This is a genomic window from Streptosporangium heterodermiicola (assembly GCF_051390675.1).
GTDB lineage: Bacteria > Actinomycetota > Actinomycetes > Streptosporangiales > Streptosporangiaceae > Streptosporangium.
Genome location: NZ_JBPJSR010000004.1, coordinates 226824 through 284366, shown reverse-complemented (window position 1 = coordinate 284366; position 57543 = coordinate 226824). Strand labels below are relative to the sequence as shown.

50 protein-coding genes (2 of these 50 running past the window's edge) are annotated in these 57543 nt (G+C 68.7%); 32 read left to right on the top strand and 18 right to left on the bottom strand.

What is annotated here, in order from left to right; genetic code table 11:
* From nuoF to ACSC1Q_RS11150, 11 genes are all read left to right on the top strand, one after another.
* Nucleotides 1-607: the end of an NADH-quinone oxidoreductase subunit NuoF gene (gene nuoF, locus ACSC1Q_RS11200; RefSeq protein WP_436758599.1), read on the top strand. It extends 680 nt beyond the left edge of the window; 607 of the gene's 1287 nt are visible here — the last part of the coding sequence; the start codon falls outside the window, past its left edge; it ends in the stop codon at nt 605-607.
* A gap of 79 nt (nt 608-686) precedes the next feature.
* The gene (locus tag ACSC1Q_RS11195; protein ID WP_436758598.1) at nt 687-3269 is read left to right on the top strand and encodes an NADH-quinone oxidoreductase subunit G; all 2583 of its coding nucleotides are present in this window, start codon (nt 687-689) and stop codon (nt 3267-3269) included.
* Nucleotides 3269-4627: an NADH-quinone oxidoreductase subunit NuoH gene (gene nuoH, locus ACSC1Q_RS11190; RefSeq protein WP_436758597.1), complete on the top strand. Its 1359-nt coding sequence runs from the start codon at nt 3269-3271 to the stop codon at nt 4625-4627. The genes ACSC1Q_RS11195 and nuoH overlap by 1 nt, the downstream gene beginning before the upstream one ends.
* Nucleotides 4614-5129, top strand: coding sequence for an NADH-quinone oxidoreductase subunit NuoI (gene nuoI, locus ACSC1Q_RS11185; RefSeq protein ID WP_436758596.1), 516 nt, complete (start codon nt 4614-4616; stop codon nt 5127-5129). The genes nuoH and nuoI overlap by 14 nt, the downstream gene beginning before the upstream one ends.
* Nucleotides 5122-5958 (top strand): NADH-quinone oxidoreductase subunit J, encoded by an 837-nt coding sequence (locus ACSC1Q_RS11180; protein WP_436758595.1) that lies wholly within the window; start codon nt 5122-5124, stop codon nt 5956-5958. Before nuoI ends, ACSC1Q_RS11180 begins: the two co-directional genes overlap by 8 nt.
* Nucleotides 5955-6251: an NADH-quinone oxidoreductase subunit NuoK gene (nuoK, locus tag ACSC1Q_RS11175; RefSeq protein ID WP_329089089.1), complete on the top strand. Its 297-nt coding sequence runs from the start codon at nt 5955-5957 to the stop codon at nt 6249-6251. The genes ACSC1Q_RS11180 and nuoK overlap by 4 nt, the downstream gene beginning before the upstream one ends.
* A gap of 66 nt (nt 6252-6317) precedes the next feature.
* A complete protein-coding gene (nuoL, locus tag ACSC1Q_RS11170; protein WP_436758821.1) occupies nt 6318-8180 on the top strand; it encodes an NADH-quinone oxidoreductase subunit L in 1863 nt (620 codons plus the stop codon).
* Entirely contained in the window at nt 8180-9832 is a 1653-nt protein-coding gene (locus ACSC1Q_RS11165; RefSeq protein ID WP_436758594.1) for an NADH-quinone oxidoreductase subunit M, read from the top strand. Before nuoL ends, ACSC1Q_RS11165 begins: the two co-directional genes overlap by 1 nt.
* Nucleotides 9829-11382, top strand: coding sequence for an NADH-quinone oxidoreductase subunit NuoN (nuoN, locus tag ACSC1Q_RS11160; RefSeq protein WP_436758593.1), 1554 nt, complete (start codon nt 9829-9831; stop codon nt 11380-11382). The genes ACSC1Q_RS11165 and nuoN overlap by 4 nt, the downstream gene beginning before the upstream one ends.
* 14 nt (nt 11383-11396) lie before the next feature.
* Nucleotides 11397-12392 carry a polyprenyl synthetase family protein gene (locus tag ACSC1Q_RS11155; protein WP_436758592.1) on the top strand — a complete coding sequence of 332 codons (996 nt, stop codon included), beginning with the start codon at nt 11397-11399 and terminating at the stop codon, nt 12390-12392.
* 356 nt (nt 12393-12748) lie between these two features.
* The gene (locus ACSC1Q_RS11150; RefSeq protein WP_436758591.1) at nt 12749-13150 is read left to right on the top strand and encodes a MarR family winged helix-turn-helix transcriptional regulator; all 402 of its coding nucleotides are present in this window, start codon (nt 12749-12751) and stop codon (nt 13148-13150) included.
* 82 nt (nt 13151-13232) lie between these two features.
* On the opposite strand, the gene rarD is transcribed toward ACSC1Q_RS11150, so the two are convergent.
* A complete protein-coding gene (rarD, locus tag ACSC1Q_RS11145; protein WP_436758590.1) occupies nt 13233-14153 on the bottom strand; it encodes an EamA family transporter RarD in 921 nt (306 codons plus the stop codon).
* Between the two features lie 136 nt (nt 14154-14289).
* Between rarD and msrA the strand changes: the two genes are divergently transcribed.
* Both msrA and ACSC1Q_RS11135 read left to right on the top strand, forming a co-directional pair.
* Entirely contained in the window at nt 14290-14952 is a 663-nt protein-coding gene (msrA, locus tag ACSC1Q_RS11140; protein ID WP_436758589.1) for a peptide-methionine (S)-S-oxide reductase MsrA, read from the top strand.
* Between the two features lie 427 nt (nt 14953-15379).
* Nucleotides 15380-18148: an HsdM family class I SAM-dependent methyltransferase gene (locus tag ACSC1Q_RS11135; RefSeq protein ID WP_436758588.1), complete on the top strand. Its 2769-nt coding sequence runs from the start codon at nt 15380-15382 to the stop codon at nt 18146-18148.
* A gap of 74 nt (nt 18149-18222) precedes the next feature.
* Here ACSC1Q_RS11135 and ACSC1Q_RS11130 read toward each other — a convergent pair whose 3' ends face one another.
* Entirely contained in the window at nt 18223-20340 is a 2118-nt protein-coding gene (locus ACSC1Q_RS11130) for an AIPR family protein (RefSeq protein ID WP_436758587.1), read from the bottom strand.
* 462 nt (nt 20341-20802) lie between these two features.
* On the opposite strand from ACSC1Q_RS11130, the gene ACSC1Q_RS11125 reads away from it, so the two are divergent.
* On the top strand, nt 20803-21453 hold the full coding sequence (locus ACSC1Q_RS11125) for an HAD family hydrolase (RefSeq protein WP_436758586.1): 651 nt from the start codon (nt 20803-20805) through the stop codon (nt 21451-21453).
* Nucleotides 21454-21526: 73 nt separating this feature from the next.
* Here the strand turns inward: ACSC1Q_RS11125 and ACSC1Q_RS11120 are convergent, their stop codons facing one another.
* The gene (locus tag ACSC1Q_RS11120; protein ID WP_436758820.1) at nt 21527-22342 is read right to left on the bottom strand and encodes an IS5 family transposase; all 816 of its coding nucleotides are present in this window, start codon (nt 22340-22342) and stop codon (nt 21527-21529) included.
* A gap of 149 nt (nt 22343-22491) precedes the next feature.
* Between ACSC1Q_RS11120 and ACSC1Q_RS11115 the strand changes: the two genes are divergently transcribed.
* From ACSC1Q_RS11115 to ACSC1Q_RS11055, 13 genes are all read left to right on the top strand, one after another.
* On the top strand, nt 22492-22968 hold the full coding sequence (locus tag ACSC1Q_RS11115) for an NUDIX domain-containing protein (RefSeq protein ID WP_436758585.1): 477 nt from the start codon (nt 22492-22494) through the stop codon (nt 22966-22968).
* A 308-nt stretch (nt 22969-23276) separates the two neighbouring features.
* Nucleotides 23277-24371, top strand: a complete 1095-nt coding sequence (locus tag ACSC1Q_RS11110) for a sensor histidine kinase (RefSeq protein ID WP_436758584.1) — start codon at nt 23277-23279, stop codon at nt 24369-24371.
* Nucleotides 24368-25021: a response regulator gene (locus ACSC1Q_RS11105; protein ID WP_436758583.1), complete on the top strand. Its 654-nt coding sequence runs from the start codon at nt 24368-24370 to the stop codon at nt 25019-25021. The genes ACSC1Q_RS11110 and ACSC1Q_RS11105 overlap by 4 nt, the downstream gene beginning before the upstream one ends.
* A 131-nt stretch (nt 25022-25152) precedes the next feature.
* The gene (locus ACSC1Q_RS11100) at nt 25153-25542 is read left to right on the top strand and encodes a hypothetical protein (RefSeq protein ID WP_436758582.1); all 390 of its coding nucleotides are present in this window, start codon (nt 25153-25155) and stop codon (nt 25540-25542) included.
* Between the two features lie 7 nt (nt 25543-25549).
* Nucleotides 25550-26866, top strand: a complete 1317-nt coding sequence (locus ACSC1Q_RS11095) for a DJ-1/PfpI family protein (protein WP_436758581.1) — start codon at nt 25550-25552, stop codon at nt 26864-26866.
* 245 nt (nt 26867-27111) lie between these two features.
* A complete protein-coding gene (locus tag ACSC1Q_RS11090; protein WP_436758580.1) occupies nt 27112-27921 on the top strand; it encodes a hypothetical protein in 810 nt (269 codons plus the stop codon).
* Nucleotides 27921-28298: a GntR family transcriptional regulator gene (locus ACSC1Q_RS11085; protein ID WP_436758579.1), complete on the top strand. Its 378-nt coding sequence runs from the start codon at nt 27921-27923 to the stop codon at nt 28296-28298. Before ACSC1Q_RS11090 ends, ACSC1Q_RS11085 begins: the two co-directional genes overlap by 1 nt.
* 199 nt (nt 28299-28497) lie before the next feature.
* Nucleotides 28498-29385, top strand: coding sequence for a LysR family transcriptional regulator (locus ACSC1Q_RS11080; protein WP_436758578.1), 888 nt, complete (start codon nt 28498-28500; stop codon nt 29383-29385).
* 174 nt (nt 29386-29559) lie between these two features.
* Complete coding sequence (locus ACSC1Q_RS11075) at nt 29560-30768, top strand: serine hydrolase domain-containing protein (protein ID WP_436758577.1); 1209 nt, start codon at nt 29560-29562, stop codon at nt 30766-30768.
* A gap of 150 nt (nt 30769-30918) precedes the next feature.
* Nucleotides 30919-31497 carry a TetR/AcrR family transcriptional regulator gene (locus ACSC1Q_RS11070; RefSeq protein WP_436758576.1) on the top strand — a complete coding sequence of 193 codons (579 nt, stop codon included), beginning with the start codon at nt 30919-30921 and terminating at the stop codon, nt 31495-31497.
* 297 nt (nt 31498-31794) lie between these two features.
* Nucleotides 31795-32688, top strand: coding sequence for an SDR family NAD(P)-dependent oxidoreductase (locus ACSC1Q_RS11065; protein ID WP_436758575.1), 894 nt, complete (start codon nt 31795-31797; stop codon nt 32686-32688).
* 464 nt (nt 32689-33152) lie between these two features.
* On the top strand, nt 33153-33914 hold the full coding sequence (locus tag ACSC1Q_RS11060; RefSeq protein WP_436758574.1) for a GNAT family N-acetyltransferase: 762 nt from the start codon (nt 33153-33155) through the stop codon (nt 33912-33914).
* A 93-nt stretch (nt 33915-34007) separates the two neighbouring features.
* Nucleotides 34008-34736: a hypothetical protein gene (locus tag ACSC1Q_RS11055; RefSeq protein WP_436758573.1), complete on the top strand. Its 729-nt coding sequence runs from the start codon at nt 34008-34010 to the stop codon at nt 34734-34736.
* A gap of 96 nt (nt 34737-34832) precedes the next feature.
* Here ACSC1Q_RS11055 and ACSC1Q_RS11050 read toward each other — a convergent pair whose 3' ends face one another.
* Nucleotides 34833-35591: a class I SAM-dependent methyltransferase gene (locus tag ACSC1Q_RS11050; protein WP_436758572.1), complete on the bottom strand. Its 759-nt coding sequence runs from the start codon at nt 35589-35591 to the stop codon at nt 34833-34835.
* A 69-nt stretch (nt 35592-35660) separates the two neighbouring features.
* Between ACSC1Q_RS11050 and ACSC1Q_RS11045 the strand changes: the two genes are divergently transcribed.
* Nucleotides 35661-36230, top strand: coding sequence for a CGNR zinc finger domain-containing protein (locus tag ACSC1Q_RS11045; RefSeq protein WP_436758571.1), 570 nt, complete (start codon nt 35661-35663; stop codon nt 36228-36230).
* Nucleotides 36231-36266: 36 nt separating this feature from the next.
* Here the strand turns inward: ACSC1Q_RS11045 and ACSC1Q_RS11040 are convergent, their stop codons facing one another.
* The 5 genes from ACSC1Q_RS11040 to ACSC1Q_RS11020 all read right to left on the bottom strand — a co-directional run bounded on the left by ACSC1Q_RS11040 (nt 36267) and on the right by ACSC1Q_RS11020 (nt 40541).
* Nucleotides 36267-36599: a DUF6891 domain-containing protein gene (locus ACSC1Q_RS11040; protein ID WP_436758570.1), complete on the bottom strand. Its 333-nt coding sequence runs from the start codon at nt 36597-36599 to the stop codon at nt 36267-36269.
* A gap of 181 nt (nt 36600-36780) precedes the next feature.
* On the bottom strand, nt 36781-37767 hold the full coding sequence (locus ACSC1Q_RS11035; RefSeq protein ID WP_436758569.1) for an NAD(P)-dependent alcohol dehydrogenase: 987 nt from the start codon (nt 37765-37767) through the stop codon (nt 36781-36783).
* A 287-nt stretch (nt 37768-38054) separates the two neighbouring features.
* Nucleotides 38055-38714, bottom strand: a complete 660-nt coding sequence (locus ACSC1Q_RS11030; protein WP_436758568.1) for a response regulator — start codon at nt 38712-38714, stop codon at nt 38055-38057.
* Nucleotides 38711-39847: a sensor histidine kinase gene (locus ACSC1Q_RS11025; protein ID WP_436758567.1), complete on the bottom strand. Its 1137-nt coding sequence runs from the start codon at nt 39845-39847 to the stop codon at nt 38711-38713. The genes ACSC1Q_RS11030 and ACSC1Q_RS11025 overlap by 4 nt, the downstream gene beginning before the upstream one ends.
* Before the next feature lie 100 nt (nt 39848-39947).
* Entirely contained in the window at nt 39948-40541 is a 594-nt protein-coding gene (locus ACSC1Q_RS11020) for a TetR/AcrR family transcriptional regulator (RefSeq protein WP_436758566.1), read from the bottom strand.
* Between the two features lie 128 nt (nt 40542-40669).
* Here ACSC1Q_RS11020 and ACSC1Q_RS11015 point away from each other — a divergent pair, with 128 nt between their 5' ends.
* On the top strand, nt 40670-41461 hold the full coding sequence (locus ACSC1Q_RS11015) for an alpha/beta fold hydrolase (RefSeq protein ID WP_436758565.1): 792 nt from the start codon (nt 40670-40672) through the stop codon (nt 41459-41461).
* On the opposite strand, the gene ACSC1Q_RS11010 is transcribed toward ACSC1Q_RS11015, so the two are convergent.
* On the bottom strand, nt 41439-42374 hold the full coding sequence (locus ACSC1Q_RS11010) for an NmrA/HSCARG family protein (RefSeq protein WP_436758564.1): 936 nt from the start codon (nt 42372-42374) through the stop codon (nt 41439-41441). The genes ACSC1Q_RS11015 and ACSC1Q_RS11010 overlap by 23 nt on opposite strands.
* 86 nt (nt 42375-42460) lie before the next feature.
* Between ACSC1Q_RS11010 and ACSC1Q_RS11005 the strand changes: the two genes are divergently transcribed.
* Entirely contained in the window at nt 42461-43045 is a 585-nt protein-coding gene (locus ACSC1Q_RS11005) for a TetR/AcrR family transcriptional regulator (RefSeq protein ID WP_436758563.1), read from the top strand.
* Between the two features lie 37 nt (nt 43046-43082).
* Here the strand turns inward: ACSC1Q_RS11005 and ACSC1Q_RS11000 are convergent, their stop codons facing one another.
* The 6 genes from ACSC1Q_RS11000 to ACSC1Q_RS10975 all read right to left on the bottom strand — a co-directional run bounded on the left by ACSC1Q_RS11000 (nt 43083) and on the right by ACSC1Q_RS10975 (nt 51287).
* Nucleotides 43083-43874, bottom strand: coding sequence for a hypothetical protein (locus tag ACSC1Q_RS11000; RefSeq protein WP_436758562.1), 792 nt, complete (start codon nt 43872-43874; stop codon nt 43083-43085).
* A gap of 56 nt (nt 43875-43930) precedes the next feature.
* Nucleotides 43931-44779: a hypothetical protein gene (locus ACSC1Q_RS10995; protein ID WP_436758561.1), complete on the bottom strand. Its 849-nt coding sequence runs from the start codon at nt 44777-44779 to the stop codon at nt 43931-43933.
* On the bottom strand, nt 44776-46902 hold the full coding sequence (locus tag ACSC1Q_RS10990) for a hypothetical protein (protein WP_436758560.1): 2127 nt from the start codon (nt 46900-46902) through the stop codon (nt 44776-44778). Before ACSC1Q_RS10990 ends, ACSC1Q_RS10995 begins: the two co-directional genes overlap by 4 nt.
* Before the next feature lie 140 nt (nt 46903-47042).
* Nucleotides 47043-47867, bottom strand: a complete 825-nt coding sequence (locus ACSC1Q_RS10985; protein WP_436758559.1) for a hypothetical protein — start codon at nt 47865-47867, stop codon at nt 47043-47045.
* A gap of 834 nt (nt 47868-48701) precedes the next feature.
* Nucleotides 48702-50087, bottom strand: a complete 1386-nt coding sequence (locus tag ACSC1Q_RS10980) for an MFS transporter (RefSeq protein WP_436758558.1) — start codon at nt 50085-50087, stop codon at nt 48702-48704.
* A 255-nt stretch (nt 50088-50342) separates the two neighbouring features.
* Nucleotides 50343-51287: an SDR family NAD(P)-dependent oxidoreductase gene (locus tag ACSC1Q_RS10975; protein WP_436758557.1), complete on the bottom strand. Its 945-nt coding sequence runs from the start codon at nt 51285-51287 to the stop codon at nt 50343-50345.
* Between the two features lie 214 nt (nt 51288-51501).
* On the opposite strand from ACSC1Q_RS10975, the gene ACSC1Q_RS10970 reads away from it, so the two are divergent.
* The gene (locus ACSC1Q_RS10970; RefSeq protein ID WP_436758556.1) at nt 51502-52086 is read left to right on the top strand and encodes a TetR/AcrR family transcriptional regulator; all 585 of its coding nucleotides are present in this window, start codon (nt 51502-51504) and stop codon (nt 52084-52086) included.
* A 254-nt stretch (nt 52087-52340) separates the two neighbouring features.
* On the opposite strand, the gene ACSC1Q_RS10965 is transcribed toward ACSC1Q_RS10970, so the two are convergent.
* On the bottom strand, nt 52341-54800 hold the full coding sequence (locus ACSC1Q_RS10965; protein WP_436758555.1) for a pectate lyase-like domain-containing protein: 2460 nt from the start codon (nt 54798-54800) through the stop codon (nt 52341-52343).
* 520 nt (nt 54801-55320) lie between these two features.
* The gene (locus ACSC1Q_RS10960; protein WP_436758554.1) at nt 55321-55884 is read right to left on the bottom strand and encodes an ArsR/SmtB family transcription factor; all 564 of its coding nucleotides are present in this window, start codon (nt 55882-55884) and stop codon (nt 55321-55323) included.
* A 78-nt stretch (nt 55885-55962) separates the two neighbouring features.
* Here ACSC1Q_RS10960 and ACSC1Q_RS10955 point away from each other — a divergent pair, with 78 nt between their 5' ends.
* A protein-coding gene (locus ACSC1Q_RS10955) for an alpha/beta hydrolase family protein (RefSeq protein WP_436758553.1) crosses the window boundary here: on the top strand, nt 55963-57543 show its 5' portion. The gene runs 15 nt beyond the window's last position; the window shows 1581 of its 1596 coding nt (coding positions 1-1581); its start codon is at nt 55963-55965; its stop codon lies beyond the right edge, outside the window.

The window sequence follows — 57543 nt, the reverse complement described above, 5'->3', positions numbered from 1 at the left end:
GATGGGCACCGAGAAGTCCAAGGGCTTCGGCATCTTCTCGCTGAGCGGCCACGTGACCAGGCCCGGCCAGTACGAGGCCCCGCTCGGCATCACGCTGCGCGAGCTGCTGGAGATGTCCGGCGGCATCCGCGAGGGCCACCGGCTCAAGTTCTGGACCCCCGGCGGGTCGAGCACCCCGATCTTCACCGACGAGCACCTCGACGTCCCGCTGGACTTCGAGTCCGTCGGCGCGAAGGGCTCGATGCTCGGCACCCGGGCCCTGCAGATCTTCGACGAGACCACCTGCGTGGTGCGCGCCGTGCTCCGCTGGACCGAGTTCTACGCGCACGAGTCGTGCGGCAAGTGCACCCCCTGCCGGGAGGGCACCTACTGGCTCAAGCAGGTGCTCAAGCGGCTGGAGAAGGGCCAGGGCACCGAAGAGGACCTGACCACGATCACCGACATCGCCGACAACATCCTGGGACGCTCCTTCTGCGCCCTGGGCGACGGGGCCACCAGCCCCATCCACTCGTCGGTGAAACACTTCCGCGACGAATACCTCAAGCACTTCGAGATCGGCGGCTGCCCGTTCGATCACGCCCCGTCCAGGGTGTGGGGTGCCCAGTGAGCGCGCGGATCCCGGCAACCGGCAAGCACACCGGCAAGCACAGCACCGTCTCGGTCATGAGGCCGACGGAGGAGACGCCATGACCGTCGAAGCCACCACCCCGGCGCAGCAGGTGCCGGTGAACCTGGTCACCGTCACCATCGACGGCTTCCAGGTGAGCGTCCCGAAGGGCACTCTGATCATCCGGGCGGCCGAGCTGCTCGGCATCCAGATCCCCCGGTTCTGCGACCACCCGCTGCTGGAGCCGGCCGCCAACTGCCGCCAGTGCCTGGTGGACATCCCCGACGCCGGCAACGGCCGGGGCTTCCCCAAGCCGCAGCCCTCCTGCGCGATCGAGGTCGCCGAGGGCATGGTCGTGCAGACCCAGCTCACCTCCCCGGTCGCCGAGAAGGCGCAGCGCGGCGTGATGGAGCTGCTGCTCCTGAACCACCCGCTCGACTGCCCGGTCTGCGACAAGGGCGGCGAGTGCCCGCTGCAGAACCAGGCCATGTCCAACGGCCAGGGCGAGAGCCGCTTCGTGGAGAAGAAGCGGACCTTCGAGAAGCCGGTCGCGCTCTCCTCCGAGGTGCTGCTCGACCGCGAGCGCTGCGTCCAGTGCGCGCGCTGCATCCGCTTCTCCGACGAGATCGCCGGAGACCCGCTCATCGACTTCTTCGAGCGCGGGGCCAAGGAGCAGGTCGCCACCGCCGACGGACGCCCGTTCGAGTCCTACTTCTCCGGCAACACCGTGCAGATCTGCCCGGTGGGCGCGCTGACCGGTGCCGCGTACCGCTTCCAGGCCCGCCCGTTCGACCTGGTCTCCACGCCCAGCGCCTGCGAGCACTGCGCCGGAGGCTGCTCCCTGCGCACCGACCACCGGCGCGGCAAGGTCACCCGCCGCCTGGCCGGGGACGACCCCGAGGTCAACGAGGAATGGAACTGCGACAAGGGCCGCTGGGCCTTCACCTACGCGACCCAGCCGGACCGGCTGAGGACCCCCCTCGTCCGTGACGAGGAGGGACGCCTCGTCCCGGCCTCCTGGCCCGAGGCGTTCGCCGCCGCGGCCAAGGGCCTGTCCGCCGCCCGCGGGCGCGCGGGCGTGCTCGTCGGCGGCCGGGTCACCGTCGAGGAGGCGTACGGGTACGCGAAGTTCGCCCGCATCGCCCTCGGCACGAACGACGTCGACTTCCGCGCCAGGCCGCACTCCGAGGAGGAGGCGCTGTTCCTGGCGCACGCCGTCGCGGGCAAGGGCATCGAGGTCCGCTACGCCGACCTGGAGAAGGCGCCCGCGGTGCTCCTGGCGGGCTTCGAGCCCGACGAGGAGTCGCCGATCGTCTTCCTGCGCCTGCGCAAGGCCTGGCGCAAGAAGGGCCTGAAGGTCTTCTCGGTCGCGCCGTTCGCCGGTCCCGGGCTCGCCAAGATGGGCGGCACCCTGATCCCGGCGGTGCCGGGCACGGAGACCGCCGTCCTGGACGACCTGGCCGCCGTGGACGCCCTCGCCGCCGAGGCGATCAGGCAGCCGGGCGCGATCATCCTCGCCGGTGAGCGGCTCGCCACCGTGCCGGGCGCGCTGTCGTCGCTGCTGCGGCTCGCCGACGCCACCGGCGCCCGCCTCGCCTGGATCCCGCGCCGCGCCGGTGAGCGCGGCGCCGTCGAGGCCGGGGCGCTGCCGAACCTGCTGCCGATCGGCCGCCCGGTCGGCGACGAGACCGCCCGCGCCGAGGTGGCCAGGGCGTGGGACGTCGCCTCGCTGCCCGAGGGCGAGGGCCGCGACACCACCGCCATGCTGGCGGCGGCGCTCGACGGCGAGCTCGACGCCCTCGTCGTCGCGGGTGTCGACCCCTACGACCTGCCGGCCCCGCAGGCCGCGCTGCTCGCCCTGGAGAACACGCCGTTCATCGTGAGCCTGGAGCAGCGCGCCAGCGCGGTCACCGACCGCGCCGACGTGGTGCTCCCCGTCGCCGTGGTGGCCGAGAAGTCGGGCACCTTCGTCGACTGGGAGGGACGCGGCCGCACCTTCGAGACGGCGCTCCCGGTTCCGGGGATCATGAGCGACCTGCGGGTCGTCTCCTCGATCGCCGACGCGATGGACGTGCACCTCGGCCTGCCCGACCCCGAGGCCGCCCGCCGCGAGCTCGGCGCGATCGGCGCCTGGCGCGGACCCAGGGCCTCCGCCCCCGACGCGGCCGGCCGCGACGCCGCCAGGCCGGAGGCCGGGGAGGCCGTGCTGGCCAGCTGGCACCTGATGCTCGACGACGGCCGCCTGCAGGCCGGGGAGCCGTACCTGGCGGGCACCGCCCGTCCGGCCGTGGCGCTGGTGTCGGAGTCCACCGCGGCCGAGAACGGCCTGGTCGAGGGCGGCGAGGTCGTCGTCGGCACCGAGCGCGGCTCGCTCACCCTGCCCGTGCGGATCGCCGACCTGCCCGACCGGGTGGTGTGGCTGCCCGCCAACTCCGCGGGCCGCTCGGTCACCCGGGACCTGCGCGCCGTCGCCGGTGACGTGGTCAGGATCGGCGCCTCCGACGGAGCCGCCCCTGTCGCGCCCGCCGCCGCGAGCCCGGTCACGCCGGGCCCGGCGAGCACCGTCGCGGGCGCGGGCGTCGACACCGGGTCCGACGAGCGTGCCACCGGCACGACGGCCGGCGAGGCACGTGCCGCCGGCGAAGCCAACGAGGAGCGGTAATGAATGCCCGGACTCTTCTAGCGGCCGATCCGAACATGCCGGGCCTCGCCGACTTCGGCAAGGACCCGCTCTGGATCAGCATCATCAAGGCCGCCGTCATCTTCATCGTCCTGATGCTGGGCGTGCTGTTCGGCGTGTGGTTCGAGCGCAAGCTCATCTCCCGCATGCAGAACCGGTACGGCCCCAACCGGGCGGGCAAGTTCGGGTTGCTCCAGTCGGTGGCCGACGGTCTCAAGATGGGGCTGAAGGAAGACCTGATGCCCCGGACCGTCGACAAGGTGATCTACTTCATCGCCCCGGTCGTCCTGGCGGTCCCGGCCTTCCTCGCCTTCTCCGTCATCCCGATGGGCCCGAAGGTCTGGATGTTCGGGGTCCAGACGCCGCTGCAGCTCACCGACCTGCCGGTCGCGGTGCTGCTGGTGCTGGCGATGGCCTCGATCGGCGTGTACGGCATCGTGCTGGCCGGCTGGGGCTCGCGCTCCCCGTACTCGGTGCTCGGCGGCCTGCGGGCCAGCGCCCAGGTGGTCTCGTACGAGATCGCGATGGGCCTGTCGTTCGTCGGCGTCTTCCTGTTCGCCGGGACCCTCTCCACCTCGGAGATCGTCAAGCAGCAGGCGACGGGAGGGGTCCTCACACTGGGCGGGCTGGAGATCCCGATGCCCTCCTGGTACATGGTCCTGCTGATCCCGTCCTTCCTGATCTACATCATCACGATGCTGGGCGAGACCAACCGGGTCCCCTTCGACCTGCCCGAGGGCGAGGGCGAGCTGGTCGGCGGCTTCCAGACCGAATACTCCAACTCGTTGAAGTTCGCGGTCATCATGCTCGCCGAGTACGTCAACGTCTTCGTGGTCTCCGCGGTCTCCATCACCCTGTTCATGGGCGGCTGGCAGGCCCCGTGGCCGATCTCCGCGTGGGACGGGGCCAACACCGGCTGGTGGCCGCTGCTGTGGTTCTTCCTCAAGATGGTGCTGGTCTTCTCCTTCTTCGTCTGGTGCCGCGCCTCGCTGCCGCGCGTCAGGTACGACCAGCTGATGGCCCTCGGCTGGAAGATCCTCATTCCGGTCAACCTGGCCTGGATCATGCTCGTCGCCACGGTCAGGGCCATGCAGCTCGACACCGTCGACCGGTCGCTCGTGCTCATCCTGCTCGCGCTCGTGGGAATCGCCTGCCTCGGAATCTGGTGGCGCTTCGACAGCGTGCTGCAGAAGCGCAAGGAGGCCAGGGCCGCACAGGTCCAGGCCGAGTTCGAGCGGCTCCAAGCCGAGCCGTCCGCCGGTGGCTTCCCGGTGCCGCCGCTCGACCTGCCGCACTACCACGGTGTAGCGCGCAAGGAGGTTCCCAGTGGGAGCAACTGATTGGCTGAATCCCATCAAGGGATTCGGCGTGACCTTCCACACGATGTTCAAGAAGGTCGAGACGGTCAACTACCCCGAGGAACAGCGGCCCACGGCCCCGCGCTTCCACGGCCGGCACCAGCTCAACCGCTGGCCCGACGGCCTGGAGAAGTGCGTCGGCTGCGAGCTGTGCGCCTGGGCGTGCCCGGCCGACGCGATCTTCGTCGAGGGCGCCGACAACACCGACGAGGAGCGGTTCTCGCCGGGTGAGCGCTACGGGCGCACCTACCAGATCAACTATCTGCGGTGCATCCTGTGCGGCCTGTGCATCGAGGCGTGCCCGACACGGGCGCTCACGATGACCAACGAGTACGACCTCGCCGACACCAGCCGTGAGAGCCTCATCTACACCAAGGAGATGCTGCTCGCGCCGCTCGGCCCCGGCATGGAGGTCCCGCCGCACCCGATGCGTCTCGGCGAGACCGAAGAGGACTACTACCGGCTGGGACGCAACAATGGGTGAGACCATCACGTTCTGGGTCCTGGCGGTCGTCTCGGTGGGGGCGGCCCTCGGGCTCGTCTTCAGCCGCAAGGCGGTCTACTCGGCGCTGATGCTGGGTGTCGTCATGCTGTCGCTGGCCGTGCTGTACGCCGTCCAGGACGCCCCCTTCCTCGCCGCGGTGCAGATCATCGTCTACACCGGCGCGGTCATGATGCTCTTCCTGTTCGTCCTGATGCTCGTCGGCGTCGACTCCGCCGACTCGCTGATCGAGACGATCAAGGGACAGCGTCTGTGGGCGTCCGTCGCGGGCCTGTCCTTCGCGGCGCTGCTCGCCCTGGGCGTCGGCAACGCCACCTACGCCGCGCCCACCGGCCTCACCGAGGCGGTGAAGACCGCCGGAGGCAACGTGCCCTCCCTGGCGCAGCTCATCTTCACCAGGTACGTCTTCGCCTTCGAGGTCACCTCGGCGCTGCTGATCACCGCCGCGCTCGGCGCGATGGTGCTGGCGCACCGCGAGCGCGTCCGGCCCAAGGCCACCCAGCGCGACCTGTCCCGTGCCCGCTTCACCGGCCCGCAGCCCTCGCCGCTGCCGGGGCCCGGCACCTACGCGCTGCACAACGCGATCGACATGCCCGCCCTGCTGCCCGACGGCACGGTCGCGGAGAAGTCCATCAACCGGGTGCTCGCCAGGCACGAGATCGAGGACGGCTTCGCGCCGACCGACCCGGCGAAGGCGGCGCTCATCAAGCAGGTCCTGGAGAAGGACGCGGCACAGGGCCGCGACTCCGACCCGGACGACGAGCCCGTCCATGTGAGGGACGCGGCACTCCAGCAGGAGGACGGCAAGTGACCACTCACTACCTGGTGCTCTCCGCGCTGCTGTTCGCGATCGGCGCCGTCGGTGTGCTGGTGCGGCGCAACGCGATCGTGGTGTTCATGTGCGTGGAGCTCATGCTCAACGCCTGCAACCTCGCGTTCGTCACCTTCGCCAGGCAGCAGGGCAACCTGGACGGCCAGATCATCGCGTTCTTCGTGATGGTGGTGGCCGCGGCCGAGGTCGTGATCGGCCTCGCCATCATCGTGATGATCTTCCGAACCCGCAGGTCCGCGTCGGTGGACGACGCCAACCTGCTGAAGTACTAAGAGGTGGCCGTGGAACCCGCTGAGATCATCCAGCATTCCGGGGGCGTGATCGGAGTCTCCTGGCTCATGATCGCACTCCCGCTGCTCGGCGCCGCGGTCCTGCTGCTGGGCGGGCGCCGCACCGACCGCTGGGGGCATCTCCTCGGCGTCGCGATGTCCCTGGGCGCCTTCGTGGTGGCGGTCGTCGCCTTCGTGGAGATGCTCGGACTGTCCCCGGCCCAGCGCCGCCAGGGTGTCCCGCTCTACCAGTTCATCCCCGGCGTCGCCGACATGGGGCTGCTGATCGACCCGCTGTCGATCAGCTTCGCCCTGCTGATCACCGGTGTGGGATCCCTGATCCACATCTACTCGATCGGCTACATGTCGCACGACGTCGACCGGCGCAGGTTCTTCGCGTACCTGAACCTGTTCGTCGCGGCGATGCTCCTGCTGGTGCTGGCCGACAACTACGTCGCCCTGTTCATCGGCTGGGAGGGCGTGGGCCTGGCCTCGTACCTGCTCATCGGGTTCTGGCAGTTCAAGCCCTCGGCGGCGGCCGCGGCGAAGAAGGCCTTCATCGTCAACCGCGTCGGCGACTTCGGCCTGCTGATCGCGATCTTCACGGTCTTCACGACGTTCGGCACGGTCGCCTTCGGTGACCTGACCGGCGAGACCGTGAGCGGGGCGATCCAGTCCGGCGGCGCCTCGCAGGGCACGATCACCGCGATCGGCCTGCTGCTGCTCCTGGGCGCCTGCGGCAAGTCGGCCCAGCTGCCGCTGCAGTCGTGGCTGCTGGACGCGATGGAGGGCCCGACCCCGGTCTCGGCCCTCATCCACGCCGCGACCATGGTCACCGCGGGCGTCTACCTGGTCGTCCGCTCGGGCGCGTTCTTCGAGGCCGCCCCGACCGCGCAGCTCGTCGTGACCATCGTCGGCGTGGCCACGCTGCTCGCCGGTGCGATCATCGGTTGCGCCAAGGACGACATCAAGAAGGGCCTCGCGGGCTCGACGATGTCGCAGATCGGCTACATGATGCTCGGCGCGGGCCTCGGCCCGGTCGGCTACGCCTTCGCCATCGCGCACCTGATCGGGCACGGCTTCTTCAAGGCCAACATGTTCCTCGGGGCGGGCTCGGTCATGCACGCCATGAACGACGAGGTCGACATGCGCAAGTACGGCGGGCTGTTCTCGGTGATGAAGGTCACCGCGGCCACCTTCATCGTCGGCTACCTCGCGATCATCGGCTTCCCGCTGCTGTCCGGTTACTTCACCAAGGACGGCATCATCGAGACGGCCATGGAGCACAACCAGATCCTGGGCTGGCTCGCGGTCCTGGGCGCGGGCATCACCGGCTTCTACATGTCGCGGATGGTCTTCATGACGTTCTTCGGCAAGAAGCGCTGGGCCGACGACGCGCACCCGCACGAGTCGCCCTCGGTGATGACCGTGCCGCTCGTCCTGCTCTCGATCGGCTCGATCGTCCTGGGCGCCTTCCTGGTGCTGGACAACCGGTTCATGAGGTTCCTCGCCCCGGCCGTCGGCCTGCCCGAGGAGCTCCCCGGCTTCCACCCCTTCAGCGTCCCCGGCCTGGCCACGCTCGGGCTGGTCGCCGTCGGCGTCATCTTCGCCTGGGTCCGCTACGGCTCCGCCGAGGTGCCCGCGGTCGCCCCGCGCGGCTCGTTCCTCACCACCTTCGCCCGCCGTGACCTGTACGGCGACGCGCTGAACGAGGCGCTGTTCATGCGCCCCGGCCAGTGGCTGGCCCGCATCGCGGTGTTCTTCGACAACCGCGGCATCGACGGCCTGGTCAACGGCCTGGCGGCGGGGATCGGCGGGACCTCCGGGCGGCTGCGCCGCATCCAGACCGGATACGTGCGGTCCTACGCGTTGTCCATCCTCTTCGGTGCCGCCGTGGTCGTTGGCGCGCTGCTCTACGTAGGGAACATGTGATGCCCTGGCTCTCGACCCTGATGGCCGTGCCCGTTCTGGGCGCGGTGGGTGTCTCCCTTGTCAAGAGTGACAAGCTCGCCAAGCAGCTGGCCCTGGCGGTCTCGCTGGTCGTGCTCGCGCTGACCGTCGTGCTCGCGGTCCAGTTCCAGCCGGCCTCCGAGACGCGCTTCCAGTTCGCCGAGGTCTACGACTGGATCCCGCGCTTCGGCGTCCACTACGGCGTCGGCGTCGACGGCATCGCCCTGGTGCTGATCGCGCTGTCGGCGGTGCTCGTGCCGATCGTGATCCTCGCGTCCTGGCACGACGCCGACGGCTCCGGGGGTGAGACCCGCTTGAGCGAGGCCTCGCCCAAGCTGGTCGCGGCCCCGCCCAAGCGGTCGGTGAAGACCTACTTCGCGCTGCTGCTGGTGCTGGAAGCGATGATGATCGGCGTCTTCGCGGCGACCGACGTCTTCCTCTTCTACGTCTTCTTCGAAGCCATGCTCATCCCGATGTACTTCATGATCGGGTCGTACGGCGGGGCGCAGCGGTCCTACGCGGCCGTGAAGTTCCTGCTGTACTCGCTCTTCGGCGGCCTGCTCATGCTGGTCGCGGTGATCGCGCTCTACGTGGTCGCCGGGAAGAACACCTTCATGTTCCCCGAGCTCATCGCGGCCGTACAGGACCCGACGACGCAGAAGTGGCTCTTCGCGGGCTTCTTCATCGCGTTCGCGGTGAAGGCGCCGCTGTGGCCGTTCCACACCTGGCTGCCCGACGCCGCCGCGCAGGCCCCGGCCGGCGCCGCGGTGCTGCTGGTGGGCGTGCTGGACAAGGTCGGCACGTACGGGATGCTGCGCTTCTGCCTGGAGCTGTTCCCCGAGGCGTCGAAGTTCTTCACCCCGCTGGTGATCGTGCTGGCGGTCGTGGGCATCGTCTACGGCGCGATCGTGGCCATCGGCCAGACCGACATGAAGCGCCTGATCGCCTACACCTCGATCTCGCACTTCGGCTTCATCGCGCTGGGCGTCTTCGCGATGACCACGAACGCGGGCGCGGGCGCCACCCTCTACATGGTCAACCACGGCTTCTCGACCGGCGCGCTGTTCCTGATCGCCGGGTTCCTGATCTACCGCCGGGGTTCCAGCCGGATCGCCGACTACGGAGGCGTGCAGAAGGTCGCCCCGCTGCTCGCGGGCACCTTCCTGATCGCCGGGCTGTCCGGGCTCTCGCTGCCGGGCCTGTCCACGTTCGTCAGCGAGTTCATGGTGTTGCTCGGCACCTACCAGCGCTACCCGGTCCCGGCGATCATCGCGACCAGTGGCGTCGTCCTGGCGGCCGTCTACGTCCTGTGGATGTACCAGCGCATGATGACCGGCGCCCCGAAGGAGCCGGCGTACGCCGTGGCCGGTTCCCCCGGGGAGACTATTTCCTCCGAGGAGACCGTTTCCTCCGAGGAGGCCGTCGCCTCGAAGAAGCCGGCGCTGAGCCTGCCCGACCTCAACCGGCGCGAGATCTTCGTGGTGGCCCCGCTGGTCGCGGTCCTCCTCGTCCTGGGCTTCTACCCCAAGCCGGTGCTCGACGTGATCAACCCGGCGGTGGACAAGACGCTCAGCAGTATCAACCTCGAACAGCCCAAACCCGCCGTGGCGGACCAGAAGGGGGCCGGGCAGTGAACGACGCCATCATCCAACCCCCGACAATCGAGTACGCGCTGCTCTCGCCGATGCTGCTCGTGTTCGGCGCTGCCATCATCGGCGTGCTGATCGAGGCGTTCGCGCCCCGTTACCTGCGCAAGTCGATCCACATGCCGCTCACGCTGCTGGCCCTGGTCGGCGCGTTCCTGATGACCGTGCTCAACGCGGTAAACGGCCTGCCGGACGCCCCGGCGGCGATGGGCTCGGTCGCGGTCGACGGTCCCTCCCTGTTCATCTGGGGCATCATCCTGGTGCTCGCCCTGGTCAGCACGCTCCTGATCAACGACGAGGAGCAGTTCGTCGCGCAGGCGGCGGCGGTGCCGGGAAGCCCCGACGAGGAGGAGGCGATCCTCAGCGGGTACGCCCAGACCGAGGTCTACCCGTTGCTGCTGTTCTCGGTCGGCGGCATGCTGCTCTTCGCCTCCGCCAACGACCTGCTGATCATGTTCGTCGGCCTTGAGGTCATGTCCCTGCCGCTGTACCTGCTCTGCGGCCTGGCCCGCCGTCGCCGCCTGCTCTCGCAGGAGGCCTCGGTCAAGTACTTCCTGCTCGGCGCGTTCTCCTCGGCCTTCTTCCTGTACGGGATGGCCCTGATCTACGGTTACGCCGGGTCGGTCGACCTGCGGGCCATCAGCGCCTCGCTCAGCGCGGTCAGCGGCCAGGAGACCCTGCTGCTGATCGGCACCGCGCTGCTCGGCATCGGCCTGCTCTTCAAGATCGGAGCCGCGCCGTTCCAGGCGTGGAAGCCTGACGTCTACCAGGGCGCGCCCACCGCGGTCACCGCCCTGATGGCCTCCACCGTGCTCGTCGCGGCCTTCGGAGCCGTCCTCAGGGTCTTTTGGGTGGCCCTGGGCGGACTTGAGTGGAACTGGAAGCCGGTCATGTGGGGCGTCGCGATCCTGACGATGATCGTCGGCGCGGTCCTGGCCATCACCCAGACCGAGATCAAGCGCATGCTCGCCTACTCCTCGATCGCGCACGCGGGCTTCCTGCTCACCGGCATCGTCGCGATCGGCGCCGCCGAGCAGAACGCCCAGGCCCTGTCGGCGATCCTGTTCTACCTGGCCGCGTACGGCTTCACCACGGTCGGCGCCTTCGCGGTCGTCACCATGGTCCGCGACGCGGGAGGCGAGGCCGGGCACCTGTCCCGGTGGGCCGGTCTGGGCAAGCGCTCCCCGATCCTGGCGGGCATCTTCGCCTTCTTCCTGCTCGCCTTCGCCGGCATCCCGCTCACGAGCGGATTCTTCGGCAAGTACGCCGTCTTCTCGGCGGCCGTCGCCGGGGACGCCCTGCCGCTCGTCGTCGTGGGTGTGGTCAGCTCGGCGATCGCGGCGTTCTTCTACGTCCGCGTCATCGTGCTGATGTTCTTCAGCGAGCCCGCCGCCGACGGGCCGTCCATCGCGGCTCCCACGGTGGGCACCTCGGCTGTGGTCGCCCTCGCGGCAGCGGCTACGGTAGTCCTGGGGATTTTCCCGCAGCCGGTGCTCGATCTCGCGGATCAGGCTGCGTCCGCGCTGTTCATTCGCTAAAGGAGTAACGTTTCATGGCTGCGCCACCGGTTGTTGATCTTCCGTTCGTCGACGAGCGGCTGGCGCAGGACATCGCTACCGGACTGGCAGAGGTCGAGAAGCTGCTGCGGTCCTCGGTGCAGAGCGACGACGCCTTCGTCACGGAGGCGTCCAAGCACCTCATCGAGGCCGGCGGCAAGAGGTTCCGGGCCATGCTGACCCTGCTCGCCGCCCAGTTCGGCTCCCCGGAGGCGGCGGGCGTGGTGCCCGGGGCCGTGGTGATCGAGCTGACCCACCTGGCGACGCTCTACCACGACGACGTGATGGACGAGGCCCCGGTCCGCCGGGGCTCCCAGTCGGCGAACGCCCGCTGGGACAACACCGTGGCCATCCTGACCGGCGACTACCTGTTCGCCCAGGCGTCGGAGATCCTCGCGGACCTCGGCGCCGACATCATCAGGATCCAGGCCCAGACCTTCTCCCGCCTGGTACGCGGCCAGATCCGCGAGACCATCGGCCCCCGCCCCGGCGACGACCCGGTGGCCCACTACATCGGGGTGCTGGCCGACAAGACCGGTTCGCTGATCGCCACCTCCGGCCGGTTCGGCGCGATGCTCAGCGGCGCCTCGCCCGAGGTGGTCGAGCGGCTCACCCGGGCCTGCGAGGCGATCGGGGTCGCGTGGCAGCTCAGTGACGACCTGCTGGACGTCGCCGCCGAGACGGTCGAGTCCGGCAAGACCCCCGGAACCGACCTGCGCGAGGGCATCCGAACCCTGCCGGTCCTCTACGTCCTCGCCTCCCACGCCCCCGAGAGCACCCGCCTGCGCGAACTGCTCGCCGGTCCGGTGGCGGAGGAGGACATCGAGGAGACCCTGGGCCTGCTCCGCGCCGACCCGGCCATGGAGCGTGCCCGCGCCGAGCTGCTCGCCTGGGCCGGCCGCGCCCGCGAGGACCTGGCCAGCCTCCCCGACATCCCGGCCCGCACCGCCTACCTGGCCCTGTGCGACTACGTGGTGGAGCGCTCCGGCTGACCGCCGGCCGCTTGTCGTCTGCCCGGCGTCTGCCCGGTGTCTGTCCGGCGGGGTCGGCCTCGTTAGCCTGGAACCGTGCGACCATGTCGTGAAGCGCTCGGACCGGCCACCGCGGGCGGTTCGTCCCTTTGGCCCGTGCACGGTTGGTCCCGTGGTCCCTTGGTCCGTGCACGGTTCGTCACCTGGCCTGTGCACAAGTTTGTCACCTGGCCGCCCGTGCAAGGTCATCACCCGGCTCGCCCACCCGGCCGAGCCGGGTTTTTCGTACGTCTTCCACGATGTTGCTTGTATGCTCAAGCAAAGATTGTACGTGCATGTAGACTCCTGCCCGACAGAACACTCCAGGAGGAATCACCATGTCGTGGGACCGTTTCGCCCTCTTGCACGCGCGCGTGGAGGCGGAGTTGACCAAGGCACTCCAGCGCGGACACGGCCTCGGGCTGTCGGAGTACCGCGCGCTGGGACGGCTCGCCACCGTTCCCGGCGGCTGCATGCGCATGCAGGAACTCGCCGAGGCCGTGGGACTCAACCAGAGCTCGGTGACCCGCCTCGTCGCCCGTCTTGAGGAGGCCGGGATGACCCGGCGCGACCTCTGCTCGGACGACCGCCGCGGCGTCTACTCGGTGATCACCGACGAGGGGCGGGCCCGCCTCGCCGGGGCGACGCCCACCTACGAGCGCTCCCTGGCCGCGGCCCTGGAGCAGGCCGGCGTCGACCCGGACCTCACCCCGCTGGTCCTCGCCGTACGCGGCTCCTGACCGTAAGCGGCTCTGACCCGTCCCGGCTCGTCTCAGCGGCTCCCCGTCGCCACCATGTGGCGCTATGGGGCCCTTAAATGGCCTATACGGGTTCTTGCACTGAAACAGGCTCGGGAGTCGTCCGGCGGGCCTGAGCGGCCGTCCGGAGGCTGTCCCAGGTGAAGACCGACAGCGCCAGCCAGATGACGCCGAATCCCAGCCAGCGGCTGGGCGGCATGACCTCTCGCATGACGAACACCCCGCATAGGAACTGCAGTATCGGGGCGATGTACTGCAGCAGGCCGATCGTGGTGAGCGGGATCCGGATCGCGGAGGCGGTGAAGCAGAGCAGCGGGACGGCGGTGACCACACCCGCCCCGGCCAGCAGGAACGCGTGTCCCGCTCCCGCGTTCCCGAACGTGCTCGTCCCCTGCTGCCCCAGATAGAGCAGGTAGCCCAGCGCGGGCAGCAGCAGCACCAGCGTCTCGACCGTCATGCTCTCCACCGAGCCCACCCCGGCGATCTTCTTGACCAGCCCGTACGTGCCGAAGCTGACGGCCAGCACCAGCGCGATCCACGGCAGGCGCCCGTAGTCGACGGTCAGGATGACCACCGCCGCCGCGCCCAGCCCCACCGCGACCCACTGCCACCGCCGCAGCCGCTCCTTCAGCAGGAGCACCCCGAAGAGCACGCTGACCAGGGGATTGATGAAGTAGCCGAGCGCGCCCTCGACCACGTGCCCGCTGTTGACGGCGTAGATGTAGACGCCCCAGTTGACCGTGATGATCATCGCTGCCAGGACGAGGAGGCCGAGCTTGCGGGGAGTGCGCAGAAGCTCACGGAACCAGGACCAGTGGCGCCGTACCGCCAAAATCGCGACGACGGCGACGAGGGACCACGCGATGCGGTGCGCCAGGATCTCCAGGGCGGCCGAGGGCTTCAGGAGCGGCCAGTACAGCGGGAACAGGCCCCACATGCTGTAGGCGGCGATGCCGTACAGGACTCCACGGCGCGTTTCAGGCATGACGCCTATCTTCGCTGCTTACTTGGTTTAATACAATTTAGTAGTACTTTCCGCTCTGTTAAGCGGGGCTTACGGGAACACTGGAAGGTCGCCGGCGGTTGCCTCCTGATGAGAACGTGTCAGGAGGAGGTTCACAATGGGCTGGTTGTTCGGCAAGGACAAGACGACGATGGTGTCCCCGGAGAACGCGCTCCCGGGCCGCCCCACGCGGATCACGACACCCGGCCGCCACGCGGTCCTCGACGCCCCGCTCGCCCCGCCGTACCCCGAGGGAAGCGAGATCGCCGACTTCGGCCTCGGCTGTTTCTGGGGCGCCGAGCGCATCTTCTGGCAGACCCCGGGCGTGATCACCACCTCAGTCGGCTACGCGGGTGGCTACACCCAGAACCCGACCTACGAGGAGGTCTGCACCGGCCAGACCGGCCACACCGAGCTCGTCCGCGTCGTCTTCGACCCCACCAAGGTGTCGTACGAGGAGCTGCTGCGCGTCTTCTGGGAGGCCCACAACCCCACCCAGGGCATGCGCCAGGGCAACGACGTCGGCACGCAGTATCGCTCGGCGATCTACTTCCACTCACCCGAGCAGGAGAAGTCGGCCCTCACCTCACGCGACGCCTACCAGAAGGTGCTCACCGAGTCGGGCTACGACCCCATCACCACGGAGATCGCCCCGGCGGGTGACTACTTCTTCGCGGAGGAGTACCACCAGCAGTACCTGTACAAGAACCCGAACGGCTACTGCGGGATCGGGGGGACCGGGGTGTCGTGCCCGGTCGGCCTGACCTCCGGCGAGGCGTAAGCCTGCGGGTTTAGCCAGATCCTGGCCCTTGATCACCCGGCGCGTCCGGTGTCGATCTTGGGCCAGAGCCGTTTTCAGCGACGAGTATCACTACAGGGTTCAAGGGCGGCTCGCCTGCGGCGACCCGCCGCGTCGGGCGGTCGCTGGCCGCGCTGCGGCTCTTCGGCCGGTCGCGGCCAACGCCGCCCACGCGCTAGAGGGCCCCACGGTCGCTTCGCCAGCTCTACGTGATGCATCGGCGCGAGATGTAGCCACCCTAACAACGACTTGTATCCTTTTCGTTCTTGCCCACGAGAGACGCATACCCCCGGCAGCAGTTCGTCCACCTCGATGCTCTATCGGTACTAGAGTTCCTCCATCAACGGGGAGAGTGGCACTACGGCGACGCAACGCGTACAGCCCTTGGCTTCAGGTGGATGGTGACTGAGTGAGCACGGAAGAGCTAGCTAAGCAGGGTTATCTCACTACTTCGGGGGTCCGCGGAAAGCGCTTCGGCGACTTCGAGCTCCTAGAACTAGGTTCAACTACTGTCGCTACTTTGGCAAAGCAAGGGCTGGAGTTCACCCCCGCCAGTACAGTCTCCTTTCCGTGCATACAGTATAAGCCGCCAAAGCGGGTAAGCCTTTGTAAACCGGATGCTGTCTATATCCATAGGGTAGCCGGGCGCCCAATTCCCATCGCTGTCGCCGAATGGAAAGCTCAAACTAAGCTGCGCAAAAGTGGAGACACACGGAGCGCCGCAGAACAGGCAGTAGTAGGCGCACTGGCAATGGGCGTCCGGATAGCTATCACCACAGATGGCTCACGCTTTCAGTATATAGATGCGGTTGCTTCGGCCAGTACTGGAGAAATAGTCGAATTTGACGAGACGCGGGATTTTACCCCTGCCGTGCTTTCTGATCTCTATCGAGGCGAAGCCGATATAGTTAGAGACCCTAAGCCTCTCGCTGAAACGGTATGGCAAATAATCTGGCATGCGACAAAGGCTGAGCCCAAAGACTGCCTACTCACCTTTGTCGAAATCTTTATGCTCAAGTTCCTTTCAGATAATCTACCGCTATCGGTACTGCCAGCCGACTTTCGCTTTGAAGTGCTGCTAGCAGATCCAGATGATTTCTTAAAGAATAAGGGTAGTAGTCAAATCGAATACTATGTCAATAGCATTCGACCTAAAATAAAGCAGATCTTCACCGATCGCCTAGTTGTCCGAGACCCGATCACGACGAAATTGTTCGGCCTTGCAACTGTAACTTCACAGACAACCATCATTAATGGCTTCGCATTCCTTCGATCGTCGTCAACAACGACGATCTCTTCCTATAACAGAACCTTCTGCGAGATTCTTCAAGAATTTCAAGTGTTCGGTGCCCTAACCAACATCGATCCAGAGTTCAAGCTTCGGCTATACGAAACTTTCCTCCGCCGCTCGGCCCGGCAGCAGCGCCTAGGACAGTTCTTCACTCCCCGAAATATCGTTAAGCCAATGGTGAAGATGGCCAGGCTCAACGCTCTTGCAGATGATGCGGTCGTTCTCGACCCAGCTGCGGGCGTAGGCGGCTTCTTGCTTGAGCCCCTCCTCTTTCCCGACGCCCTCCCAGGAAACATCTCATTCAAGGACGGCGAGCCTCAACAGCGCGTAAAGCTAGTTGGTGTGGATGTCGATGTATCGACCAACATCCTCGCCAAAGCAAATATGCTCTTGCATCTCGCCGAGTCTGTGCGGAATCCCGACACCACGACTGACGCTATCAATCAGGCGCTGGCCGATACGTTTCTTCTACTAAATGAAAACGAGACTCTCGGATCTCTACTGCAACCACCACGTAATTCCGTGGACGTGATCCTTACTAACCCTCCATATGTTACTCAAGGGTCATCGATCTATCGTAAGGAAATTGATCACGTAGCAGGAAAGCGGAACGGCGTATCTCTCAGCGAATACTACGATGCTGGGGGCCTTGGAGTTGAAGCACTATTCCTACGCTACATTTCGGGGGCACTCAAACCTGGAGGGCAAGCATTTGTAATCGTTCCTCTTGGCTTGTTGAACCGAACTGCACAGCGCCTGAAGAGCGAACTTCTGAGTGAGTGTAATATTCGTGCGAGCATTCAGCTGCCTCGCAATGCTTTCTTCAACACCGCTCAGCCTACGTACATCCTTGTCCTAGAAAAGCGTAAGACAGCCGCACAGTCGCGCCCCGCAGTCTTCTGTGGCATCGCTAGAAGCATCGGAGAAACACTTGACTATGAACGAGTGTCGACTCCAGATGACAATGACCTCGCAGTGCTGGCCGATCTGTTCGTACACAACCTTCAGAATCCATCAGCGAACCCCATCACGCGAGCTACAGAATACGAAGATTGCGCATTCGCAAAGTTGGTCCCTGCCAGCTCCTTTGCGCCTGATGAGCGTTGGGACGTAGTTCGACACTGGACAGACGCCGAGCATGTTGCTCTAGGTGAGCGCGCTGAGACAATCGACCGAGCCGAATTTATCGACCTTGCCACAAACACGCTCCAGGACCTTATTTCCGAACTACAGCAAGCCCGTGATGAGCTAGCCAGCTTAACTGCCGGTCGTAGCAAGAAGTTCTCCCTAGCGGATAGCACTCAATTCCAAGTTCGATCAGGAATACGTATCCGTAATGTCGACCTTAGAGAGAATGCAGGCGAGGTCCCTGTCTACTCGGTGTTCACCCGTCCGGAGACGGTAAAGGGCCATATCTCTCTAGAATGGCTTAAAGAAAGAAATTGTCTTCCTGAGCCGTATCCATCTGTGACCGTAATGGCTACAGGAGCTTCCGCAGTAGGAATGGTATTCTACCGTGAAGCCAACGGTGTAATGACAGATGATGTGGTGATCGTACAGCCTTGGTCGGTGGAAGCTGAGGAAAATTGGCGATTCGAAGCAGAGATCAAAAACGAGGAGCCAATCGGGCTACCGCCACACGATATCGATCTTGGTTATCTCGCTGTTGCTCTCGGCCAAACGATCGCGCAAGGCGGATATCTTTATGAGGCGAAGCTATACACCAAGCGAGTTAGACAACTAAAGGTTGACATACCGATCAATGAAGATGGGGAGCCCGACCTTAACCGCCAGCGGCAAATTGCTGCAGTGGTTAAGCGTCTAGATAATATTCGGGCAAAACTGCAAGAAACTGGCTCTTGGAGTAAGAGTGTTCGTCTGTCTTAAGTCGGAGTACTTGTTAAAGATGAATTGTGGCCTGCGGTACTAATTCAGCGTCGCAGGCCTTCAAAAATTTTCATCTAGTCATCAGACTCACGGGACCTTAAAACTTCTGCGGCAAGCTCCGCGAGGGTCCCGTCTCCGGGGATAGCCCAACGCTTGGTTCCTTCTGCCGCTACCGGCGATTCGTCCCAGCCGGCGAGCTCCCTAATCCGCTTAACGAGCCCACTCGGGGAATACCTTTCACCGTCTGCCGACCAAAGAAGTGGCTTGCCCCTACTGTTCACCCACGTTACCTGACTACGGCTCTGATCGGCAGATAGCCAATCACCGATTGCCGTTTGCTCTGGCTTACTGCCAGGTGTAAGTACGAGCAGTGTGCCATCAGGAATCCGCCGTGCATCGACCAAAGTGGGAACCGCATTTGGTTGACGAGGTCGGTTGCCGTTGGCCGTAGGCTGATACTCTGGCGCCAACTGTGGTACATCAGTACCAGCTCGGAGATCACTCAAAACTCTTGTCGCGAGAACGCGACAGCGTTCAGGGTTTGTAAAAGTGCTACTGATGAGAGAGCTAGTCCCAAATTCTCTATCAACGTGGTAAACCAGCCAGCTCAGTACGCGTTTAATTAGATCTGGTATCTGTGGCAGTACTTCCTCCCAGCCTGAGCTGGAATCTTCTATTCCTTCAAGCCCCGCATACTGGAATACGAGATGCGTCACGAGGTAGTCACCTCGCTCTGCAATTGCTCCTGCCCGCCCTTCCCAGTCCGATCTACCGGCATGGAGCGCCGATCGGACTGCTCGCCACAGCAGTACAGATCTCCATATCTGATCTGCTGACGGCTGCTCGCCAAACAGCATTGGATAGGCACCCTGGCTATCGTCTTCCCAAAGTAGCTCCTGATTTTGCTTTGCCCGCGCCGCAAGCTCGGGATTGTGGTGGGCGCACGCAAGTGCTGTTGCAGCGTGAACAACTGAGCAGCCATCGTCCGGCGAAGGATCCATCTCTCCACGTTTGACGACGTATGTTTTCCCCAGGGAAAGAGCAAAATCGACCCGAATGCGAGCCTGTACCGGATCCAAAGCGACAAAGTCTCTAGACTCGACTCTATTTTGTGTATTTGTCGCTTTAGTTAGCTCGTCCGCAAATCCACTTGGACAACCTCTTGTGGAAATGACTTTGACTTGTACGCAAGCGAGTGCTGCTCCAGCCGGATTCTTGCCCATTGCACGATGAATCTCTGCTACCGTCTGGGCACCGTTAACGACACTAGCACCAGTCAGGTCAAGCCTGATCGGCCCCATGGCAGACCTGCTCCACTGTGTCCGAGATATCTCATCACATAACACAGTGATGCCATTGTTAAAATACCAGAAGTCTTGAGGGTACTTCGTAAGTGTTTCCACCAAGCCAAGATTAACCTGAGTTAGCCCCAGTGGAGTACGAATGTTCTTATGGTAGAGCTGCACTCCATGATCTTCGTGCCATTGCGCTACATCTGCGACTGCCACCGTGCCTTGATAGGCCTCGTAGGGTTCAGCGAAATGAGCCCATTCCGTCATTGGCACAGCGAGGCTAATTTGAGGTTCTGCCAGATCATCGCGAACGATCCGCCATACATCTTTCGTTAGTAAAAACCGGTGATCCAATACCTCGTCATATCGATTAAACTCTGTAGCAATGTCCGTGAATGGCGTCAGCGAGTCAGGTGATGGTTGCTGGTCCGTCATCTGAACCACTACCAGTGTGATCCTTAGGCGCGGATTATCCAGAATTGCTTTTATCGGTTCGACAAGACGCTGAAATCTTAGATTGAATCGATCGAAACGATGATGATCTATTAAGCGGAGGCCGTCTACTTGTTTAAGAGCTTCTCCTTTTGCGAACCGAGCTGTGCCCTTGTCACTCCATTTTGCTTGAATCAACCAGAGGCGGGGCATGCCCTCGATAAATGCGATCGCATCAATCCCCTGATCGTCGAAGTCATCAATGACCATGCCCGCAGCTGCTACATTGTCGCAACCCGTGAGACTGCGTACTGCCAGAGCCGCGAGCGCCCTTGAGAGAAAATTCTGCTCCCTTTGGTCTTCAGACCTACGGTCAAGATCACTTAAATCGATCATGCCTGAAAACTCTCGCTTTAGAGCTTCTCGAACCTGTCGCACCGGTGTGGGCATCACAGCAGGTTTGGTCACATCAGTCACCTTTCGGGCGTTTTGCTGATTGCTCAGGCTTAACTGATGCTAACTTTACCGCCTGTTCGTGCATGGGTGAGCTGCGCATGAGGAACCAAAGGCTTTGCTGACCGCGAACAGGACTGTTCCCTGACCCTGTATGACCTTGTCTCCTAGGTATCTTCTGCCGCGCGGGTTCCGGTGCTCGGGCCTTGGCGGCCCTGTGCTCCGGGTCCGCTTGCCACCGGTAGCCGTGGCTAGCGTGATCGATATGGAACGCGGAAGATTCAGGTTATCAAGTCACGAATGGGACCGTAACTTCAAGCTTGGCGCAGCTAACACATTCCATACACGAAATGACTGAGCATGAAGATGGTCCCGACTGAATGCATATCAGCAGGTTAGATGCATAGTGCGACCAAGGTTTCTCACACCCTCCTAATGCAGGTTCCTCACGATAAAGCGCCCTCGTAAGATGGCATCGTGCAACGGCTCGCGCTTTTCGACCTAGACAACACGCTCATCAACCTGGGCGAGGCCTTCCAGGTGTGGGCCGGGGAGTTCGCCGACGAGCATGGCCTTGGGTGTGAGGCAGCTGGTTGGCTGATCTCTCTTGACCAGGCCGGCTACCCGCACCGTGAGGTCTTCTTCGCCAAGGTTCGCGACCGCTTCGCCCTGTCCGAGCCGGTCGAGGAGCTGTGGAGCCGTTATCGCCGGCGCATGCCGTATCTCGTCCACTGCCGGCCCGAGGTGATGGATGGGCTTTCACGGTTATGCGCGTCAGGTTGGAAGGTGGCGATCGTCACCAACGGGACCGCGGACAACCAGCTCGGCAAGATCCAGCGAACAGGACTGGCCGAGGCTGTGGACGCCTACGCGCTTTCGGGAATCGAGGGCATCCGCAAACCCGACACCGGTCTGTTCGAGATCGCCGCCAAGCGCTGCGGCGTGGATCTCGCAGACGGGGGATGGATGGTCGGTGATCACCTCGTCGCCGACATCGGCGGGGGACAGGCCGCGGGTCTGCGAACCGTCTGGATCGACCGGGGTATATGGCCGGGGCATGAGCATGACGCGGATCATGTCGTTACTGACGTGCTTCAGGCGGTGGAGATTCTGCAAGTGGAGCGGTAACCGGTCCTGGTCTGCCAACCGACGAGAAGCTGATCTTGCTAACGCGAATGCTAACTGCGTGTTTGAGTAGTGATCATTTGGTGCGGCGGGCTCGTTTGAGGGGGCGAGGGCCGGGTCGCTGGGCGGGATGACCTCGGGTGATGCGTCGCACCAGCATGTTGATCACGGCCCAGCGGATCATGGCCTCGCTGGTCGGCGGCTGACGCTCATAATCGCGAACGAGCCGCCGGTAGGCCATCAGCCAGGCCAGTGCCCGCTCCACCACCCACCGGCGGGGGTGCACCCGAAAGCCGCGCTGATCGGCAGGCTTGGCGACGATGTGCACGATGATGCCCAGCACGTGGCGTGCCCAGATCACCAGACGGCCGGCGAAACCCTGGTCGGCGAACACCACCCGGCAGCGACCACTTAAGTACAGCCCCAGCAGCATGGTGGTGGCCCCGGCGCGGTCCTGCACTCCGGCGGAGCGTACCGTCACCGCTATCAGCAGCCCGAGTGTGTCGGTGACCACGAATCGTTTGCGGCCGCCTGTCTTCTTGTTCGCGTCGTAGCCGCGACTGTCGGCCCCGACGGTGTCGGCGCCCTTGACGCTTTGGGAGTCCAGCACTGCGGCTGAAGGCTCGGCATCGCGGCCGGCTTGCCTGCGGACGCGTCGGCGCAGCACGTCCAGGATCTGCTGGGTCACTCCCTGGTCTTCCCAGCGCACGAAGTGCCAGTAGACGGTCTGCCAGGGCGGGAAGTCGGCCGGCAGGTGCCGCCAGGAGCAGCCGGTACGCACCACGTACATGATCGCGTCCACGACCTCACGCCGTGGATGCTTGTCCGGGCGACCGTCCCAGTGCGGGACAGGCAGTAGCGCCTCGATCAGCGCCCACTGCTCATCAGTCAGATCAGAGGGGTAAAAACCGGTCTCGTGTCATGTCTCACCCATACCCACCTGGCAAAACGGTCCAACGATCACCTCTCAAACACCCACTGAGGCTGCTCGCTCGTCCTCGTCCTTCGTGTGACGGCGCCGGTTCCCGTATGGTCGAGATCATGAACGACCTGGAAAAGCCGTCCTTCGCCCAGGCTCGTGCCGCCGCCGGGGCGCTCTTCTTCGACGAGGCGGGGCGGATCCTGCTGGTGCGGCCGTCGTACAAGGAGCAGCTGGACATCCCGGGAGGCTACGTCGAACCCGGGGAGACGCCGTACGCGGCGTGTGAGCGGGAGGTCGGCGAGGAGCTGGGCATCCGGCCACCGATCGGACGGCTCCTGGTGGCCGACTGGGCGCCTCACCCGGAGGAGGGGGACAAGATCCTCTTCGTCTTCGACGGCGGGGTGCTCGACGCCGAGACGCTCGGCCTGATCACCTTCGCCGACGGCGAGCTGACCGCCTTCGGCTTCCACCCGATCGAGGACGTGGACGGTCTCCTGATCGAAGGTCTGGCACGCAGGGTCAAGGCCGCAGCGACCGCTCGCGAGCTGGGCGAGACCGTCTACCTGGAGCACGGTCAAGCGCTCCGGGCCGGGTGACCAACCGGGCGGCAACGACCCTGGACGAAGCCGGACGACGGTGGATCGCCGTGGACCGCCGGGTTCATCCGGCCGATGAGGTCTGCGAGGTGGCGAACCTCAACCATTGGGCCTGCCGGCTCGGTGAGGCCACCGCGTCGCCACAGTCCCAGCGGGAACCGGAGGCGGTCATCTACGCTCTGCGCAGCTCATCGCGGCCCCGGCTCCTTCCACCTCGCGCGGTCGCCGGCGACAGGCCACACCCGCGAGATCGTGGCGCGTTTCACCGTGAATTGACCGTGCGCCGCCGGGCGGTCCACAGTGAGCGCATGAACAGGGCTCTGGCCGTGCTGACCCTCGGCGCGCTGCTCACGCTGCTGATCGGGGTCGTCGCATCCGGAGAGTCCCTGCCGTCGCTCGTGCTCGGCGCGGTGTTCACCGCGTTGGCCACCGCCGGCTTCTCGTGGGTACGCGCGCGCGGTCGGCCGGCCTGGTCGCTCGGGTACGTGGCCGTGCAGCTGCCGATCGCGTTCGTCGTGTTCTCGCTGAACGCGGGGGTCGCCGCGACGCTTCTGCTCGTCGTGCTGGTCAGCCAGTGCGTGCTGCTGCGGTTGCCGGCCGCCGCGACGGCGGTCGTGGTCGGGCTGGTCCCGTTCGTCCACCTTGGCATGTCGTGGGGCGAAGGGCTGCGGGAAGGGCTTGGAATACTTGTCGCCGCGGTGTTCGCCGCGATCGTGACGGAGTTGCTGCAACGCGAACAACGCGCCCGTGTGGAACTGGCCGAGGCGCACGAGCAGTTGCGTGGCTACGCCGCGCAGGCGGAGCGGCTCACGACCGTGCAGGAACGCAACCGGGTCGCACGCGACATCCACGATGGACTCGGGCACTCGCTCACCGTCGTCCAGATGCAGGTCAAGGCCGCCCGGGCGGTCCTGCCGACCGACACCGCCAAGGCCGACGAGGTACTCGCCAAGGCCCAGGACCAGGCCGAGGCCGCACTCGCCGAAGTACGCCGCTCGGTCCGCGCATTGCGCGAACCACGCGAAACCCCTCCCCTGCCCGACGCCTTGCGGGCGTTGGCCGAACTGACATCCGCCACGGGCGTGACCACCAGCGTCGCGATATCCGGCGAGCGGCGGCCGTTGCCCGACGAGACGCGTGAGGCCTTGTTCCGTGCGGCGCAAGAGGGGCTGACCAACGTCCGCAAGCACGCCCGGGCAACCCGTGCCGACGTGGTCCTGGACTACGCTGACACCGCCGTCCGGCTGGCCGTCCACGACGACGGCGCCGGCTCCGCCTCGACGCCCGCGTCCGGTTTCGGCCTGGTCGGGCTCCGGGAACGCGCCGAGCACCTGGGCGGACGGTTGAGCGTCGAGTCGGCACCGGGGGCGGGCTACACATTGAGCATGGAGGTTCCCGGATGAGCCCGGTCCGCGTCCTGTTGGTCGACGACCAGGCTCTGTTCCGCGAGGCCCTGGCCACCCTCCTGGCCACGCACGACGCCATCGAGGTCGTCGGCGAGGCGGGCAACGGCGACGAGGCGATCCGCCGGGCCGCCGAGCTCACCCCGGACGTCGTCCTGATGGATCTGCGCATGCCCGTCCTGGACGGCGTCGCCGCGACCCGCCGCCTGCGTACCGACCACCCCGGCATCGGCATTATCGCGCTGACGACGTTCGACGACGACGAGAACGTGTTCGCCGCCCTTCGCGCCGGAGCTTCGGGCTACCTGCTCAAGGACGTCTCCTCGGCTCGGCTGATCGAGGCCGTCCTGGCCGCCGCCCGCGGCGAGTCGGTGTTGCAGCCGTCCGTCGCCGCGAAGGTGGTCGCCCAGTTCGTCCGCCTGCCCTCGGCCGGCGCCCCGGCACCGCAGCCATTGGTCGTGCCGCTGTCCGACCGCGAACTCGAAGTCCTCCGCCTCCTCGCCACCGGCCACAGCAACCGCGAGATCGCCACGACGCTTCACCTGGCCGAGGGCACCGTGAAGAACCACGTCACCAACGTCCTGTCAAAACTGAACGCCCGCGACCGCACCCAAGCCGCGTTACGCGCACGGTCACTCGGGTTGCTCTGACCATTCCCGCCCGGGTCATGACCACGTCATGACCACGTCATGACCTCAGACATGACCTCTGGCACATGGCAGGTCGGCGGCCTGCGGCGACTCTTGTCGGTATCAGTCGATGCCGAATCCGAGGGGACGCCATGACGACCATGGGAACCACCCGAAGCACGAGTCGCAAGCTGGGCCGGTTCGTCTGGCACTACGTCGAGATGGTGATCGCCATGCTCGCCGGGATGTTCGCGCTGGCACCGCTGTGGCCGGACGCCTGGCTGGCGCGGCCGGAGGTCGACGCGCTCGTCATGGCGACCGACATGACCATCGGAATGACCGTGGCGATGGTCTCGCGCGGGCATTCGTGGGCGCGGATCGGTGAGATGGCGGTCGCGATGTACTTACCGTTCCTCGTCTTGCTGGTGCCGTTCCGGCTCGGGGCGTTGTCCGCCATGGGGTTGATGACGGCCGGGCACGTGATCATGTTCCCGCTCATGCTGGCCGCCATGGTGTGGCGCCGCGACCACTACTGGCACTGAGGTCTCGATGCGCCCCTTCCTGCGCCGCGCGCTCGCGGTGATCGCGGTTTTCCTGATTCCGGTGGTGGGCGGGGCGATCTCCGTCCTCGCCACGTTCGACGCCCAGTTCGCGCCCGGGCCGGACCGGCCCGTTCCCGCCGCCACTTCCCCGGCTTTCGACCCCGCCAAACCGACCGCGGTCGTGGTGATCGGTGACAACGGGGCCGTCGTGTCGGATGCCCTCGCCCCGTACGAGATCCTGGTCGCCTCGGGCCGGTTCAACGTCTACACCGTCGCGTCGCGAAGGCGTCCGCTGCCGTTGACGGGTGGTCTGGACCTGGTGCCGGATCTGAGCTTCGCGGATCTTGCCAGACTCACCGGCGGTGCCGCGCCGACGCTCGCGGTCATCCCGGCGATGCCGGACGTCGGCAGGCCCAGTACCGGTCCGGTCACGACGTGGCTGCGTGATCAGGTGAGCCGCGGCACGCTGTTGCTGAGCGTGTGCAACGGCGCGGGTGTCCTCGCCTCGGCGGGTCTGCTCGACGGCCGGCCCGCGACCGCGCACTGGATGCGGATCGGCTCGTTCGAATCGGACTATCCCGCGGTGGACTGGGTGCACGGCAAGCGTTTCGTCGACAGCGGCACCGTCGTCACGACCGCGGGCGTGTTGTCCGGCATCGACGGAACCCTGCACATGATCGAGCGCCTGGCCGGTTCGACGGTGGCGGCGAACGCGGCCAAGGCCGTGGGCTGGCGGTACTACGGCGACACGCCACCGGTCGTGACCGGCGTCGCCGTGCCCGCCCCGGCCGCGATCGTCAACGCGGGTTGGACGTGGGCGCCGCCGACCGTCGGCGTGATGCTGACGCCGGGCGTCGGCGAAATCGACCTGGCGTCGGTGTTCGACACGCACGACAAGTCGCTCGCGGACCGGACGTTGGCCGTGAGCGCGGACGGCGGCCCGGTCCGGTCACGGCATGGCCTGACGTTCCTGCCCCGCGCCGATCTCGCCGGCGCGGCCCCGGACCTGGATCGCCTGCTCGTGCCCGGAGCAGGCGTTCGCCTGGGCCGGGTCCCCGACGGTCTGGAGCCGGTGTACGTCCACTCCGGACAGGATTTCGCCTACAACGACGCCGTGCGGGACCTGGCCCGGACAACGGATGTGGCCACCGCCCGCTGGGCCGCCGAGACCATGGAACTGCCGACCGACGGCCTGCGACTGGACGGCCCGGCGTGGCCGTGGCAGCAGACGGCGTTGCCCATCCTGCTGATCCTTCTGGGTATTGCCGCGGTGATCCGCCTTCCGCGCCTTCGGACCACTGTGGGCACTCCCGTCCGGGCCTGATCGCGGTGGCTCCCTCGTGACGCGAGGGAGCCGCCGTCAGAACCGGCCCTTGATCAGCGAAGCACCTTGACGTTGTTCTCGCCCGAGGCGGGACGGAGCCGGCCGCCGTCTACTCGATGGTTCTTGGCGACGGGCGCCGCTGAGCCAGGCTCGCGTTCCGGGGCGACGTGAGTCCGTGCGGCGTTGACTTTGTCGCAAGATTTGACGCATCATGTTGCTACAAAGCTTGCGACAAAGGAGGCGCCATGACCCGCGAACCGTTACCGGACGCCGACCCGCCGGTGCGTGCGGCCGATCTGCGGCTGGCGGGCGAGTGGCTGGCCCGGCACGACCTGGCCGACGCCGGCCCGACCCCACTGCTGGCCAGCCGGCTGGCGGTCCGCAGACGCGCCCGCCTCGCCGCTCACGTCATCCTGGCCGTGCTGATCATCGCGAGCGCGCTCGCCGCGACCTTCGACCGGTTCGCCGTTTCCGGTCGCCCCTGGCCGCTGCTGGTCCTGGCCGCGCTGGTGGCCGGGCTGCTGCTGGCGCAGTCGCTGCTCGACTGGTGGGTGCGACGCGTCGACCAGCGGGCGGGCGCGACGCTGTCCCGCAGGGCAGCCCATCTGGTCCAGCCCGGCTGGCGGGCCGTGCTCGGCCGGCCGTACGCCGTCTTCGCGGTCGCCACGTTCGCCGGCGCGATGGTGCTGGCCGGGAGCGCCCTGGCCCTTCCCGACCCCACCGTGCGGCAGCTGGCCGTCGTGCTGCTGTTCGGCCTGCTCGGGGTGACGGCCATCACCGCCATGCAGTTGCGCCACCTGCTGCGGCGCCCGGTCGTGGCGCAGGACGAGGAGTCGCTGACCGCCGACGTCATCATGCGCGTGGAGGACGCCCGCGAGCTGACCACGCCGAGCGCGCAGTGGTCGCTGCCCATGGTGCTGCTGTTCGGCACCGCGCCCGGCTGGTGGAGTGCCGCCGCGCTCGTCTACCTGCTCCTGGGCCTGGCCGCGCTCGTCGCGCTCAACGCCAGGACGCCGTCGAGTGTGACGGTGGCCCGGCGGGCCATGAGCATCTGATGATCGTCATCGACGCGGCCTCACCGGTGCCGCCGTTCGAGCAGCTACGGGCCCAGCTCGCCCGGCAGATCCAGGATCGCACGCTGGCCGTGGGCGCCCGGCTGCCGACCATCCGCCACCTCGCGGCCGACCTCAGCCTCGCCGTCAACACGGTCGGCCGGGCCTACCGGGAGCTGGAGGAGGCGGGGCTGATCGAGACGCGCGGGCGGGCGGGCTCGTTCGTGTCGGCCGCCGGGGAGGAGGGCCGGGAGCGGGCCCGCCGGGCCGCCGCCGACTACGCGGCCGTGATCGCCAGCGTCGGCATCGACACGGGCGAGGCGATCCGCATCGTGCAGGCGGCCCTGACGTCCGGCGCGGCGGCAGCGGCCTCGTCATGACCGTGACCCGGCCGCGGGGGCACCCGGCCGGGCGCACGGCGCCGGCGTGTTGGCCGATCAGGGTGTACGTACAAGAACCCTCGCGGCCACCACCGGGCTCTCCTGGTCGGTCGGGGCTCGATAATTTCCGATAGCCCGACATGTCATACTTGCGCCCCCAGTGAACGATCTCGATGGAAGGGCGACGGACGGGAGCCGCGTGGAGCTACGGGACATCGAGATCTTTCTCACCCTGGCCGAGGAGTTGCACTTCGGCCGGACCGCCGAGCGGTTGCACGTCTCGGTGGCCCGTGTCAGCCAGGCGATCAAGAAGCAGGAACGGGCCATCGGCGTCGAGCTCTTCGTGCGGAACAGCCGCAACGTACGGCTGACGCCGGTGGGTGAGCAGCTCCAGGACGACCTGCGCCAGTTGCACTCGGGCCTGACGCGGAGCCTGGAGCGGGCCAGGCTGGCCGCCCGGGGCAAGACGGGCACGCTCCGGATCAGCCTGTTCCCCGCCAACCTCCAGGAACTGCGCCGGTACTGGGAGACCTTCCGCACCCGCCACCCGCAGTGGGAGCTCCGCCTGCGGATGTCGGGTTACGCGGACCCGTTCGCCCAGTTGCGCGACGGGGAGGCCGACATCCTGGTCACCTGGCTCCCCGTGGAGGAGCCCGACCTGACCGTGGGGCCCCTGCTCTTCGCCGAGCCGAGGGTGCTGGCCGTGGCCGCCGACGACGCCCTCGTCAAGCGGTCCTCGGTGTCCGTGGAGGCGCTCGGCGACTATCAGCACGTGGCCGTGGAACCGGTGCCCGGTTACTGGTTCGACCGCTACGTTCCCGAGCTCACCCCGAAGGGCAGGCCGATCGACCGCGCGGCCCCCGTGGGCAACATCGAGGACATCTTCGTGCACACGGCCATGGGCGACGCGGTCTCCCTCTTCCCGGTCCACGTGAGCTGGTACTACTCCCGTCCCGACATCGTCTACCTGCCCGTCAGGGACCTGGACGCGCTGCCGTACGGGCTGGTGTGGCTCAGTGAGACGGAGAACGACCTCATCCGCGCCTTCGCCCGGGTCGTACGTGACCTGGGGCCGCTGCCCGGCTGAGACCGTCGGCCGCGCTGCGTCGTGTCAGCGGTCATGTCAGTACGGCGACGGACCGGTATCAGGGCGGCCCGCGATGGTGGATGTCATCAGCGGTTCGGCGATCACGCCCCCGACATCGGGGTCACATCCCGGCACCCGCCCGTTTCCTCCACAGGTTCGAAGGAGCACATCACCATGTCCGTCACCCCTGCCGACCAGGACAAGCACACCCCGCGCACCGCGGCCCCCGATGCCGCTCCGGCCGCGCCCGGGGTGGCCGCCGAGGACAGCGGGGCCCCGCCGGAGACCGCCGCCGGGCAGGATCGCCCGGAGTTGCGGAAGGCGATCGAGGAGATCGTCGGCTACGGCTTCGCCGGGGTGCAGTTGCGCGTGCACGACGAGCGGGGCGAGTGGGTCGGCAGCGCCGGGGTGCGCGAGCTGGGCGGGACCGCGAAGCCGCCGACGAACGGGCGGTTCCGGATCGGCAGCTCCACCAAGACGTTCGTCGCGACCGTGGTGCTGCGGCTGGTGGCCGAGGGCAGGATCGGGCTGGACAGCCCGGTGGACGACTACCTGCCCCGGTTCGGCCTGGACCGGCGGATCACCGTGCGGATGCTGCTGCGGCACACCAGCGGGGTGTTCAACTTCACCGGCGAGTACTACGAGGACGGGACGATCGTGCCGGGGATCCCCTGGGCGGGCCAGGAGTGGGTGGACAACCGGTTCAGGACCTACCGGCCGGAGGAGCTGGTGGAGCTGGCGCTGTCCAGGCCGGCGCGGTTCGAGCCGGGGACGGGCTGGAGCTACTCCAACACCAACTACGTGCTGGCCAGGCTGCTGATCGAGGAGGTCACCGGCCGCTCGTTCGCCGGGGAGGCGCGACGGCTGATCCTGGAGCCGCTCGGGCTGTCGGGCACCGTGGTGCCGGGCACCTCGACGGATATCCCCGGGCCGCACGCCCACGGCTACTACCGGTACGAGGACGCGGGCCAGGAGAAGACGGTCGACGTCACCAGCCAGAACCCCTCCTGGATCTCCGCCGGCGGTGACATGATCTCGACCACCCAGGATCTCCACACGTTCTTCTCCGCGCTGCAGGGCGGCAGGCTCCTGCCCGCCTCGCTGCTGGCCGAGATGCGCGAGCCGGACCCGAAGATCGGCTACGGCCTGGGGGTGTTCGTGCAGGACCTGGGCCCGGACGGCGGCATCATCCTCCACCACAACGGCGGCATCGCGGGCTACGCGGCGCTGATGTACAGCACGCCCGACGGCGGCAGGACCATGACCGCCTCGCTGACCTACGTGGACGACGCCGCGCTGTCCATGGCGGAGGCGTTCCAGAAGGTGACGCAGAGGCTCGTCGAGGAGGTGTTCGGCGGCGGACAGGCCGAGCCTGCGCGGTAGGCCGGGCCGAGCACCGTGAACCCGTACGGGCCAGGCGCAGGGCCGGGCGCCGTGAACCCGTACGGCCAGGCCGGTTCGCATGGGTTTTCCGGTTCGGCCACGCGAAACCCGCGGGCTGTCCGCCGGTTCGCGGGCCGTTAGGCTGAGGCCGTGACACCCAACGCCGAGCGGGGGACGCCGTTGCGCGCGGACGCCGCGCGCAACCGCGAACGGGTGTTGCGGGTCGCCAGGGAGCAGCTGGCCGCGGGCGACGACTCGCTCATGCTGAACACCATCGCCCGGCTCGCGGGAGTGGGCGTCGGGACCGTCTACCGGCACTTCCCCAACCGGCACGCGCTGCTGGAAGCACTGCTGGCGGAACGCTTTCAGCAGCTCGTACGTGAGGCGCAGGCCGCGGCGGCCGACGAGGATCCGCTCGCGGGGCTGCACCGCCTCCTGCGCTTCACTCTCGGACGCGCGCTGGACGACGCCGGGTTCGCGGCGGTGCTCGGATCGGCCAGCGACGCCGACGCGCGGACCTCGGCGATGAAGGCCGAGCTCGACCGCGCCGTCGCGGAGCTGCTCGACCGCGCCCGCCGCGCGGGGGCCATCCGCCACGGTATCGAGGCGGACGACGTCCGCCGCCTGCTCTGCGGCATCGAGCACGCGGTCCGCTCCGGCGACAACGACGCCGGGTACGCGGAGATCTACCTCGACGTTCTCCTTGAGGGCCTGCGCCCTCCTCGCTGACAGCGGTCCGGAACCTCTTCTCGGGCGCGCGCCCTCGGTGTTGACGGCACTCCGAGACCGCTTTGCGGGCCTGTGCCACCCGCGCCGACCTTCTCGGGTCTGCGCCCCCGCGTTGACGGCAGTCCGGGACATCTTCAGGGCCCGCGCCCCGCGCCGGTGGCGGCTCGGGACTTCCGGTCCGGAAGTCCGCTGCCGCATGTCCGGCCCTTTTAACCGGATGGCTATCCGCTTATGTTACGGTACGAGCCGGAAAGCGGATAGCCATCCGTTGGCGACCGGCTGGTGAAGGGCGGGGCGATGGGAAAACGGGCCGTGGTGACGGCGGGGACCGGGGGAATCGGTCTGGAGACCGCGATGGGGCTGGCGGCGATCGGCTACGCGGTGACCGTGGTGGGCCGCGACTCCGAGCGGGGCGCCCGCGCGGTCGAGCGGATCGGCGCGGCCACGACCGGTCCGGAGGCGAGATTCGTCGCCGCGGACCTCGCGTCGCTCGATGCCGTACGGGCGCTCGCCACCCGCCTCGCGGAGGAGGGGCCGTTGAACGTCCTGGTCAACAACGTCGGGGCGATGTTCGCGGACCGGCGACAGACGGTGGACGGGATCGAGGCGTCGTTCGCCGTGAACCACCTTTCCCCGTACCTGCTGACCGAACTGCTGCTGGAACCGCTCCGGGCCGCGGGGCCGAGCCGGATCGTGAACGTCACCTCGGGTTCGGTCCGGGCCGCCAAACGCTCCTTCGGCGCCGTCGAGCCGCCGGGTGGCTACTACGGCTTCCACTGGTACGGCCGGGCGAAGCTCGCCAACCTCGCCTACACGCTGGATCTGGCGGAACGGCTGCGAGGCACGGGCATCTCGGTCTTCGCGGCCGACCCGGGCGGCGCGGCCACCGAGATGACCGACGGCACCATGCGGTCACCCAGGATCGTCTCGCCGGGGCTGCGGCTGCTGTGGCCGCTGGTCCGGCGAACCTTCGAACGCGCGACGTCCGGCTCCGCGTCGGTGGCGGCACGGCCGTCGATCCTCGCCGCGGCCGACGCCTCACTCGACGGGCGGACCGGGCTGGTCATCGGGCCCGAGGCCCGTCCTGTCACCCCTTTCGCCCCCGCCGCCGACCCGCGAACGGCGGAGGCCGTCCTCAGGCTCAGCCGTCAGCTGGCCCCGCTCACCCCGCCTGCCGGCGTGACCGCCTGAAGTGAACCGCTACCAAGGGATGATCGCCTGAAGTGAACGGCCAGCACGGGGTGATCTCCCGGAGCGAGCCGCCGCCACCGGCGGTACGTGAACCGGGACCTGGGCGGTCACCGCGAAACCGGCGGCACCGGCGTGAGCCGGCCCTCAGCCGGGTTCGAGGCGGAGGCGCCCGGCCCGGTGACGGCGGGACCGGTGACGGCGAGACCGTCACGGGGACGCGGCGGCGGCCGGGGCGCGTCGCCGGTTACGGCGTCCGCGAGGCCGCCGAGCCCTTCCTCGACCGGGTGCGGGGGCGGGCCGCCTGAGCGGTGGGCGGTACCCTCCTTCTCGGCTCGCCGTTGACCAGGGAAAACACGAGCCGGGGAAAACACGAGCCGGGGAAAACACGAGCCAGGGAAAACACGAGCCAGGGAAAACACGAGCCGGGGAAGACACGGGCCACGGGAAACACGGGGGAGACGGCCATGGACACCACCGCTGACCGGATGGCGGCGGCGTACTTCGACGCCATCGGATTCCTCTGCGAGGTGACGCCGATGGGCCGGTACGCCGAGCGGGGCACCGCCCGCGCGGCGGTGACCGGCGCGGGCGTCGCGACGCTGAACGCGGCCTACGACACGGCCCCGGAACCGGATCTCGGGGCGCTCGACGAGATGGCGACCGAGGTCGGCGGGCAGGCCGTGCCATGGTCGATCATGGTTCGTGGCGAGGCGGGGGACGAGGTCGCCGACCTCGCGGCCCGGCACGGGCTGGCCGGGCGCAGGGCTCTGTCGATGCTGGCCTGCGCCGTGGGCGACGTCGTGTTCCGGACCGGCGAGGCGGGGCGAAAGCCGGTGCGCGAGGTCGGCGCGGCCGAGAGCGATCTTTACACCGAGGCTCTCACCCGGGGCTTCGAGGCTCCCGAGGGAATCTTCGGCTCGTTGATGGGCGGTGGCGTGCTCGACGCCGATCCCGTCACCGGCTATCTGGCCGAGGAGTCCGGGCGGCCCATCGGCACCGGGCTCGGGATCCGGACCCCCGGCGTGGTCGGCGTGTTCAACATCGCCGTCGTTCCGGCCGCCCGGGGCCGTGGCCTGGGCCGGGCGATCACCGAGGCCGTGCTGCTGGACGGCGTCGCGACCGGAGCGGACGCGGCCTACCTGCACACCAGCGCGATGGGCCGGCCGCTCTACGAGTCGATGGGCTTCCGTCTCGTGGAGGAGTGGACCGTGTTCGAAGCGTCGTGAAGGAAGAGACCGTCCGGGCATGGACGGTGCTCATCCGATCTCGACCGGGCGCCGAGCACCGGGACCCACCCGTACACATATGGAAGAGGATTCATGAACTTCAGTGAGAACGTGCGCTCGGCCTTCCGGCGAGGCGAGAGCGACGCCGTGGTGCGCATGAGTGAGGCCGAGATCGAGCGAGCACAGGCGGCCGGAGACCCGGCGGGTGAGGTGGAGGCCCGGTACAGCCTGGCCCGGGTCGCCATCCGCGGCGGTGACCTGCCGGGCGGGGAGGCCCGGGCCCGGGAGGCGCTCGCGGTCGCGCTGCGCTCCGGTGACCGGAGCCTTGAGGAACGGCCGAGGCACGTGCTGGCCGCCGTGGCGCGCATGTCCGGCGACCTGCTCCGCGCCCGGGATCTGTACCGGGAGAGCATCGCCCTCAACGAGGTGCTCGGCCGGCCCGAGACGGTCAGCTCCGAGTATCACAACCTCGCGTTCTGCGAGCTGGGCCTGGGCGATCTCGACGTGGCGAGGAGGCTGTTCGCCGAGGGCCGCGAACGGGTGTTCCGCAACGGCTGGGACGACTTCGTGCCGTACGTCTGCGTGGCGGGCGCCGCGCTCGCCTCGGCCGAGGGTGATCACGGGCGGGCGGCGCGGCTGGCCGGGGTCGCGGATGCCGCGTTCGCGTCGCTGGGCCAGGTGCCGGATCCCGACGACGCGGCCGACCTTGCCAAGGTGCGTACCGCCGCGATCGAGGCGCTCGGCCCGGACGCCTTCGACGAGGGGTACGCGCGAGGCCGGCTCCTCGATCCGCGCGCGGCGTTCGCCGGGGACCGACGCTGACGCGACGGTCCCCGAGGCTGCCCTTGGTCGGGAGGAGTGCGCACCTCCTCCGGTGATTCGCCGGTGCGAGGGTGCCGGCCGGACCCGCCGGCCGGATCAGTCGCGGACGGCGCAGAGGAGACGGTTGTGGCCGCGCTGCCAGAGGGTGCCGGTCTCGGCGAATCCGGCCTCGCGGAGGGCGTCGACGTGCTCGGAGAGCAGGGAGGACTCCGAGCCGTGGTGGTCGGCGCCCGCGGTGGTGCGCGCCGTGTGGAGTTCGGCGAAGGCGGGATCCGCGGCGACCGCCTCCCACCACTGGCGCCAGTCCTCGGGGTGGCCTCCGGCGAACGCGCGCCGGGTCTCCCGGTCGTGCACGGCGCGTTCGAGGCGGGCGATGGCCGGGGTGGTGTCGTCGCTCTCCAGGTGGTCGCCGTTGAGCAGCAGCCCGCCCGGCCGCAGCACGGTCGCGAGCTCGGCGTACATCTTCCTGAGGTCCGGTCCGGAGATCCAGTGCAGCGCGGTGGTGCTCACCGCGACGTCGGCCGGTCCGTCCAGGCCCAGGGAGTCGGTCCAACCGGGGGTGCGCAGGTCGAGGGAGACGAAGGTGAGGTGCGGGTAGGCGGCCCGGCCGAGGCCGAGCAGCAGGGGGTCCGCGTCGACCGAGATCACTCTCGCCCCGGGCAGTCGATCCAGGAGGCGGGCGGACAGTGAGCCCGGCCCGCAGCCGAGGTCGATGACCAGCGGATCGGGGCGGCCCGTCGCCTCGACGGCGTCGATCAGCGCGGTGAAGCGCTCCTCGCGGTCGGGCAGATAGCCCTCCTGCTGGCGGTCCCAGCGCGCGATCCATTCGAGTGCGACATCGTGGGTGAGCACCATGGCCTCCCTGTAACTGCCGTGTAAGCTTATGACAGTCACAATCTAGAACGCGAGGATGTAACCGGTCAAGTGGATTTCAACAGTCACGCTGATGTGATCGTCCGGGTGGCGGTGGGGTTGGTCAACGAGCTGACCCCGGGAGAGAGGCGGGGCCGCGACTTCCCGTCGCTGCCCGATCTCGCCGCCGCCGCCACGGAGGGCCTGCGCACCGGCTACCCGGGCCATCGGGAGGTCACCGAGGCGGAGGCCGATGAGCTCGCCGAGATCGCCGCGCGGCTGCGCGTGGTCTTCGACGCCGTCACGAGGGGGGACATCGACGCCGCCGCCCAGCGGATCAACGATCTCCTTGAGGAGACCCGGGCCCGGCCGATGCTCGAACGTCACGACGGGGAGCCCTGGCACCTGCACTTCCACGGCCCGGGTGGCACCATGGCGGGCGACTGGGCCGCGAGCTGTGCCACCGGTCTCGCGATCGTGCTGGGGAGCGAGTACCACGACCGTCTCGGGGTGTGCACGGCGCCGCACTGCGACCGGGTCTACGTGGACGTCTCCCGCAACGGCACCCGCCGGTTCTGCGGCACCACCTGCCAGAACCGCGTCAAGACCGCGGCCTTCCGCGCCAGGGGCAAGGTCTCGTGAAGGCGCGCTCCCGACGGTCCGCGGTCGGGTTCGGGTTCAGCCGACGAGGCGTTTGCGCCAGTCGAGGGGGACGACGGTGATGGCCCGCGAGGGATCGCCGTCCCACTCCACCGGGAGGCCGGTCTCCCCGAGCGCGGCCACGACCTCTCGCCCGATGGACGCCGTCGTGTCCGAGGAGCCGTCGAGCCCGCCGTACAGGAGGGTCAGCCCGTGTCCGGCCGCGGCCGAGTCCATGCACTGGCTGTGGAACTGGACGACCAGGAACCTGTCGTCCCGACCGCCCAGCCGTTCGACCAGCTCGGCGAGCTTCCCGGCACTCGCCCGGACGTGCCGGTGACCGTCCTCTGTCAGTACGGTGATCGCGAACATGCCGGTCACCCTGGCACAGGGTATGGACGGGGGACCAGTCCCCGGAGGAGATCCGGGGCCGCGCGGTGAGGTCACCGGCAGTCCTGGTCCCCGGTCGCCGGGGCGCGGCTCGCGTACGGGAATCTCCAGGACGGTGGCCGGCTCGTCCCGGAGTTTTCGTACGCGGGGCGGGTCCGGGGCCTCAGAGCGTGACGACGACCTTTCCCGGTACGTGTCCCTCCTCCTGATATCTGACGGCCGCCCGGATCTCCTCGAACGGGTAGAGCCTGTCGATGATCGGAGTGACCTTCCCGGCCTCGATGAGCTTGGTCAGCGTCGTCAGGTTCCTCCTGTTCTCCGGGCACTGGACCACGTCCGTCCTGGCCGTCCGCTGGGACACGAACGGCGCGGTCGCGAGGGCCGAGAACATGTGACCGACGGGCCGCAGCCATCGGCCGCCGGGTCCGCCGACGATGACGTAGGCCCCTTTGGGAGTCAACGTCCGGCGGCAGGCCGACACCGGGCGGCCTCCCGCGACGTCCAGCAGGAGGTCGTAGCGCCGCTCGTTCCGGGTGAAGTCCTCCTTGGTGTAGTCGATGACCTCGCCGGCGCCGATCGAGCGGACCATGCCCACGTTCCCCGTACCGCAGACGCCGGTGACCTCCGCGCCGAACGCCCGGGCGAGCTGCACGGCGAACGTCCCCACCCCTCCCGAGGCGCCGTTGACGAGGACCCGCTGCCCCGGCCGGATCCGTCCGTCGTCGCGCAGGCCCAGCAGGGCGGTGCACGCCGCCATCGGTACCGCCGCCGCCTGCTCGTACGACAGGTTCTTCGGTTTCGGCGCCAGCTCGTCCTCCTTGACGCACACGTACTCGGCGAAACCGCCCCCCTTGAGCAGCGCGAACACCTCGTCGCCGGGGCGGAACGCCGTCACGTTCGCGCCGACCGCCTCGACCCGCCCGGCCATGTCGGCGCCCAGGACGCCGAGCTTCGGGGCGCGGAACCCCAGGCCGCCGGGCATCAGGCGCGCGACGTACGGCTCGCCTCTCATGTTGTGCCAGTCGTAGGGGTTGACGGAGGTGGCGCGCACCCGGACGAGTACCTCGCCGTCGCCGGGGACGGGCGTGTCGATCTCCGTCAGATCGAGGACGTCGGGTGAGCCGTACGAGCGCAGGACGAACGCTTTCAACGCATTCTCCTCATCCATCGCGGGTGGGGTACGGGTCTGCGGGGGCGCCCTGCTCGCGGACCGGCGTCGTAGCCGGTGTCGGTGGATCGGAGGCGTCGCCGACCAGGTGGCGCCGGGGATGTCCCGTGCCACGAGATTCACGGTAGAAGACCCCCAGGAGGGACTCATCAGCCGAAAGTACGCCCGATCGATGGATGATCGGCCGGTCCGGGACGGGCTGTTCTCCGCTGATGGAGGCTGTTGGGGATGGAGCGTCACCGTCCGGGGTGTTTCCTGTGTCGCCCGGCTCAGTTCCTGACGCGTCTGGTCTCGTAGGCCCACATGGCGATCTCGACGCGGTTGCGGGCACCGAGCTTGGCCATCAGGCTCGCGATGTGGGTTTTGACGGTGCTGAGGGAGATGTGGAACTCGCCGGCGATCTCGCTGTTGGTCCGTCCCCGCGCCACGGCGACGAGGATCTGCTCCTCCCGTTCCGTGAGCGCCTCGACGGGGTGCGGTAGCGACGGTGAGGCGGGTCCGTTGTCGGCGAAGGCGCTGAGCAGCCGCGCGGTGACGCTCGGGGCGATGAGCGCGTCACCGGCGGCGGCGGCGTGGACGGCCTGGGAGAGCAGGACGGTGCCGGCGTCCTTGAGCAGGAAACCCCGGGCGCCGGCCCGCAGCGCGGCGTATACGTACTCGTCGAGGTCGAACGTGGTGATGACGACGACGGCGAGGGGGTCGCCGACGTCCGGCCCGGCGAGGAGGCGGGTGGCCTGGATGCCGTCGAGGCCGGGCATCCGAATGTCGAACAGGCACACGTCGGGGCGCAGGCGCCGCGCGAGCTCGACGGCTCGCCGCCCGTCGGCGGCCTCGCCGACGACCTCGATGTCCGGCTGGGCGTCGAGGATCATCACGAGCCCGGTGCGGACGATCTCCTGGTCGTCGGCGACGAGCACCCGGATGCTCATGCCGCCCCGGTCCTGGGCAGTACGGCGGTGACGGTCCAGCCCCGGTCGGGGTCCGGGCCGGCCTCGCAGGTGCCGCCGAGCAGCTCGGCGCGTTCGATCATGCCGATGAGCCCGTACCCCGGTGGCGCGGGCGGGCGTACGGAAACGGTGTCGCCGTCGTCGCTCACGCGCAGGCGGACCGATGTGTCGTCGGCGGTGACGCGGACCTCGACGCGGGTGGCGTGACGAGCGTGCCGCCGGGCGTTGGTGACCGACTCCTGGGCGAGGCGGTAGATGGCGGCCTCGACCGACGGGGTGAGGTCGCCGAGGTCGTCCGGGATCTCCACGTCGACGGACGGACCGGACGAGCCCCGGCTCGCGAGCTGCCGGAGGTCGGTGACGCGCCGGCCGGGCGCGAGGTCCGCCGGTTGGTCCCGGCGCAGGACGCGGACCATGGCGCGCATCTCGGCGAGGGCGCGCGACGCCTCGGCCTCGATCACGTGGAGCGCCTCGGTCGCGGCGTTCGGCCGCGACGCCGAGGTGGCGAGGCCGGCCTGGGCGCGGATCGCCATCGCCGAGACGTGATGGGCGACGATGTCGTGCAGGTCGCGGGCCAGCTGCTCGCGTTCGAGCATCTTGACCTGGTCGAGCTCGCGCATCCTCGCCCTCGCCCGGTACCGGAGTGCCCCGCCCAGGGCGACGGCGGAGAACATGACGGCGAACGCGGCGACCACGTCGGCGGGGGCGAGGCGGTCGAAGACGATCGAGAGGTGGACCGCGACGAGCATGATCGCGAACCCGATCACCACCTCGCGCCCGGACCCCCACCGGGCCAGCGAGTACACGACGAGCAGCAGGTAGCCCATCGTGTGTGTCTCCGTGGGATCGCCGCCCGTCAACAGCGGGGCGAGGCTCGTGGTGCCGAAGACGATCACGACCACCAGCAGCGGCCTGCTCCGGCGCCACAACAACGTGGGGACCAGCCCCACGGTGACCGCCACCGAGACGACCCGCCACGGAAGGTCCGGCCGCAGCGCCCCTTCGAGCAGCGCGACCGGCACGAGCACCCCCACAAGCGCCCAGTCCCGCCACACCCGCGCCGGCGGGTCGGGGGGACGGGGCTCGTCCCACAGGGAGCGCACTAGGGGGAGCACCTCACCATGGTACGAGAGCACATATCACTTCGGCTCGGCCCAAAGTACGAGAGCTACCTTTCCCCGTGACTCCGTGACTCCGTGACTCCGGGGGCGGCCGTCACCCCGCCGTGGGGTCGAGGCCGCCCACGATGGCTTTCAGACCGGCCACCACCTGGGCCGCGGACGGGGCCTGCTCGGGGTCGAGCAGCCACTGCGTTATGACGCCGCCCATCAGGGCCAGCTGCACCGCGCCCAGTGTGCGCGTCACGTCGTCGTCGATCGTGTCCTCCGGAACACCCGTCAGGATCGCCACCAGCCCGCGGCGGCCCTCGGCCTGGCCGCGTGCCAGATGCTGCCGCAGCTCGGGATAGTGCTCGGCCTGCAGGAGCGCCTCGAAGCTGGCGATCCACAGCGGCCGTTGCGCGGTGAAGGACTCGATGATCCTCGCCCACATGGCCTCGTACTGTTCGGCCGGGGTGGCACCCGGTCTGGCGTAGCCGGACAGGGTACGGCCGGTCTCGGTGCCCCACTCGTCGATGGCCTCGATGAGGGCCGCGTTCAGCAGCGCCTCGCGCGAGCCGAAGTGGTAGCCGATGGCGGCCATGCTGACCCCGCCCGCGGCGGCCGTGATGTCACGGATGGTGGTGCGCGCCCACCCCTTCTCCACCAGGCAGCGCCGGGCCCCGGCCAGCAGATCCTCGCGATTTCCCATGCCAGGCATGCTATCCGCGCCTGGGACGGACGAATTAGGCGCTTGCCTAAGGCAATCGCATTGCGCAAGCGCCCAAATCCACACTATGGTCGCCGGTATACCAAGCGACGACCCCCGGGAGATCCACCGTGACCAGTCCCGTCCGCGCCGAGCTGCACATCGACGGCCGCCGCCTGTCCTATCTCGACTTCGGCCGCACGGGCCGCCCCCTGCTCGCCCTGCACGGTCACCTGTCCGAGGGCGCGAGTTTCGCCGACCTGGCCGCCGGGCTGGCTCCCGGCTGGCGCGTCATCGCTCCCGACCAGCGCGGCCACGGAGACTCCGATCGGGCGCCCGACTACTCCCGCCAGGGGTATCTCGACGACGTCCTCGCCCTGCTGGACCATCTCGGTCTCGACCGGGTCGCGATCCTGGGCCATTCGCTGGGCGCCATCAACGCCTACCAGTTCGCCGCCCGTCACCCCGGCCGGGTCGAGGCCCTCGTCAACGCCGAGGGGCCGGTCTCGCTCGACCCGCACGGCCCCAACCCGCTGGCCTTCGTCCTCGCCCTGCGCGACCAGGCCCCCACCCGTGAGGCGCTCGTCGAAGGGCTCGGCGAGATGGCCCCCTTCTTCGCCGGCACGTTGCGGGAGAACGCCGACGGCAGCTGGCGGCTGCCCTTCCATCCCCAGGACATGGTCGACTCCGAGGATCTGGTCCACGGCGACCACTGGGACGACTGGCTGGCGAGCACCTGTCCCGCCCTGCTGGTCCGGGGCACCCAGGGCGTCATCCCCGCCGACCAGGCCCGGGCCATGGTCGAACGACGCCCCGGCACCCGCCTCGCCGAGCTGGACGCCGACCATTTCGTCTACGCCACCGACCCCGCCGGATTCGTCAAGGTCGTCCGCGAGTTCCTCACCTCGGTGACCGGCCCGTGACGGGACTGACGGGACTGACCGCGATGGACCGGCCGGCTGCCAGGGCCCTGAACCTGCTCGCGCCCTCCCGCTCCAGCCAGGTGGCGAAGTCCATGAGACCCGGATGCAGCGCGCGCAGCGCGGGAATGTCGGCCCTCCAGCCGCCGAAGGACTCGGCGCGCGCCGAGTCGCCGATGTCCACGCCGTTCTCCGTGAGCGTCTCCGGCGCGATGGGCTCGGCCGGGAGGGGGTGCCCGACGACCTTCTCGATGGCGGTGACGAGCTGCCGCCCGGTCAGCTCGTCACCGGCGAGCTCGACGGCCCTGCCGAGGTAGGTGCCGGGGTCGGCGAAGGCGAGCGCGGCGAACGCCCCGATGTCGGTTACGGCGATCAGCTGGACCGTGGAGCGCGCCGGGATCATCCTGATCAGCGCGGTCTCGCCGAACACGCCGAACGGTCCCGAGGTGTGGTTCTCCATGAACATCACCGGACGCAGGATCGTGTGCGGCAGGCCGAGCGCGCGGACACGCTGCTCGATCTCCCATTTGGTGTTCCAGTGGCTGATGCCGGTGTCCCGGTCCGCACCGCCGACCGAGGTGTAGACGAGGTGCCCGGCCCCGGCCGCGAACGCCGCCTCGGCCACGTTCACCCCGTGGCGCACCTCGTCGCCGTCGAAGTGCGGAGCCCCGGCGGCCCGCTGGACGCTGAAGACGCCGTGAACGCCCTCGGCCGCCGCGTCCAGCGACGGCCGGTCGCCCATGTCGCCCCTGACGAGTTCGGCGCCCGCCCCGGCGAGCGCCCGCGCGGCCTCGGCCGACGGATCCCTGACCAGGGCGCGAACCCGCCATCCGTCGGCCAGCAGTCGTCTCGCCGTGGCGCCTCCCTGCCGGCCGGTGGCGCCGGTGACCAGGATGATCTTCTCTGCGCGGGACATGGCTCTCCTGCCGCTAGAATGTGGAGCACTGCTCCGATATTAAGCGGAGCGGCGCTCCTTTTGTCAACGCCTGGAGAGCACGCCGCATGGCCGAGGTGATGCGCGCCGACGCGCGCCGCAATTACGAGCAACTGCTCGCCGTGGCCAGGGAGGCCTTCGCCGAGCACGGAACCGAGGCCTCCCTCCGCGACGTCGCCCGCCGCGCGGGTGTCGGCATCGGCACCCTCTACCGGCACTTCCCCACCCGTGAGGCCCTGCTCGAAGCCCTGATGAGCAGCGGTTTCGACGCCCTGCGGGTCAGGGCCGAGGGTCTGCTGGCCGCCCCCTCGCCGCACGACGCGCTGCTCACCTGGCTGCGCGAGCTGGCCGCCGGCTCGACCACCTACCGGGGTCTCCCGGAGTCGGTGATGGCGGCCCTGCGGGAGGAGGGCTCCGAACTCCACGCCTCCTGTCACGCCATGCGCGCCGCCGGCGGCCGGCTTCTCGCGCGAGCCCAGGAGTCCGGGGCCGTACGCGCCGACCTCACCGCCGCCGAACTCCTCGCCCTCGTGGCGGGCATCGCCTGGGTGAGCGAGCAGTCGGCCGGTCAGGCCGGTCTGATCGACCGGCTGCTCTCCGTAACCGCCACGGGCTTCGCCGCCGACCGGCCGCCCGTCACCACCCCGGCCTGACCCGGGCCGGCCGCCCGGCTCGCGGCGTCGTACCGGGTCAGATGTCACCGCTCAGCCGTGCCGGCAGGCCGTGGGAATCGGCGATCGGCGTCCAGAGTTCGACGAAGCGGGTCTTCGCGCGGTTGGCCTCGGCGGACAGGGAATTGCCGCGCCGATAGTCGGTGTCCGTGTCGACCGGACTCTGGCATCCTCCGCCGAGATGGCGCCGCGCCCACGAGCCGAAAGCGGCGTCCGCCCTGTACGAGGTGTCGAGCGCCTCGACCAGGGCGTTCTTGAGGGCGGTTCCGCCCGTGAGGGACCCCACCTCCAGGGAACGGGCGGTGGACAGCTGCCTGCTCCGGGCCTTGGTGACATCGTTGATGGGCTTCTCCCCGTACCGCTGACACTCACGGACGTCCGCGATCGCCCCGCCGAGGTTGGTGCGGGCCGCGGCGCTGCTCGACAGCAGGCGGTCGATCGCCTCGGCCTGCGCGACCCCCTCGTCCCCGGTGCTCTCCGGGGAAGGGGACGCGGTGGTCGTGGGAGGCGGAACGGTGGGGGAGGCGGACGATCCGCCGGACCCGGCCGGGCCGCTCCGCGCGGTGTCGGTGCCGGACCGCGCCAGGAGGACCCAGACCGCGACGATCACCGCGCTGAGGGCGAGCACCGCGAGCGCCGTGACCGCCAGGACGTGGCCGCGCGTCCAGGCCCCCGCACGCCGGTCATGCCGGGACCCGTACGAGAAGTCCTTCGAGACGAGGACCTCCTCGCACGCGGGGCACCGGGAGAGGTTGTTCGATTCGGCTCCGCAACTGCCGCACAGCCAGCCGGAGACCAGGGACTCTGTCAAAACGTCTCTCCTGAAGGGGTGTTCACGAGGGGCCGGCCGATGCGTCTCGGCCCCGGCTACCTTCCGGCGTGCTGGGAGCCGGAATCGGAGAAGAGCGATCCGGGGCCGGGATCGGGCACGGGGAGGCCCATCATCGTGAGGGTGTTGCGCAGCACGGTCTCGCTGCTCACCACGAACTCGTAGACATTGGTGGACTGCTGGGCGTTCATCACCTGGCCGATCAGCGTCAGCAGGCGCTCCGTGTCCGCGTTGCGGTGGTTGACCATCTCGGCCGATGTCTGGGCCATGACACCCGCGTTCTCGGCGAGGCGGGCCGCGTACGGGGAGACCCAGTGCGTCATTCCCTCGGAGAGGAAGTCGCGCCAGAGCTCGCGCAGCTCGTTCATCCGCTCCACGTTGACCTTGGCCGTCTCGTGCGCCTCCTGGTCGGCCAGACGCTGCTGCCACATCTCCTGCTGCTGCCGCACGATGGGCTGGGCGGCCTCGACCCGGAGGTAGGCGGTGCACTCAAGCTGGACGCCGTCGACGGTGAAGAGCCGTACGCCCTTGATCCGCTCGTTGATCCTCGCCTCGGCCCTGTGGGGAAGGTGCGGGGCGTGCTCTCTCGCGACGCGGCGCACGGTGTCGCTGATGTGCCACCGGCTCGCCTCACGCTGGCCGTCTATCGCGGTCCGCAGCGCGGACCGCGAGCACTCCCCCGTCGCGGACCAGTGCAGCCGGATCGACACAGTGAACGCGAATCCGTCGTTGAGCGCCGGTGTGTCGAACGAGAAAGGGGGGTCTATGACACGCGTGTTGACCGGCTCGGGATACGACGGGGAGGAGACCGGCGATCCCAGCCACTCCATGAACCTCGTGAACCGGCCCTGACGCGACGGTGCCCGGCCGGTGGGGGCGGCGCTCATCGAAAACTCCTCGAATCAAGGTGGGAGAGCAGGGTGTCCGCGACATGCGGGGGGATCTTGCCGCCGCCCCACCAGAGGAGATGGAAACGCAGCGCCACGTTCAGCCGCGCGTCGGAGCCCAGCTCCGCGACGAGGGCGCCGATCGCGCCGACCAGTCCCGGCGCGCGGTCCGCGGCCTGGATCCAGTGGAGCAGGGCGGTCCAGGCGCGGCCACTGGTCTCCGCGTCGGTGAAGGCGCTCCTCCAGAGGCCTCCGATCCGGGCGCGGCGGGTGTCGTCGCCGCCGCCGAGCATGGTCAGCAGCGCCGGCCGCCCGCCCGCCTCGTCTCCCGGGACCAGGGCCAGCCGTACCAGCGACCGGGAGACGGCCACGTTGAGGCCCGTGTCGTCCGCGTGGGCCCAGCGCGCGAGTTCGTCGACGACCGCGTCACGGAACCCCTGCAGGAAGAGCTCCGTCATCGCGCGCGCCACCTCGTCGCGCAGCCGTGGCCCGGACACGGCGATGCCTCGCAGGCTTAAGAGCGCGTCGTGGAAGAACATGCCGCCGAGAGAGGTGCCGTAGGCGCGCGCGGCCGCCGAACGACGGACCAGCGAGCCCCGCGCCCACGTTCTCAGGAGCCCGCGCACCCGCCCGGTGAGAGCCGGGTGCCGGGCGGCGACCTCAAGCGCCCACGCGGCCAGCCAGTGGTGCTCGACGTGGTTCGAGCGGACCCATCCGCTGATGAACTCCGCCTCGATCTCGGCGTAGTCGTAGCCGGCGAGCTTCCCGACCGCCTGGGCGGCGGCCATGCGGATCCGCGGATCGGGATCCCGCGTGAGGGCGTGCAGCCATGCGGTCAGCGGCGCGCGCAGTATCGGATGGTCGTGCCAGGCCACGTCGAGGACCGCGGCGGTCAATGCCGGTGTGCGCAGCCGGATGCGCCGCATGATCTCGTCGGTCTCCGAGGTGTCGTCGGCCCTGGCGTATCTCAGCCAGTTGCCCAGCCTCTCGTCGAAGGCCGACCAGACGGAGTCCGGGGCGGGCGGGGCGGTCTTGACCGAGTCGAGCAGGTCGGCCAGGTGGAGGGCTGCCGACGTTATCCTCACCATCGACTCCCCGCCGAGAACGGAGACGGCCAGCAGGAAACTGCGCTCGTACTTCGTTCCCCTGTCCTTCCCGCCGTCCCCCGGGCCCTCGCCGGACAGCAGTTCCTCGGCGCACCTGCGCAACCGCTGCGGGCGCTCGTCGAGCACCTCGTCAAGGCCGCGGCCGTCGACCACGCTCTGGGCGACGGACCGGGCGAGCCCGCTCGCCTCCCGGGGGCCGCTGTCACCGCCCAGCTCGTCGTATACGCGCACTTCGGAGGCCGTCGCGCGGGCGCGCTTCTGCGGATCCGACACGTTGAGACACGAGAGCCGGTAGGCCAGGACGCGCTCGAACACGGCGATCGGCGGCGGGGCCCGATGGGTCACGACGAGGGTCTCGCCGTGCTCGGGCACCGGCCGGAGGGAACCGTCGACCAGGATCACGAAGGAACACCCGGCGCTCCTGGCGAGATGGGACAGATGCCGGAACCGGGTGTCGTCCCCTCTCCGCACCCATTCGGCTCCGGTCGCGTCGAGCAGGTAGCCCGTCTTCTCCCGCAGGTCGCCGGCCCGGAGCCGGTAGGGGTCGACCCCGGCCGGGAAGACGCCGATCCGCGCCTCCGCCGTCTTCCACGCCGGGCCGTGGGCGAGGGCCGCCAGGCCCGCGGTCGCCCGCCCGGTGCCGGACTGGCCGGACACGATGCCGACACACCCGGATCTCAGATGCTCGACGAGCCGGGAGATGCTCTCGGTGATCACGATGTGGGCGAGGTCCAGCTGAGCGACCTCCTGCGGGGTGAGCGGGGCCGCCTGTGGCCGCTCCTCGGTCCTTCCGTAGTTGTAGAAGTAGATGTCGTTCCCGGCCTGGGTGACCCGGGCGCCGTCGCCCAGGGTGAACCGGTTGCCGGCGACGGTCTCGGCGACGACTTCGAGCGCGTCCGGGTGATCGGACATCAGCCGCCGCAGATTCTCCCCGCGCAGGTCGCGCTCTCGCGCCTCGTGCGCCATCTGCTCCTTGGGGGCGAGGAGCCTCTCGGACTTTTCCTCGAGACGGTCCAAAAGCGGTCCGGCGGGGGATTCGCCGGAACCCGGAGGGGGCTGACCCGGTCTTCTCCCCGGCCCGGCCGGTGCGTCTTCCGGGGGCTTTCCCTGGGGCGGACGTTCCGGATCTCCTTCGGAGGGGCCGGATGGTTCGTTGCTCATGTGTCATCCGTCGAGGTGTTGAAAATGTACATGTCGCCATTGCTCTGTTTGATGTGGTTGCCGGGGCCGGGGAGGTTCCACTGCGTGCCGATCATGGTCGTACCGCCGGTGCCGGTGCCGGTGCCGGTGCCGGTGCCGGAGTCGGTGTCGCGGCCAGGGGCGGGGGCGGTGTCGTCGGTCTCTTTCCGGGCCGCGGGGTTCGCCGCCCTCGGCTCCCCCTGTACGGCCGGCCCGGTGGGACCGCCCGCGACGTGGAGGTAGGCGATCTGGCCGAACCCCTTGGCGGGGTCCTCGACGTGCACCTGCTGGAACGCGCGCGGCCTCAGCCCGTCGACTCCCGCTTCGACGACCTCGTAGACGGGGGAGGAGACGAGGAGGGCCAGGTCACCGTTGCGCGGGTCCCGCAACGCGGCCCGCAGCTGGTGGGCGTTCAGAAGACGGCTCAGCACGATGAGAGCGGGGCCCGCGTAGCCCAGTTCGCTCCGCTTCAGCAGGCCGATGTGGATCGCCATCCGCAGCTTGATCTGCATGCTCGCCCCGTGGTCCTCGTTGTGCGCGGCGAGGCCGTCGTCGAGATGCCGGACGAAGCCCCCCACCACCGCGGACAGATCACATTCGGGAGGGATGACGGCCATCTCCCCGTCTCCGCCGGGATGCCGGTCCCAGCTTCCCCGGTCGAGGCCCACCGACTCCGCACTCATGCTGAGCTTGGCGTCCAAAACGCGTTGCAGGGCGTCCTGCTGCCGGATGTTGCGGCCGACGCTGTACTGCTTGATGTCGACGCCGACCACGCATTGAGTGAGGAGAGCGCTTCCAGCCATTATGGGAACGCCTTTCTGTTATCACCGGAAACGAATAATCGAAATCGCAGAGATTGGTACCGGGTGTTGGCTGCGGCGAATCGAATTAACCATGCTCAATGCCATCTTGTGCTGCATTGAGCATAAAAGATGATATTTTTCTATAAATACACACAAAGTGGACATGCGGTCGCGTATGGGGCGGGCTATCCGCGTGCGCCCATGCGGGTACCCATTATGTGGAAAACCCGTCGCTGGAAGTGTCGAAAATCAGACACAAGCGGTGCGAAACTCTGCGGTGTTCAGCACGAGGAAGATCGAGTTCTCCGAGGGTCGCGACGACGATTCGTCTTCGTGCCGTGAGAACGGGCCCCTTGTGCGCGGAGATCGCGATTCCGTGGCCACCGCGCTCCGGAACGGCTCGATCGCCAGGCCGTGCTCCCCGTGCTCCCCGTGCTCCCCGTGCTCCCCGTGCTCCCCGTGCTCCCCGTGCTGCTCCTGCTCCCCATGGGTGGGGCCATGCCGACACGGCTCGAAGGGCGGGACGCCGGACCGCCGGGCATCGCCGGCCGGGGCGTGCGCCTCCACGTCCGGCACCTCTGGATCGTCCCGGGGCTCTCCCCGAGCCCGGCGGCGCAACGCTTCGTCGCCGTGCGCCGGGGACAGGACCTCCCGACGGCGGGAACGTCGCCGCCGGGATCCTCACCGGGGCGAGCAGGGTCCGGGAAACGGCGACGCCGGGTCCTCGCCTCCGACGAGGACCCGGCGATGATCGCTTTCACGTTCGTCCGGACGGCCGGGGCGGCCCGCCGCCTCCCTCGCGGGTCCCGGAGCCGACGGCTGACAGCCGGCCTGTCACCTCATGATGCTCTGGTGGTCGTGTGCCTGCCTCTGGAGCGGGATGCCGTTGAGCGCGTCGCTCTTCACCGGCGTCTCCTCGACGGCCGGCGTCCGCCGGTGGCGGCCGACGCGCGGGACCACCGCGATGAACAGCGCACCGAGCAGGGCGGGCAGGACGAACCCGTAGAAGTTCCATTCGAAGCCGAGGCCGGAGCCCAGCAGCCAGCCGCCCAGGAGCGGACCGGCGATCGCGCCGGCCCTGCCCACGCCGAGCGTCCAGCCGAGGGCGGAGCCCCTGCCGGCGGCCGGGTAGAAGATCGCCACATAGCCGTTGACCAGGATCTGGGTTCCCACGCTGCCCAGTCCCGCGACGGCGACGCAGAGCATCAGCAGGCCGGTGCCGAGGTCGAGGCTCATCAGGTAAATGGACACGGTGGCGGCGAGGAAGGCGCAGACCGTGATGGCCTTGGCCCCGATCCTGTCGGCGAGGACCGACATCACGATGGTGCCGGCGATCGCCCCGATGTTCAGGACGAGCAGGAACTGGAGCGAGGGCCCGAGGGGGTAACCGGCCTCGCGCATGATCTGCGGCAGCCAGGTGTTGAGGCCGTAGACCAGCAGCAGGCCGCAGAAGCTGGCCGCTCCGAAGAGCAGGGTGGCGGCGAGGTAGCCCCGCCGGAACGGCAGCGTGACACCCTTCCCGCCGCGCGGCCCGGCGGGCTCGTCGCGACCGTCGGCGAGGTTCAGCCCGTAGCGGGCGGCCACGGCCTCGGCCTCGGCCCGGCGTCCCCGCGCCAGCAGGTAGCTCGCCGACTCGGGGAGCAGCCAGATCGCGAGCGGCAGGATCAGCGCGATGGGCGCGGCCCCGACCAGGAACATCGCGCGCCAGCCGTGCTCGGCGAGAAGCGCCATGGCCACCAGCGCGGTCAGGCAGCCGCCCACCGGATAGCCGCAGAACATGAGCGCGTTGTAGAGATTGCGGCGGTTCTTCGGGGCGTACTCGACGGTCAGGGCGATCGTCGTCGGTACGACACCTCCGAGGCCGAGCCCCGCGACGAAGCGGAAAAGTCCGAGCGTCTCGGGTGACGTGGCCGTGGCGCACAGCACCATGGCCACGGAGAACCACGCGATGCTGACAAGGATGATCTTGCGTCGCCCGACGACATCGGTGATCATGCCCGCGACGACCGCGCCGATCAGCATCCCGATCAGGGCGTAGCTGCCGATGGCCCCCGCCTGCGCCGGAGTGAGACCCCACTCCTGGTCGCCGAGCAGGCTGGGAACCACCGACCCGTAGACGATCAGGTCGTAGCCGTCGAAGACGATCGTGAAGAAGCAGATGGCGACGACGGCGAGCCCGCTCCTGGGGCGGGTGGGCGACGAACGGTCGGTCGTGTGCATTGTTCACTCCGGGACGTGAGGCTCGGATATAGGCGTTGTGGCGAAATTACAACGCATGCACGACGACGGTCCAATAAAATATCGTGCCAAAAACGATAAGGGCTTTTTAATTGCCGTTTCTCGTATCTGGTATATGGGAGAAAGAAGGCCTGGCCGACTGTTATTGATATACGGATACACCGTGCCGGTCAAGGCGGAGATCAGGGGGCCGGGGGGCCGGGGAATCAGGGGGCGGGGGCTCGGGGGCCCCGGGGCTCACCGGGTGAGCGTCTCGACGGACACCTGCCAGAGGCGGGCGGCCGCCTCGGGGTCGAGGGCGTACGCGGCGACCCCGCTGCGGGTGCCCGGCTGGTTCGGGACCGCCTCGTTGCAGTCCTCGAAGTAACGCCCGCCGACGCCTTCGAGCAGCGGCGACGTCGCGACCAGCACGGACGTGGCGGCACCCTGCTCGGGCGTCTTCCACGTGATGCCCGAGCCCCCGGCCGCCGCGATCGCGCGGTCGAGGTCCTCCTGGGAGACGTGCCGCTGCAGGTTGGTCCGGATGCCGCCGGGCATGAGCGCGTTGACGGTGATGCCGTCGCTCTCCCAGCGCTTCGTCGCCTCGACCCCGAACAGCACGTTGGCCGTCTTCGACTGCCCGTACGCGGACCACGGCTCGTAGGCGCGCTCCCTGAAGTGGATGTCCTCGAAGACGATGGGCGAGCGCAGGTGCGCGCTCGAACTGACCGACACGACGCGGGCGCCGCCCGCCGCCGCGAGGGCCCGGTGCAGCCCGGTGGCGAGCGCGAAGTGGCCGAGGTGGTTGGTGGCGAACTGCAGCTCCCAGCCCTCCGGCGTACGCGTCTCGGGCGACGCCATGACGCCGGCGTTGTTGACGAGGAGGTGCAGCGGGCCGTCCCACGCGGCCGTGAACGACGCCACGGACGCCTGGTCGGCGAGGTCCAGCGGGGCGACGAGGACCTGCTTGTTGCCGGTGGTCGCGATGATGTCGTTCGCGGTGCGCTCCCCGGCGCCGAGGTCGCGTACCGCCAGCGTCACCTCCGCGCCCGCTCCGGCGAGCGCCCGCGCGGTCTCGATGCCGATGCCGGACGCCCCGCCGGTCACGACGGCGCGGCGGCCGGTGAGGTCGATGCCGTCCACGACCTCGGCGGCGGTGGACGTGGCGGTGAACGGGGTGGTGACGCGAGTGCTCTCAGTCATGATCGTGCCTGTCCTGTCGGCGATGTGCTCGGCTGTACGAAGGGAGACCCGGCCGGTACGATGTGAAAACGGAGGAGCCTCCACTACGAGCCACTGTAAGCGGAGTTTCCTCCGCTTAGCAAATCGCCCCGGCGTCCAGCGCGCCGGCCACCATGTCCACAGGGACTGACGTCCGCGGGGACTGACGTCCGCAAGGACTGACGAGGAGAGAACCGTGTCGGCCACCGGCCCCCGACCGTTGCGCGCCGACGCGCGGCGCAACCGCGAACGGCTGCTGGAGGTCGCGGTGCGCGCGTTCTCCCACGACGGGCCGGACGTGACGCTCGACGCGATCGCGAAGGCCGCGGGAGTCGGCATCGGCACCCTCTACCGCCACTTCCCCACCCGCGAGGCGCTCATCGAGGAGGCGTACCGCAGCGAGCTGAACAAGCTGTGCGACGTCGTGCCCGACCTGCTGGCGACCATGCCGCCGGACGAGGCGACGCGCGCCTGGATGGATCGCTTCGTCGACTACATGACGACCAAGCGCGGCATGGCCGACGCGCTGCGCGTGGTCATCGCGTCCGGCGGCAACCCGTACGAGCAGAGCCGGGGCCGGCTGATCGAGGCGATCACGACGCTGCTCGGGGCGGGGGCCGCCGCCGGGACCGTGAGATCGGACGTCGAGCCGGTCGACGTGATCGTGAGCATGGGCGGCGTGTCCCTCGCCGCGGGGGAGCCGGAGCAGCGCGACCAGGCCCGCCGCCTGCTCGACCTGCTGATGGACGGCCTGCGCTACCGCGCCACCGCCGCGCCCTGACGCGAGACCCGGGCGGCGTATGAAACCGGCGACGGGCGGATGCGGGATCCGGACGCGTACGGAACCGGCGACAGGCTGACGCGGGACCCGGGCGGCGTACGGAACCGGCGACGGGCGGACGCGGGACCCGAAACCGGCGGTAGGCAGAACGAGGCCGTGGGCCCCCGCGGTAGCGGGGACCCACGGCGTGGGGTGGAACGCCTGATCAGCGAGGAGAGCGCTATGACCACCGCTGATCAGGCGGGCTCAGGACCTCAGGGGTAGGAGACGAGCTTGGACGGGACCGTCGCGGTGCCGTAGGCGGGACCGCCCACACCGTTGATCACGTGGTTGATCCGGCCGTTGCCGCCGAGGGAGACGGTGAGCAGGCTGTGGAACTTCACGCCCGGCTTCACCGGCGCCTCGAAGCCGTTCTCCACCTCGATCGTCGGGTCGACGTTGAAGTAGACGTAGCTGCCGAGACCCCAGCCCTCGTGGGTGTTGACCGCGGGGCCGACCTTGTAGGCCGCCCACCCCTTGCTGGTGCCGTTCATGTAGGCCGCCTGGTTCGGCGGGTCGTACGCCTTCTCGTTCTGGAAGAAGATCGTCCGGCCGCGCTCGCCGTACCACTCGACGTCGTACTTGCGGTAGTGCTCGACGAACAGGCCCGTGGCCAGGACGTCGTCGCCGTTGACGATGAGGCCGGTCTCGGCGGTGTTGACGTTCCAGCCGATGCCCTCACCGTGGTCACCGCGCCACAGCCAGGTGTGGTCGATGATCACGTCGTCGCTGTTGACGACGACACTGGTGGTGGCGTTGCCGGCGAAGGCGCCGCCGATGCGGACGAAGACGTCCTGCAGGGTGGTCGGGTTGGCGGCGTGGTCGGCGCTCGACCCCGTCGGGCCGACCTCGATGAGCACGTCGGACTTCTGCGTGCCCGCGTCGACCAGGAAGCCGGCGAGCTTCACGCCGTCCACGTCGGCCACCTTGACCGCGGTGGAGCCGCCGCCCGGGATGATCGTCGCGAGGCCGAGGCCGAGGACCACGGTGTTCGCCCGGGTCACGTTGATCGGCTGGCTGAGGTTGTAGATGCCGGGGGTGAGCAGCAGGTGCAGACCCTGGTTGAGCGCGGCGTTGATGGTCGCGGCCGAGTCGCCGGGCTTGGCGACGAAGAACTGGCTGAGCGGGAGCGAGGTGCCGGGGGTGGAACCGTTCGCCCAGCTCACGCCGCGGGCGTTGGTCCGCTTGGCCGGGACGAACACCCGGTAGGCGCCGCCGCCGTCCACGTAGAGGTACGGCTTCTCGCGGCTGATCGGGGTGTTCTCCAGCGTGGTGTAGGACTTGCCGAGGAAGTCGGTCGCGGGAGCGCCCTGAACCCCGGAGAAGACCATGTTCCACACGCCGTTGACCCAGCCGCCGACGGAGCTGTCACGGGTGTACCACTGCTGCTGCGAGTACGGGCCGACGGCGCCGTCGATCTTGCTGTCGGCGATGTAGCCGCCGCTCGCCCAGCCGTAGCCGGTGGGGGCCAGGTTCAGCGCGCCCTTGATGTGCATGCGGCGGAACGGCGCGGCCTGGGAGACGGCCCACTGGTTGGTGCCGCCGGGAGGCTGGACCGACAGGTTCTCCGTCGAGCGCCAGAAGTTCTGGGTCGCGTTGCCGCCGAACCAGCCCGCGTCGACGGTCACGCCGTTGAGGGTGACGTCGTCGGGGTTCTGGCCCAGACCGATGATCGAGGTGTAGAACCCGACCTTGGCGTTCACGTTGTAGGTGCCCGGCTTGAACAGGAAGGCGTGACGCCCGGTACCGAACTGGGCCGACTCCTGCTGGGTGAAGACCGTGTCCAGCTGGCTCTGGATGGTGGCGCTGGACATCGACGGGTCGAAGACGTGGACGTTCGGGCCCAGCGGGCCGCCACCGGGGATCTCAGGGTCGCCGCCCGAGGTGGTGTACACCGCGAACTCCCACAGTGAGTAGCCGTAGGCGGTGCCCCGCGCGCTGCCCAGCATCCGGACGTACCTGGCGGAGCCGGTCACGTCATGCGACTGGACACCGCCGGTGGCGCCGGTGACGGTCTTCAAGTCGGTCCAGGTGGTGCCGTTGGTCGAACCCTGGAGCTTGAAGGCGCTCGCGTACGCGGCCTCCCACCTGAGGTCGATCTTGCAGAGGGTCTGCGCCGAGCCGAGGTCGACCTGGACCCACTGCGGGTCGCTGGCCAGGCTGGCCCAGCGGGTCCCGTTGTTGCCGTCGAAGGCGGCGCTCGCGGGAAGGCCGGCGCCCTGGATCGACGAGGCGCTGTAGGTCTTGTTCAGCGCGGCGTTGGTGGTGCCGCACGGCCCGCCGGGGCCGGGGCCGCCGTCGGGGCCGAAGACCTGGAACTCCCAGAGGGAGTAGCCGTAGCCGGTGGCCCGCGTGACGCCCTGCATCCGGACGTACCGGCCGGTGCCGGTGACGTCCCAGGTGTCGATCCCGCCGTCACCGCCGGTGACGGTCTTCAGGTCCGTCCACGTGGTCCCGTTCGTGGAGAGCTGGACTTTGTATCCGCTGGCGTACGCGGCTTCCCAGTTCAACACGACCTTGTTGACGCTGGTCGAGGCGCCGAGGTCCACCTGGAGCCATTGGGCGTCGGTGTTGGCGCTGGACCAGCGGGTGCCGGCGTCACCGTCGACCGCGGCGCTCGCGGGGGTGCCGGCGTTCTCGGTCGACGAGGCCGTCGCGGTCTTGCCCTGCGACAACAACGTGTCGGCGAAGGCAGGGGTCGACGGTACTGCGAGCAGAGCTGCCGCGACTGCCGTGGCAGTCCATAAGGCGGCAGGACGGAACAGACCTCTCATGCATGTCTCCACTGCGGATCCGGGGGGTGGAAGGTCTAACTGCAGGTGAAGGGCGACTTACGGGGAACGGTAAATCAACGCCTTATTTCTACACTTAATTTAACTTGTCGGAAACATGGCGTCAATGGGTCAAAAGTCATGGATGGCCGTTTTGGGAAGGCGTCGGCAATCCCGCCGGCCGGGAGCCCGTACACCGGCCGGGAGTCGGCTCGGGTCTCCGCGCGGCAGAATCGGGCGCCGACCTGGGCCCCCGCGCGGGCGGGGCCGGGGTCTTCGCGTAACGGGGTCGAGGGCCGCCCCGGGCTTCTGTGCCGCGCGGCCGGGCATGCGGCCCGGGGTCTTCACGCGGCCGGCCGGGCGCGCCGGCCTGGGCCCCTAGTGCGGGCGGGGCCTGGCGGTGGTCGTACGGCGGTTTCGGGTGTCAGTCCTCGTCGGCGGGCATGGCGAAGAGGCGGATGTGCACGGGGCGCGCGCCGGGGGACGCGTCCTCGGGCAGGGGGCTGTACTTCATCAGCAACGCGATGTAGTCCTCGAAGAACTGCTTGAACTCGGCCTTGGTCATCCGGCCCAGGCCGCGCGATCCGGTGGCCCACTCGGGATCGCGCAGGTAGGCCTCGGGGAATCGCTCGATCAGCTCAAGGTCCTCCTCCATGCCGATCCGGTGGAACTCGGCGAGCGCGGGCCGATCCTCGGGGGCGAGCTGCTCGGGCGTGGGAAGCCGCAGGTCACGCGGGCCCCTGGCCTTGCGCCACCAGCGCTCCCTGCCGGTCGAGCGCTCCGGGACCTCCTCGATGAAGCCGTACTTCTCCAGCTGGCGCAGGTGGTAACTGGTCGTGCCGGTCTTCGCGCCGAGCAGCTCGCCGAGCGTGGTGGAGGTCGCGGGGCCGTGCACGTTGAGGTGGCGCAGCATGAGTCGCCGCATGGGGTGGGCGAGGGCCTTGAGCTTCCCGGGGTCGTCGAGCAGGAAAGGCTCGTCATCCTTCATGAGGAGCAGCCTAGTCCTGCAGAACGATATCTGCAGACAAACCTTTGCCGAGAACTCTCTGCAGAGTAACTTCGGGACATGAGAAGAATCCCCCCGGCCTCCTTGGGCCTCCGGGCGGTGGTCGCCGCCACCGCCCTCTGCCTGCTCGCGATTCCAGCGGCCGCCACCGCGACGTCCGTACCTCTATCCGCACTCACGCCCGCGTCCGCACCCACAGCCGTGGCTCCCGCCACCGCCCCTCCCCTCGCCGCCCCGGCTTTCGCGGCCACGACTCCGGGCTTCGCGACTACGACTCCGGCTTTCGAGACCACGGGCCCGGCGAGTGCCGCGCCTCCCGGTGTCCCGCCCGACCTCGCGGCGACGGAGGTGGGTTTCCGTGGGGGCAGGGGCCTCGCCATGCACGGCACGGTCGTCTCGCCCACCGGTGCGGGATCCGCGCGTCCGGGCATGGTCCTGGTGCACGGCGCGGGCACCGGCACGCCCCGCGAGAAGCTGATGGGCGAGGCCGTCGCGTTCGCCCGCCAGGGAATGTCCGTGCTGGTCTACGACAAGCGTTCCGAGGACTACTCGCTCTTCGAACGCTCCTACTCGCTGCTCGCCGACGACGCGATCGGCGCCCTCGGCGTGCTCCGCTCGCAGCCGGGCGTCGACCCGGCGAAGGTCGGCATGTGGGGGCTCAGCGAGGGCGGCTGGGTGGTTCCCATCGCGGCGGCGCGGTCGAGTGACATCGCCTTCGTCGTACTCGTGGGCGCGAACGGGCTGTCGCCGCTGCGACAGCAGACCTGGGCCGTGGCGGCCGGGCTGCGCAAGGCGGGGGTGTCGGGGTCGCTGATCGACCGGGCCGAGTTCAACCTGTACCGGACGATCGCCGACGGCGGCATGTTTCCCGAGCCCTACTACGACCCCGGGCCGACGATCGCCAAGGTGCGCCAGCCGTTGCTCGGCATCTGGGGGACCCACGACCTGCTGACCCCGCCGGAGGAGAACCCTCCGCTCTTCGCGAGGGCGCTGGAGAAGGGAGGCAACGAGCACTACACGTTCCGCTTCTTCGCCGGTGCCGAGCATGCCGCCCATCGGAGTTCCGACGGCGGCGTCACCCGGTCGCCCGAACTCGCCCCGGGCTACGCGGACCTGGTCGGCTCCTGGGTCGGCGACGTCACGGCGGGCAGGCCGCCGGTGGCGGGAACGTCCGGGCCCGCTCCCGTGCAGGCCTCGCGGACCGTGCCGGTGGGTCCTCCCGCCCCGTGGGAGTCGGCGCCGGTCCAGCTGGCGGTCCTGCTGCTGATCCTGGTCGCCTTCACCGCCTACCCGGTGATCGCGCTGGTGCGGCGCCTCGGCGGCCGGTCGCGTCCTCCGGTGACCGGGGCCGCGCGGCTGCTCAGCGCCGTAGGGCTCGTGGCGGTGCTCGGGTCGTTCTCCTACCTGTTCTACCTGGTGATGACCGGTGGCAAGCTGGCCGCTCCCGGGCCCGTGGTGGCGGAGCGCCCGGTGCTCTGGCTGGCGCTGCAGGCCCTCGCGCTGGTCTCCGTGGTCGCGGCGGTCCTCACCGCGCTGGCCTGGCGCCGCGCCCGAGCCTCGGTGCCGAGGGGGGAGCGGGTACGGCTCGGCCTCCTGCTCGCCGGTGGAGCGATGTTCGTCCCCTGGGCCCTCTACTGGGGG

What these genes read in the sequence shown, in the direction of transcription:
- ACSC1Q_RS11040 (WP_436758570.1), bottom strand. Translation starts at nt 36,599, where the DNA reads ATGTTCGCGATCACCGTACTGACAGAGGACGGTCACCGGCACGTCCGG.
- ACSC1Q_RS11055 (WP_436758573.1), top strand. Translation starts at nt 34,008, where the DNA reads ATGAACTTCAGTGAGAACGTGCGCTCGGCCTTCCGGCGAGGCGAGAGC.
- ACSC1Q_RS11150 (WP_436758591.1), top strand. Translation starts at nt 12,749, where the DNA reads ATGTCGTGGGACCGTTTCGCCCTCTTGCACGCGCGCGTGGAGGCGGAG.
- ACSC1Q_RS10995 (WP_436758561.1), bottom strand. Translation starts at nt 44,779, where the DNA reads ATGAGCGCCGCCCCCACCGGCCGGGCACCGTCGCGTCAGGGCCGGTTC.
- ACSC1Q_RS11005 (WP_436758563.1), top strand. Translation starts at nt 42,461, where the DNA reads ATGGCCGAGGTGATGCGCGCCGACGCGCGCCGCAATTACGAGCAACTG.
- ACSC1Q_RS11050 (WP_436758572.1), bottom strand. Translation starts at nt 35,591, where the DNA reads ATGGTGCTCACCCACGATGTCGCACTCGAATGGATCGCGCGCTGGGAC.
- ACSC1Q_RS11095 (WP_436758581.1), top strand. Translation starts at nt 25,550, where the DNA reads ATGCGCCCCTTCCTGCGCCGCGCGCTCGCGGTGATCGCGGTTTTCCTG.
- ACSC1Q_RS11105 (WP_436758583.1), top strand. Translation starts at nt 24,368, where the DNA reads ATGAGCCCGGTCCGCGTCCTGTTGGTCGACGACCAGGCTCTGTTCCGC.
- ACSC1Q_RS11100 (WP_436758582.1), top strand. Translation starts at nt 25,153, where the DNA reads ATGACGACCATGGGAACCACCCGAAGCACGAGTCGCAAGCTGGGCCGG.
- ACSC1Q_RS11010 (WP_436758564.1), bottom strand. Translation starts at nt 42,374, where the DNA reads ATGTCCCGCGCAGAGAAGATCATCCTGGTCACCGGCGCCACCGGCCGG.
- rarD (WP_436758590.1), bottom strand. Translation starts at nt 14,153, where the DNA reads ATGCCTGAAACGCGCCGTGGAGTCCTGTACGGCATCGCCGCCTACAGC.
- ACSC1Q_RS10960 (WP_436758554.1), bottom strand. Translation starts at nt 55,884, where the DNA reads ATGAAGGATGACGAGCCTTTCCTGCTCGACGACCCCGGGAAGCTCAAG.
- ACSC1Q_RS11110 (WP_436758584.1), top strand. Translation starts at nt 23,277, where the DNA reads ATGAACAGGGCTCTGGCCGTGCTGACCCTCGGCGCGCTGCTCACGCTG.
- ACSC1Q_RS11180 (WP_436758595.1), top strand. Translation starts at nt 5,122, where the DNA reads ATGGGTGAGACCATCACGTTCTGGGTCCTGGCGGTCGTCTCGGTGGGG.
- ACSC1Q_RS10980 (WP_436758558.1), bottom strand. Translation starts at nt 50,087, where the DNA reads ATGCACACGACCGACCGTTCGTCGCCCACCCGCCCCAGGAGCGGGCTC.
- ACSC1Q_RS11115 (WP_436758585.1), top strand. Translation starts at nt 22,492, where the DNA reads ATGAACGACCTGGAAAAGCCGTCCTTCGCCCAGGCTCGTGCCGCCGCC.
- ACSC1Q_RS10985 (WP_436758559.1), bottom strand. Translation starts at nt 47,867, where the DNA reads ATGGCTGGAAGCGCTCTCCTCACTCAATGCGTGGTCGGCGTCGACATC.
- ACSC1Q_RS11195 (WP_436758598.1), top strand. Translation starts at nt 687, where the DNA reads ATGACCGTCGAAGCCACCACCCCGGCGCAGCAGGTGCCGGTGAACCTG.
- ACSC1Q_RS11165 (WP_436758594.1), top strand. Translation starts at nt 8,180, where the DNA reads ATGCCCTGGCTCTCGACCCTGATGGCCGTGCCCGTTCTGGGCGCGGTG.
- msrA (WP_436758589.1), top strand. Translation starts at nt 14,290, where the DNA reads ATGGGCTGGTTGTTCGGCAAGGACAAGACGACGATGGTGTCCCCGGAG.
- ACSC1Q_RS11075 (WP_436758577.1), top strand. Translation starts at nt 29,560, where the DNA reads ATGTCCGTCACCCCTGCCGACCAGGACAAGCACACCCCGCGCACCGCG.
- ACSC1Q_RS11090 (WP_436758580.1), top strand. Translation starts at nt 27,112, where the DNA reads ATGACCCGCGAACCGTTACCGGACGCCGACCCGCCGGTGCGTGCGGCC.
- ACSC1Q_RS11020 (WP_436758566.1), bottom strand. Translation starts at nt 40,541, where the DNA reads ATGGGAAATCGCGAGGATCTGCTGGCCGGGGCCCGGCGCTGCCTGGTG.
- ACSC1Q_RS11065 (WP_436758575.1), top strand. Translation starts at nt 31,795, where the DNA reads ATGGGAAAACGGGCCGTGGTGACGGCGGGGACCGGGGGAATCGGTCTG.
- ACSC1Q_RS11060 (WP_436758574.1), top strand. Translation starts at nt 33,153, where the DNA reads ATGGACACCACCGCTGACCGGATGGCGGCGGCGTACTTCGACGCCATC.
- ACSC1Q_RS11085 (WP_436758579.1), top strand. Translation starts at nt 27,921, where the DNA reads ATGATCGTCATCGACGCGGCCTCACCGGTGCCGCCGTTCGAGCAGCTA.
- nuoL (WP_436758821.1), top strand. Translation starts at nt 6,318, where the DNA reads ATGATCGCACTCCCGCTGCTCGGCGCCGCGGTCCTGCTGCTGGGCGGG.
- nuoH (WP_436758597.1), top strand. Translation starts at nt 3,269, where the DNA reads ATGAATGCCCGGACTCTTCTAGCGGCCGATCCGAACATGCCGGGCCTC.
- ACSC1Q_RS11155 (WP_436758592.1), top strand. Translation starts at nt 11,397, where the DNA reads ATGGCTGCGCCACCGGTTGTTGATCTTCCGTTCGTCGACGAGCGGCTG.
- ACSC1Q_RS10975 (WP_436758557.1), bottom strand. Translation starts at nt 51,287, where the DNA reads ATGACTGAGAGCACTCGCGTCACCACCCCGTTCACCGCCACGTCCACC.
- ACSC1Q_RS11030 (WP_436758568.1), bottom strand. Translation starts at nt 38,714, where the DNA reads ATGAGCATCCGGGTGCTCGTCGCCGACGACCAGGAGATCGTCCGCACC.